Below are 57671 nucleotides of genomic sequence, written 5' to 3' on the forward strand. Positions count from 1 at the left end.
GGCAATGCTCGCGCCGAAGAAGCGCTGAAGCTTTCTACCTGGAGTCCTTTCTTCGCTCCTCTTTACGACCGCATTGCCGGAGGCCGGGGTCTTCATGACAGCTACCCGGATCTGGTTCGCGATGTGGTGACCCTGGTCGTGGTGGCTCCTCCGCAGTTTGAGGCCCAGTTGCAGGACTTTGTGGACTGGAAGACCGAGCGTGGCTTCCACACGATTCTTGCGATCACGGGCACTCCGGAAGTGGGCACGACGAAGCAGGAGATTCGAAATTACATCCACGGTCTCTACAACAACGCTACTCCCGAACTTCCCGCACCGAGCTTTGTGATCTTTGTCGGCGATGTGGCACAGATGCCGACCTGGACCGAGGCTGGAGATGCTACGGACCGTCCCTACTGCGATGTTGAGGGCGATCTGGTTCCGGACATCTACTATGGCCGCTTCTCGGCCACGAACCCGAGCCAGTTGCAGGCGATTCTCGACAAGACACTGATGTACGATCAGTTCGCCATGCCGGATCCTTCCTACCTGGAGGAAGTCGTGATGATTGCCGGCATGGACTGGAGCCATGGTTCCACCTGGGGCAATGGGCAGGTCAACTACGGCACGAACTATTACTTCAACCCTGAACACAACATCTACAGCCACACCTACCTGTATCCCGAGTCGGGGAGCAACTCGGGGAACATCATCCAGCATGTAAGCGACGGTGTGAGCTACATCAACTACTCGGCTCACGGGGACCAGACCAGTTGGTCGGATCCCTACTTCGGACAGAGTGATATCAACGGCCTGAACAACTACGGGAAGTACTGCCTCGCCGTCGGCAATTGCTGCATGACGAGTGCCTACGACTACGGCGAGTGCTTTGCCGAGACCTGGCTGCGGGCAACGGACAAGGGCGCGATCGGCTACATCGGCGGATCGGACAACACCTACTGGGACGAGGACTACTGGTGGGGAGTGGGAAATACGAGCAGTATTATCGCCAACCCGACCTATGAAGGCTCCGGTCTGGGAGCCTATGACGGGCTCTTCCACGATCACGGCGAGGCCGAGACGCAGCACTATGTGACCAACGACGCGATCATCTTCTCCGGGAACCTGGCCGTGATGGAAGCGGGCTCGAGTCTGGCGACTTACTACTGGAACATCTACAACCTCATGGGCGACCCGAGCATTTCCACCTGGATCGGCTTGCCGCAAGTCAACCCGGTGGATCATCCCGCAGTGATTTCTTCGGACATGGCAAGTGTGGAACTCAGTGCAGCGCCGGGAAGCTATGTGGGGCTGAGTCAGGGTGGCGTTCTCGCAGGAGCCGGGACGGTGGATGCGAGCGGCACGAGTGAGATTGAGCTCTGGAACCTGGATCCTCTCGGAGGAAGCCTTTCGCTTCTGGTCATGGCCCAGAACCGTGTGCCCTATTCCGCGGAGATTCTGCTGGGCGATGTGGATCTTCCGGAGATCAGTGTCAGTCCCGATTCCATGGACCTGGTTCTTTATACCGGCGAGACGGACAGCCATCTTCTCAGCATCAGCAATACCGGCGAAGAGGGAAGCACTTTGCTGTATTCTCTCTCTCTTCTGGATCCTCTTCTTCCCCTGGAGCGGAGTGTGGAAGGTTCCACCCTGACTCCGGATCCTTCGAACTACGAGCCGCACCAGACGCAGACCTACACGCTCACGGTCTACAACAACAGTTCCGACTATGAGTGGCTCAGTCAGGTGACTCTCGATTTTTCATCCGGCGTGGTTGTGGAAAGTTCCTCGGACTTTGTCGGGGGAAGCGGGGGAGAACTGGCCAGTAATCATGCCACCGGGCCCGGAGCCCTGCTGTCCTGGGATGATGAAAACGGCGGTTGGGGGAACATCTACGGCGGTGAGTCCGCCACCTGCCAGATCACCCTGAGTTTCCTGGGAATCTCCGGTGACCTGTCCATTCCCTTCAGCATCCGGGGAGACATCTACGGAGACGAGCCTCATGAGATCTTCGGCAACATGATCCTGGAAGGACCGTCGGGGCCCGGGATTACGGTACTCAGCCCTTCGGGAGAGGAACTCTGGGCCATCGGAAGCCTGGAGGAGTTCCGCTGGGCCTGGAGCGGGGACATTCCCTTCGTGAAGATCGAACTCAGCAGGGACAACGGAGAGACTTGGGAGATTCTTGCACAGTCCACGGAGAACATCGGCACCTGGCCCTGGCTGGTGGAGGGGTCTCCTTCTGCAGACTGCCTGGCGAAAATCAGCAGCAGCGATGGCAGCGTGAGCGGAGAGAGCAATGCTCCTTTCCTGATCTTCCAGCCTCTGGACTGGATCGAACTGGAAGTGAGTGAGGGGGGACTGGGCGCAGGGGAGACTGCGAACATTCCGGTCAATCTGGATGCCAGCGGTCTGGCGCAGGGAGACTACCGGGTGAACATTGTCATCGAACACAATGCTCCCGGCCCGGACATCACGGTTCCCCTGATCCTTCATGTTCTTGAGGGGGGGACGGGAGTGGAGTTCGAAACACCAGAACTTCAGCACTTTGGCAATTTCCCGAATCCCTTCAACCCGAAAACCCGGCTGGACTTTCATCTGCCGACTTCGGGTCCGGCGCTCCTGCAGATACACGATGTATCCGGCCGTGTCCTTCGCACACTCCACGAGGGGGTTCTTGCGTCGGGATTTCACTCCCTTGAATGGGACGGTCGTGATCACTTCGGACAGGAGCTTCCAAGTGGGATCTATTTCAGCCGGCTTTCCTTCGGAAATGAAAGCAGAAGCCGGAAGATGCTCCTTCTCAAGTAGTTTCCCAGAGTTCCTGTTTCTTTCCCGCAAAGGTGCGCGCCCCTGTCTCTTCCCCGGGGTTTGAAGGCATGGATTTCCTTTCCCATTGTCTTCCCCTACCTCAAACTGGTATAATAGAGATTGCCAACCGGCAAATTGGGTGCTTGGGCGTATCCAATTCATAGGAAATATCACCTCTCTGGGGGACCACATGCTCAGGAAAGCGTTGATCTCTATTCTCCTCATTGCCATAAGCCTTCCGGCCCTGGCCGCTACCGTTTCACTGGATTCCTCGAAGGATGCCTATAGCATCGAGGTTCTGGAATCTTCCGGATCCAGTTCGATCCTCCAGTACAATGTGCATCACTTTGACATGGAGTCCGTGATGATCTCCGGTGTGGAGTACACGAGCCTGAATCTCGGCACTCGTGCGCTTCATCAGGAGGCGGGACTTCCGGCACTTCCGACCCTTCGCGAGTCCATCGCAATTCCCGATGATGCGGAAATGAAGATCCGGGTTATCGAGAGCGACTTTGTGGACTTTGAGAATGTGGACATTGTGCCTTCCAAGGGTGCGCTGACCCGGAACATCGACCCCGCGATGGTTCCCTACAATTTCGACGACTTCTACAGCGGAGACCAGTGGTTCCCTTCAGGGGTGGCTCTCCTGGACACTCCCTACATCCTGAGAGATGTTCGCGGGCAGGTCGTTGAGATCAATCCTTTCCTCTACAATCCCTCCACCCACACCCTGCGTGTCTACCACTCCGTGACGGTGGCCGTGGAGGCGAGTGGGCCGGGCCGGACCAATGTTCTGGAATCCCGCCCTCCCGCACGAGTGGAGGAGTTCGAAAAGCTCTATCGCCATCACTTCATGAACTACGATGGCAGTGGCGATCGCTATACTTCCGTGGGCGAAGAGGGCGACATGCTGGTGATTTACTATGATGCCTTTGCCCCGCAGATCCAGCCTCTCGTGGACTGGAGAAACCAGATGGGGATTTCTACGGAGATGGTCCCTGTTTCCATGGCCGGTTCTTCCGGCTCTGCGCTCATGAGTTATGTCCAGTCCTACTATGACAACCCTTCCCACAATCTGGCCTTTGTTCTCCTGGTGGGCGATGGCGCGCAGGTTCCTTACCTGGTCAATGATGGCGGGGCAGCGGATCCGAGCCTCAGCCTTCTGGCCGGTGGCGACAGCTACCCCGAGATCTTCGTCGGTCGAATTTCTGCGGAGAATGCGAATCAGGTAACGGTTCAGGTGCAGAAGACCATCGAGTACGAAAGAGATGCCCAGGCCGGTGGCGACTGGTATCACAAGGCAACGGGGATCGGCTCTTCAGAGGGCTCCGGTATCGGTGATGACGGAGAGGCCGACTGGCAGCATCAGGACAACATTCGTGCCGACCTTCTCGGATTCACCTATACGGAAGTGGATCAGATCTACGATCCGGGGGCAAGTTCCTCCCAGGTAACTTCCGCCGTGAACGCAGGGCGCAGCTTTATGAATTACACGGGCCATGGAAGCACGACGGCCTGGAGCACGACCGGTTTCTCCAACAGCAATGTCAACTCCCTGAGCAATGACAACATGCTGCCCTATATCGTCAGCGTTGCCTGCGTGAACGGCGAGTTCATGAACACGACCTGTTTCGCGGAAGCCTGGCTTCGCGCCACGCACAATGGTGAGGCCAGCGGTGCTGTCGCCATGTACGCTTCGACAGTCAACCAGCAGTGGGCGACTCCCATGTGCGGGCAGGACGAAATCGTGGACCTGCTCGTTGCCGGAGAGAAGCGGACCTATGGCGGTCTTTGCTTCAATGGTTCCTGCCAGATGATGGACGAGTACGGTTCGAATGGTCAGACCGAGTTCAAGAACTGGACGATCTTCGGCGATCCCGCGCTCCGGGTTCGCACGGACACTCCTTCGGCTCTTTCCATCAGCCATGCAGATGCTCTTGACCCCATGGCCGATTCCTTCCAGGTGGAAGCAGAAGCCGGGGCTCTCGCTGCGATCAGTTACAATGGCAATCTCATCGGCTCTGCCTTTGCCGATGCCTCCGGCACGGCCACGGTTCCTCTGGATGGAGTCATCCCCGACAATGGCGACGATGTCATTCTGACGGTCTCCTCCTTCAACCGCTTCACGGTGGTCGAGAATCTGCCCACGGGGCCGGTTCTGATTCCGACCTGCGATGTAACGCCTGGAGAACTGGATGTCACACTGCTATCGGGCGATACGACCAGCGAGTGGCTGCACATCAGCAACAATGGCGAGGCCGGATCCGTTCTGAACTGGAGTATTGAGATTAATGACCCCAACTTCCCTCTGTCCCGGGGCTCCGGTCGCAGCATGAGCGGATCCACCCTGAGCGTGGATCCCTCCGACTACCTGCCCGGCACATCAGTGGATATCACGGTTTCCGCAACTAATAACAGCAGCGATAACGAGTGGACGATCGCCGTGGCCCTGGACTTCCCGGCGGGCATCGTCGTGAATTCCGCTACGGACATGACTGGCGGAAGCGGCGGCTCGCTGAGCTACAACGGAGCTTCCGGCGATGGCGCTGCCGTCGAATGGACGGACCCTGACGGTGGTTGGGGCCAGATCTATCCCGGGGAAACCGGCACAGCAACGGTCAATGTGACTTTCACGGGTACGGGCGACCTTGTGGCCGACTGGACTCAGACCGGTGATGACTGGGGAGACAATCCTCACAGTGTCGATGGAACCGTGACTTTCCACATGCTCGGGCCGGCCGTGAACGTTCTCGCTCCCAATGGTGGCGAGGTCTTCGCTCTCGGTTCCGATGTGGCCATCGAATACAGCGCGGCCGGTGGCGTCGGCATGGTGGCGATCGAGCTTTCCCGCAACAGCGGGCTGAGCTGGGAAGTCCTTCTGGAGTCTGCCTTCCCCAGCGGTCTTTATACCTGGACTGCAGAAGGCGATGTGAGCGCACACTGCAGGGTGCGCGTTCGCGACATTCTCGACAGCGAGGTCAGTGACACAAGTGATGCGGACTTCACCATCACCAATGACATGTCCTGGGTTGTAGTACCAGTGACTTCCGGCAGCATTCCCCAGGGAAGCTCACAGTCCGTGGAACTGCTTTTCTCGGCCGAGGATCGCCCCGATGGTGTCTACGAAGCCGAACTGTTCCTCAGCAGCAATGCAGAAGACGATCTGCTGATTCCTGTCACGCTTACGGTCTACTCCGACCTGACGGACGCAGGCAGCACTCCTGCCCGTGTGGCCCTTGGGCAGAACTTCCCGAACCCCTTCAACCCGACGACGGCCATCTCCTTCTCCCTGCCTTCTGGGGGCGAAGTGGAGCTTGCGGTCTACACTCCCTCCGGTGAGCGCGTTCGCACGCTGCTTCGGGGAATGCAGGGCGAGGGGAATCATCATGTGGTCTGGGACGGAAGCGATGATCGCGGGAACCCGGTTTCCTCGGGCGTCTACTTCTATCGTCTGGAAACCGGCGTTAAGACCCTGAGTCGGAAAATGCTGATGCTGAAATAGCAGCTTTTGATTCTCTCCATCAGCGGGGAAGGGCCTTCGGGCCCTTCCCTTTTTTCTGCTTGCCACATTCCACGAGAGGAACTTCCTTGGGAGCATGAAAACCATCGACCCCAAGTCCCTGTCCCCCTCTGAAATCTTCCGCCGGCTTCTCGGTGGAAAATTGTGCCGGGAACTGGAAAGCACTTCACCGAAGATTCTCGTAATCAACCCGGGAAGCACATCCACTAAGGTGACGCTCTTCGAAGGCCTCGAGATCCGTGAGAACTTCGAAGTTCACATTCATCCGGACGAGGAAGATTCCTCAGAGAGCCGCGAGAGAATGATCCGTCTCTGGATGGAGGAGCGCGGCATCCGGCTCGAAGACCTCATGGGCATTGCCGCTCGTGGCGGGTTCGTTCGTCCGGTGAAGGCGGGAACCTACAGGGTGGGCGAGGAAATGCTGGAGGATCTGAAGGATCCGGAGATCCGTCATGCGGCGAACATGGGAGTGAAAATCGCGATGGGCCTGCGGGGGGATTGCGATCTTCCGGTCACGATTACCGACCCGGTGGTGGTCGACGAAGTGGAACTGGGAGCGAGGCTCACCGGGATTCGGGAATTCAAGACCGACGGGACGAGTGCTCACTATCTGAGTCACAAGAGTGTTCTGCGCCTCTGCGCAGCCGAGCAGGGTCTCGATCCAGAGGATTGCGACATGGTGAGCGTGCATCTCGGCGGCGGCTTTTCCCTGATCCGGCACAGCGGAGGTCGCGCGGTCAAGGTGATCAATGCCTTCAGCGGGCTTCCCTCTGCAAACCGTTCGGGATCCTTGCCCCAGCACGAGGTGCTCCTTCGTCTTCGGGATCATGAGATAAGCATCGAGGATCTCTCGCGATGGACAATCCGCGAGGGTGGACTGCTCTCTCTTGCCGGAACCAATGACTTCCGCACCCTGCTTGAGTTTCAAAAGGAGGGCGCAAGCGAGGAGCAGTCCGAGAAGATCGAACTGGTTCTCGATTTCTTCGCCGAAAAGATCGCCGAGGGAATTCTCTCCCTCTGCACGGGGCCGGATCGCCCGGACTTTGCCTGCCTCACCGGTGGCCTTTCCCGCAATGAGGACTTCTGCCTTCGAATCGAGGGCAAGTTGGGAGGGCTGCTTCCCCTGGTTCGGGTTCCCGGCAGTCTGGAACAGGAGAGCCTTGCTTCCGGCATGGCTCTGGCACTCCTTGATCCGGCCTCGCTTGGTGATTACCGCAAGGAGCGGGACTCCCTGTCCAGATTGAGAGCCCGCGAGAATCGACTGATTGATCGCCCGGTCTTTGCCCGCCCCGTCCTCCGCCGGAAGAAGGGGAGTCCTCTCCACAACCTGGAGGAGATCATCCAGGCAACCCGGCAACGGGTGCAGGAGGTCTTTCGTCCCACCATCGCCATCGCCGGCGCGGACAATGAGGATGCCCTGGCGGCGGCCCGGATGGCCACCGCTGTGGGAGAGGTCAAGATTGCGCGCTTTCTTCTTGTCGGCGAGGAGAAGCGGACGCGGAGAATTGCATCGCGTCTCGGGATGGATCTCGATAGCGAAGATTTCCGTTTCATTGCGTCGGAGGATCCGGTGGCGCAATGCCTGGAGCTTTATGAAGAGGAAGCCTGTCATGTCCTGATGAAGGGCTCGGTGAAGACCGAGGAGATTCTGGCGCCCACTTTTCGCTGGCTGAAGGAGCGTGACCGACTTCCCGAGAATGCGCTCTACAGCCATGTGGCCGTCTTCGAGCGACGGGAGTTGGGGAAACTGATCCTGCTTTCCGATGCCGGGATCAATATTGATCCTGATTCCGAGGAGAAGCGCCGGATCCTGGAGAACGCTCTCTTTGTTGCAAGAAGCCTGAACCTGCCCCTTCCCCGGGCCGCTCTTCTCAGTGCCGTGGAGAAGGTGAATCCCCGAATTGAAAGCTCGGTGGAGGCACAGCAAATCGCCAATCTCTACGAGGATCGTCGCGATTGCATGGTGGAAGGTCCCCTCAGTTTTGATGTGGCCACCGAGCGGGAGATCGCGGAGGAGAAACAGTATCCGGGGCAGATCCAGGGCAATGCGGACATTCTCATCATGCCCGGAATCGACTCGGCCAATGCGGTCTACAAGACCCTCACCACCAGCGGACATGATGCTGCCGGTTGTATCGTGGGAGGAGGGATTCCCGTCGTTCTGACCAGTCGCGGGGACTCGGCCCTGACCAAGCTGGCCAGTATTTCTCTCAGCCTGCGTCTTTACTTCCAGCGAGTGCGCGAGAGTTCTCCCCCGAAATCGTAGGTGTCTCCCGAATCGGGAGATTCAAGACTCACTCCGGCGAAGGGTTGATGCCCAAGTCTTTGACTGGCAAGGACTTGGGCTTGCCAGTTTCCGGCATGAAGGATGCAATGCCCCGGGTGAGTCTTGGCTGAAAGGGGCTTCCTCTTCGCCCCGGGTCGCGGCCCTTCCCACCGGAGCTCCTGCTCCAAACAGACCCCCGGAAATCCCCCTCAGCGCGGAGGGGGATTTCTCATAGAAAGGAAGCCCCCGGATTTCCGGGGGCTTTCATCAAGCCGCGAGGGGCTGACCCAACTGCGTGACTTGAGTATAGCAGATTCGCCGCATCAGGAACAGATGGCGAGATCCAAAAAACCCACGAATGGTGACTCTCCGGTGACAAAAGCGAACGCTGTTCACCCTAGATTTCTTCAGGATTCGAAAAGGAGAGGGAATGTCTGTTCGCTGGATTCTGCCTGCCCTGGTTTTCGCCATGCCTGCCCTCGCCCTGGAGACGGAGGGCAGGAATCGGGACGCCAACGCCCACTATCAGGTGGATCCCATCGTGGTCACGGCAACCCGCACGGAGAGACCTCTTCTGGAAACCCCGGTGGCCACGGAACTCATTCAGCGGGAAGAGATCGAGGAGAGCGGGGCCGGCAATGTTGCAGAGTTTCTGGAAACCAAGGCCGGAGTTTCCATATCGCATTCCATCTTCGGAAACGGGGTCGAACTTCAGGGACTGGGCTCCGAGTATGTCCTGGTGCTGATCGACGGGGAGAGGATCGGAGGAAGGAAGAACGGGGTTCTTGATCTTTCCCGCATTCCCCTTAGCAGCATTGAGCGCATCGAGATCGTCAAGGGGAACCAGTCTTCCCTTTATGGCTCCGAGGCCATTGGTGGCGTTTTGAACCTGATCACGCGAGACAGTCACTCGCCCGTGGAACTGGATCTCAGCGGCAGCTACTTCAGCAGTTCCCAGGTGGATCTGGGGGCAAGCCTCGGAAAAAGAGGCGAGATCTGGAAGAGTCGCCTCTCCGGGGGTTTCCGGACTGCGTCCGGCCATGACTGGCTACCGGAGGATCCGGAAACCAGTGTCGATGCCTTTCGCGAACTGAGCCTGTCTTCCCACTCGGAACTGTCTCTTGGCGAGTTTTCACTTCTGGAAGGCCGAACGGCCTATACCCGAAAGATGCAGGAAGGCGTGGATGGAGGGACGGAGAGTTTCCCCCTGATCTTTGACCGAAGCAATCTCATCGAGACCTTCAACGCCTCTGTGGGCCCCCGCTTCATGATCGGGGAGACAGGTCGCCTGAAAGGGATTCTGGGACTCTCCTTCTACCGGGATGAGTACCTGCAGGATCAGCGGGAGGGAAGCGTCTACGACACCTTCCATGAAACCTGGGAACAGCTTCTGCAGTTTTCCCTGCAGGCGGATCGTGCGCTTCCCGGGGGGCATCAGCTTTCCAGCGGTCTGGAATTCCTGCACGAGGATCTGGAGACAGAGAGGCTTCAGGAGGGACACAGCGATCGAAACCGCACCTCCTGGTTCCTGCAGGATGAATGGATGCCGGGACTCTCCGGGAAGCTAAGGGTTCTTCCCAGCTTCCGCTTTGACCGGGATTCCCAGTTCGGTTTTCACTTCACTCCGAAACTGGCTCTGCGATACGACATGAAGGGGAGTCTGGTTCTTCGGGCCAGTCTGGGAAACGGCTACCGGGCTCCCGACTTCAAGGAACTCTATGTTCACTTTGTGCATCCGGCCGTGGGCTATGAGATTATCGGCAATCCGGATCTTCTGCCCGAAGTATCCCGAAGCGCAAGCCTTGCTCTGGAGTGGCAGGGAAGTCGCAAGCTTTGGGCAAGTCTGTCCTGCTTTCGCCACGACTTTGAGAATCTGATTCAGGGAATCATCACCGATGAGACCAGCCCCGGTGGTTACAATCTCGGGGTTTATGTCAATGTCGAAGAGGCTTTGGTTCAGGGCCTTGAAGCCAGCCTGAGGGTTCGGGATTGGGGTCCGCTGAACGCGGAGCTCAGTTACAGCTATCTGGTTCCTGAAGATGTGACGACGGGTGAGGTGCTGGAAGGAAAACCGAAGCACCGGGCCAGCCTGAACCTGGATACCCGACTATTCCATTGGAAGAGCAAACTCATTCTGCGAGGAAGCTGGGTGGGGGAAAGGGTCTTCCATCAAAGCTACAGCGGAGTCAGCTCAGACACGGTTCCCCCATACATTCTGCTGGACCTTCGGCTCCGGCAGCCCTTGCAGGGCCCCCTGAATCTCTCTGTCGGCCTGCACAACCTTCTGGATGCCGGCGACCACGATTACTTGAGGATTCCCCCTCGTCGGCTGTCTCTGGGGCTTCAGTGGTCCCACAATTCCAAGCCCTGACAGGCTTCTCACAAACAAGGAGAATACATGAAAAAGACCCTCTCAATCCTCTCGATCGCCCTTCTCGTTTTGATGGCCGGATGTGCTGGGCTGGGCCCCACAGACGAAGAGAATGACACGGGAACGGATGAAATCACCACCACGGACAATGGGGACGGAACCTTCAGCACGGGTGTGCTGACCACGGACGGGAGCAGCACGGACTTCGTCTATTTTGACTTTACCTCGGGGGAAGGCGTGCTTCCGGGCAATCCGGGCGACTCCGATACCTGGTGTCTCGGCTTCCTGAACTACGAGATCATCGTCAATGGTGGAGTGAGCGGGACAGGCTCGCTTGCCATTCTCGGACTTCCCGGCGAGAACTTCGAAACCATGAGCGATGCCTGCATGGGCGATTACATCTGTGATCAGGATGATCCCGATCCGGGCAACCCCTACGATGGCGACGGTTATGCCTTCAATCAGGCGGGGGGATGGTACACCTACAATCCCCAGACCCACGAGTTCTCCGTGAATGACAAGGTCTATGTCATCCAGTGTGGCTCAGGCTACTACAAGATGAAGATCACGAGTTTCATTTCCACAGGCCCGGGTTCTCCCATGACTCTGGCCTTCGACTGGGGTCAGATTGCGGCGCCCTAGTCACCCTCGCAGGGAGCCTTTCGGGGCTCCCTGTTTTTTTTGCCTTGCTTCTTAGGCTTGACTAAGTTACATTTAGGCAAGCCTAAGAGGAGGGCTATGGCCCAGATCAGCAACCTAAGTGAAAGTCTGGAAGACTATCTGGAAATTGTTCTTCAACTCACCCAGGACAAGGGAGAGGCGAGAGCCAAGGACATTGCCGAGCGAAAGGGCGTTCGCATGGCTAGCGTCACGGGGGCGCTCAAGCGACTTTCCCGGGAGGGTCTGGTCGACTACCGGGCCCGGGATGCCATCAGCCTGACTCCCGATGGCTACGAGATTGCTCACCGGGTGTTGCAGCGCCACGAGTTTATCCATCGCTTTCTTCGCGATGTACTCGGCGTCAGTGACGGGATCGCCGAGCGGGATGCCTGCGCCATCGAACACATCATCAGTCTGGAAACCCTCGACCGTCTGGCCACTTTCGTCGAGTTTCTGAAAGCCTGTCCCCGAACCGGGGAAGATCTGGTTCAGAGATTCAATGACTGCTACAAGGTGGGAGAGGCGAATTCAAATGGTGAAGCCACCGAAAATATGGCCTGCCGGGACAAGAACTGCAGCCCCGACTTTCCCGATTCTGCGGTTCGTCTGTTCAGCGGTCGGGCGCGGAGGATTGCCCTTTCCGAACTGAAACCGGGCGAACGGGGAAGGATCATCAGTGTGCGCGCCCAGACCCGCATCCGCCAGCGGCTGATTGACATGGGCCTTCTTCCGGGCGTAGAACTGGAAATGCACAAGGTGGCTCCCTTGGGGGATCCCATCGAGATCAAGCTCAAGGGCTTTCACCTGTCCCTTCGCAAGATCGAAGCTTCCACAATCGCGGTGGAGTTGATCTAGATGAGCAGCGAAAGCACCGTCCGGGACCTGAGGGTCGCGATTGCCGGGAACCCGAACTCCGGGAAGACCTCTCTTTTCAATCACCTCACCGGGGGTCGCCAGCATGTCGGCAATTATCCCGGAGTTACCGTGGAGAAGAAGTGGGGACGGCGGCGGGATGCCGAGGGCACCCTTCTCTTTGTGGACCTGCCGGGAACCTACAGCCTGACCTCTCTCAGCGAGGAAGAGCGCGTCGCCCGAAGCTACCTGATCAATGAGCGGCCGGATCTGGTCGTCAATGTTCTCGATGCATCCAGTCTGGAGCGCAATCTCTATCTCAGTGTCCAGCTCATGGAACTCGAGATGAACCTTGTTCTTGCTCTCAATATGATCGACGAGGCCAACGCTCTCGGGGCCATCATCGACCGGAAATCGCTGGAAGAATTGACGGGCGCTCCCGTAGTGGAAACCCAGGGGCATCGGGGTCGGGGAGTGGAGGATCTGCTTCGCCAGATCCGAAAGAATGACTTTCGTTCCCCGGAATTGCGGCAGGTGAACTACGGACCTGTCGTAGAAAAGGAGATCGAGACTCTTCTTGAGGATCTTGCCGAGATCCGGGAACTGCCCCTGCCGGCTCGCTATGTGGCCATCAAGCTTCTGGAGGAGGACCGCCAGATCGGCGAAGGAGTCAGGGAAGACCATCCCCGTCCGGACTGGCTGATGAACAGGGTCCGCGAAGCTCGGGACAGGATTCTGACCTCTCTCCGCGAGTCCGCGGAACTGGTCATTGCGGATCGACGGCACGGCTTCGCAGCCGGTCTGGCCCGGGAGATTCTCCTGCGTCGACCCCGCGAAGACAGGATCACGGAAAGCGAGCGACTGGATTCGGTGCTGACCCACCGCTTTCTGGGTCTCCCCATATTCCTTGCCATGATGTTCGCGCTTTTCTGGCTCACCTTCCGCCTGGGCGATCCCCTGATGGGGCTGATCGAGAGTCTCTTTGCCTGGCTTGCTTCGTCGATTGCCGGATTCTGGCCTTCCGACCAATGGCCAGTCCTGAGAAGTCTCCTGCTGGAGGGAATCATCGGGGGTGTCGGAGGAGTTCTGGTTTTCCTCCCCAACATCATCCTTCTCTTCCTGGGAATCAGCCTGCTCGAGGACACGGGCTACATGAGCCGGGCGGCCTTTCTTATGGACCGGCTCATGCACCGCTTCGGGCTTCATGGCAAGAGTTTCATTCCCATGCTGATCGGCTTCGGATGCACGGTGCCGGCTATCATGGCGACACGAACCCTGGAAAGCCGACGGGATCGTCTGATCACCATGATGATCCTGCCCTTTATCTCCTGCGGCGCCCGGCTTCCGATCTTTCTGCTTCTCATTCCGGCCTTTTTTCCCCGCTCCTGGCAGGCGCCTGTTCTCTGGGGGCTCTACATTCTGGGGATCCTGCTCGGCCTTTTGATGGCACTCATTCTTCGCAAGACCATCTTCGGAGGCAGGGAAGCTCCCTTTGTCATGGAACTTCCTCCCTATCGCCGACCCGGGCTTCGGAATATCAGCCTCCACATGTGGCAGCGCTCGCTTATGTATTTGAAGAAAGCGGGAACCATCATTCTCGCAATTTCGGTTCTCCTTTGGGTTCTGGGGAGTTTCCCGAAACTCCCTCATGATGCTGTGATTGATGGTTTTGAAAGCCGGGAGGCTGCGGAGTTGGCCTATTCCCTGTCCGGGCGAATCGGACATTCTCTGGAACCTCTCACTTCAGCTCTCGGTTTCGATTGGAAGGTGAACACGGCCTTTCTCGGTGCCTTTGCCGCCAAGGAGGTCTTCGTTGCCCAGATGGGCATCGTCTATTCCATGGGCGAGGAGGAAGAAGACCTTCGCAAGCTGCTTGCCCGACACTACAGCCCTCTACAGGGGCTTTCGATTCTGGTCTTTGCACTTCTTGCCTCTCCCTGCGTGGCGACTCTCGCAATTACCAGAAAGGAATCCGGGCGATGGCGCTGGGCGCTCCTGCAATGGGGGGGCTTGACCGCAACGGCCTGGATCCTGTCTTTCCTGATTTTCCAGATTGGCAGCCTTCTAGGAGTGGGAACATGATCGGTTTGAAAGCCTTTATCTTCATTTTTCTGACCATGCCTCTCGGGCATGCCATGATGATCGGCTTGAATGCCACGGGTCGGTCGGGAATGATCGCCGGCGCGGTCTTCATGGCTCTTCTGGGCCTGGCGCTCCTGATCTGGACTCGTTACCTGAAGAGCAGCACCACGCAGAGCCTTCTTGGTGCTCTTGCGGGGATCTTCCTCTGGACCGGAGCGGTGGAGTATGGCCTGAAGTTTGGTGCCGAAGCTCTTGGGATTCCTGTGGAGAACGGGACTCTTGGCGAGTATCGCATCATGAAGCACACTTGGAGCTTTATCGTTCTGGTTTCCATCTACCTTCTCTTCCAGGAAAGTGTTCGCTGCAATTTCTTTGTCTGGTTACGGCAGAAGCTCGGTCTCATGCGCGGGAAGGCCGTGGAAGGCAAGGTCAGCAACTACGGTCCCCGGACTGCTTTCGAGATGATCACGCTTCTCTGGTTCTTCTATGTGCTGCTTCTGATCGCCTATGATGAAACGCTCTTTGGAGTGAAAAGCCTCTTTACCTACTCGATCTTTCTGGGGAGTTTCGCGGCGACCGGCTACCTCCTGGTGAAACTGGTCCGCATCCGGGACATGGGTTATGCCATCCGCTACGCGATTCCGACGGTGATCATTCTCTGGAACAACGTTGAGATTCTTGCGAAATGGAATGTCTTCACCGAACCTTGGATCACGATGGATCCGGCCATCATGTCGATCATCGGCGTGGCCTTCGTACTGGCATCCTTCACCGTCTACAATGCTCTGAGGGCAAAGGAGATCAAGTCATGAGGACCCTGATTCTGAAACAGGCCGCCTTCCTCGCGGCTTTCGGCCTGGTTCTGGGCTTTCTGATGGAGGGGCTGGCCGGCGCCTAGGCGAATATCCGGTTATTTTGCCTTTTTATTACTTTGCCCTTTACAGGCACTCATTCGTCTAGTATCTAGATCGCGATATCCACACATCCGAAGAACACCAAACCTTTCCAACGGGGTTTTTTGTGAACTTCCTTCGACCTGCCCCAGGCGAACCTGCATCGGGTTCCGCAATGGGGCTGATGCGTGAAATTCTGATGACCCTCTTTCGGGTCCTCATTCTCCTTTCCATCCTCTACCTCTTCTTTGTCGCCATCAAGCTCATGGGCTCCAGTGCCAAGGGTCTGGGCAAGGTGCTGGCGAAGGAGTTTCTGAACCAGGGGGCGAGTTCTGCGCTTCTGGGTCTTTTCCTCGGGATCTTTACGACCAGCCTGGTGCAGAGTTCCTCCACGGTGACCAGCATGGTTGTGGGTCTGGTTGCCGGAGGAGCCTTCCCCCTGAGAATTGCCATTCCCATCATCATGGGTGCGAACATCGGAACCACGGTGACCAATACCATCGTCTCCCTGGGACATATTCACCACAGGGCTGAATTCCGCCGGGCCTTCGGAGCGGGAACGGTTCACGACATCTTCAACATGCTGGCTGTTCTGGTGCTCTTTCCCCTGGAGCAGATGACTCACTTTCTGGAGAAGGGGGCTCTCTTTCTCTCGGGTCGTCTTGCGGGTCTGGATGTGGGCAAGTTCGACGGGATCAAGCACATTGTGGATCCCGCCCTCCATCTGGCAAAGACCTGGATCCCCCATGAGGGCTTGAGGCTCCTTGCTTCCCTGGTCCTGCTTCTGATTTCCCTGACCCTGCTCACCCGTTTCATGCGTGCGATGATGGAACAGCGACTTGCTCACATGATCGACAGCGTTCTCTTCCGCAATGCCCTGACCAGCATGGCCATGGGCCTGCTCTTCACACTGCTGGTTCAGTCCAGTTCCGTGACCACGAGCCTGGTGGTTCCTCTGGTCGGCGCGGGGATTTTGAGCATCCGGCAGATCTTCCCCTATACGCTCGGTTCCAATGTGGGAACCACCATCACGGCTCTCATGGCGGCCCTGGTATTTGCTGCGACCGGAAGTGATCCGGTCGCTTCTCGCGCAGCCCTGACGGCCGCCCTTGTTCATACCCTGTTCAATATCTCCGGCATTCTGATCTGGTATCCTTTCCGGAGTGTTCCCATCCGCCTTGCGCGACGACTTGCCATCGTCTGTTCCCGTTCCCGGAGAAACACCGTGCTGGTGATTCTCTCCTACATTGCGCTTTACTTACTTCCCTTCCTTCTGCTTCTTGTTCTTCGTTGAGGAAGATTGGAGAAATCATGTGGAAAGAAATTTGGAGCCTGCTCAGCAATCAGGAAAGTCTCTTGTCGGAAGCCTACGATCAGGCTGCTTCCATGCTGGAACTGGACCGCAGGATGTTCTCCATGGTCCTCGACGGCCTTGAAAAGGGGGACGGGGAGAAGGTTCTCGATGAATTGCGCGAAATGGATCTTGTCCTGAACGACAAACAGCAGGAGATCCGCAAGAAGGTCTTTGAACACCTTGCAGTTTCCCGCGGGCAGAACCTGATGAGTGGCCTGGTGCTGGTGAGCATTGTCATCGACCTGGAGCGCATCGGCGACTACACGAAGAACATCGGCGAACTGGTGACCCTGTTCCCCGGCAGTGTCTCGGAGGGGGAATTGGGAGGATTGCTTCAGGAGCAGTCCGCGCGCGGTCGGGAGATCTTCGAGTTGGCCAGAAAGGCCCTGGTCGATCAGGACGCGGCCGCGGCCAAACAATGCATGGATCTCAGCTACGAGGTTTCCCTGGCTTCTGACGGCGCTTTGGATGCCATCGTTGGCGGAGCCAAGGACGATGCCTCCGTCTCCAAGGACGACCTTGCGATGGTTCTTCTCCTGAGGTATCTGAAACGGGTCAGCGCGCACCTGAAGAACATCGCATCCTCCACGGTGGCTTCCTTCCCGAGAATCGGCTACGCGCTCGAGGAGTCCTGATCGCGGAGTTCTGATTCGAAGACGGCAGCCATCTCTGCGATGTTGTGCTTCAGGTCGAACTCTGCCTCGACCTTCTTCCTGGCGGCTTCTGCAAAACCCCTGCGCAGGTCGTCATCCTGAAGCAGCCTTTCGAGCTTGTCCGCAAACTCCACAGGATCCTGCGGGGAGGCGAGAAAGCCACTGACTCCGTCCTCGATCAGTTCCGGCACGCCCGTGATTCTTGTAGAGAGGACCGGCGTCCCCGAGGCCATGGACTCCATCAGGGAGACGGGAATTCCTTCCATCAGGCTGGGAAGAGCGACGACAGTGCTGCGGGCCTGAAAGCCTGCGATTTCACCATGATCAACGATGCCATGAAGGTGTACCCGGTCGGCAATGCCCAGCCTCTCTGACTGCGTGCGGATGCGGGAGGTGTATCCATCAAGATCGGCACCGACCAGATCAAGTTCGAAGGGGATCTTGCGTTCATGCAGGATTCCACAGGCCCGAACGAGAATCTCCTGGTTCTTTCTTTCGGAGACTGTCCCCACGCAGAGAATTCGGGGAGGGTGTGTCGCCTGCTTTTCCCGGAAGGGAAACTGTTCCTGGTGAATACCGCAGTGAACGATGTGGACACGATTGAGATCGAAGTCGGGACAGAGCTTGCCGATTTCCCGCCGGTTGTACTGCGAGATGCTGACGATAAATCGGGCACCACGAATCTTGCTGCGGATACTGTACTGGTCGGGCGGATGAACGGTCGCCTTGGCATGCGCCGTAAAGCTGAAGCTGTTCCCGTTCAGGCGCGAAGCGATCAGGGCCGACAGCGTCGCCTTGAAGGCGAAGTGCGCGTGGATGTGTTCTTTCTTTCCCCGGATCGTTCTTGCAAAGACCACCCCCACGGCAAAGTGGGACAGGGTCTTCAGCGCCTTTCGGGGATGATTGTTGTCGAAGAAGGCGCGGAAAAGAAGAGCGGTGTAGGTCAAAGGCCTGCGTACAAGATAGAAGAGATTCGCAGAAAGCAGGCGGCCGAAGGAAAGGGGCCGGATATTCGTGGTGCGACCGACGAACTCGCGGGCCTCTTCGGGGCAGTTGATTTCAGGCAGAAGCGAGTAGATGTCGATCTCGAAGCCGCGCGCTTCCAGTCCCTGGATCTCATTGTAGATGAAGTTCAGGGTCTCTGCAGGGAAACGGTCGAGAACATAGATCAGTCGCCGACTCATGACACTTCCTCCAGTTCTTTCAGGATTCCCCCGGCAACCTCTTTCCAGTCCCTGTTCCTCACACGGTCTATTCGCGTCTGGCGCTTCTTGGGACTGTCCTCCTTCAGTTCCTTCTCGATGAGTTCCACGAAGTCCTCCTTCGAGTCAGCGATAGCGATCACCTCGGAGAACTCTCTTTCGATTTCCCGGATTCTCACGGAAACCACCGGAAGGCCAAGAGCCAGATACTCCTGAGTTTTCACGGGGAAACTGTTCTCGATCCACTCATTGAGTTTCCAGGTCATGATAGCCACATCGAAAACCTGGGCATGGTCGGGCAGGTCGGCGTAGGGAATCGGGCCCGGAAGGAGAAAGTTCGGGTATTTCTCCAGAGAGGAAAAATCCCCGACGACATTTCCGAACATCAGCAGGGTCCACTCCGGGTGGCTTTCCAGAATGTGGCGAAGTAGTTCGAAATCCTGGGCGGAGGTCAGGGCTCCGTAGTAGCCAATGAGCGGGTGGGAGAGATTGCGCAGGGAGTCGGGAAGAGGGCGTTCCCCAGAGAAATGATCGAAGTCCACGCCGTGTGGAAGGTATCGCAGATTCTCTTTCTCGCCAAAGCGTTCGATCAGATCCTCGTAGATGGATCTGGATGCGCAGAAGACCCGGTCCGCTCTTTCGAGCACCCGTCGATCGCAGTCTTCATACCAGGTACGGATTTCTGCTCGCCCCTTTTCGGGTAGCTTCTGGAAGGCAGAGCTTTTGTCGGAGAAACGATAGCAGAAGCGGGAGTGGGGGATGCGGTCGAGTACATCGAGAACATGGTAGGTCGAAGAGGCCCAGACCAGGGGATTGACTAAGCCCAGTAGACGGCAGAGCAGCGCTACCTGCAAGCGTAGCAGGAAGATGTTAAAACGATAAACTCGGGGATTCTGCGATAGGGGAAGGTAGAGGGGGCTGTGAATCCAGAAACCCTCCCGGCTGCGGCTCAGCCATCGCAGGTGGGTCTTGATCTTGTGCAGGGCCTTGCGCAGGATAACCTTGCCTGCGCCGCTTTCAGCCCCGGAAGCCATGTGAATGGGCATAGGAAGAGGATTGACCCAGAGAAGCTTGCGACCTTCCGCCATTCGTCGGACGATTTGCTTGGTGCTGTATTCGCCGGTCTTGTACCAGTCTTCGCCGAAGCAGAGGATGTCGAAAGGTTCAGGCATCCTGTCTTTCCCGGTAGATCTCTTCATAGTTGAGGAACCGGATTTCCGGATCCCTTCGTTTCATCTCTGCGATGGAGTCGGCGATCAATTTGATGTGTTCCGGCTTTGTGTGATAGCGGTGGTGGGTGATCCAGCCAATCGTGGAGATGTGCTCCCTTGCTGCTTCGTGGCGAGCCATGAGGGTGTCGAGATCGAACCACTCGCTCTCGGTTCCTGTGTGCCCTCCGAAGTAGCGGCGGATGTAGCTCACGGTAGTATCGACGGACAGAACCCGGGTTCCGGGATAAAAGTTCATGTGCGGGCTGGCATGCCGCCCCCGGATCAACCCCTGTCTCAATAGCCTGCCTGCCTGGTAGAAGAGTCGCCGCGAGAGCCGGGGATTCCAGTGGCAACTCATGAGAAGAAAGCCGAGATCGGAGACCGCCTTCATCGAGGCCCGATTGTAGTAGCCGAAGGGAAAGACCATGGCGCGAAACCATTGATCTCCGAAATAGCGATCCATCAATTTTGCGCCGCTTCGGATTTCCTCCTGGACGGTTTCATAGGGGCGATCTCCTCCGTACTCACCCTTTCCGTGCCAAGTGTGGTCGTAGCCGTGCTGGATAATCTCGACCAGTCGTCCGTGCTTTGCCTTCTTCTCCAGAAGCCAGTCTACACACTCCCGGGTCACGTTGGCAGGTTCCACGGCATGGGCAATGGGCACCTTCTCGGAGATGCAAAGCTCCGTAAGCTCCCTCAATTCTGGACAGAGCTCATTGACATCATCATTGCGGAAGAATACCCGGAGACTCTGGCTCATCGTTCCCCTGTTCGATCACTGGCTGGAGGAGCCTTACCACTTTCAGCAAGGGTGAGGTAGTAGTGTTCGGCCCGTTTGACCATGGCCTTCACCGAGAACTCCCCTTCGACGCGCTGCCGTCCCTTTCGCCCCAGCGAGGCCATGAGTTCCCGGTCGGGAAGAAGGGCAAGCAATCTTGAGGCCAGATCCTCGGGTAGGTCTGAGGGAATGAGGTAGCCGTTTTCCCCGTGTGTGACCAGTTCGGGATTACCTCCGACACGAGTGGCCACAAGAGGAAGAGAGGCGCTAAAAGCTTCCAGGATCGAGTTGCTCAGGCCTTCGCTGTGGCTGGTCAGCATGGCCAGATCTGCCGCGGCCAGCAGTCGGGGAACTTCCCGGCACTCTCCCAGAAGGTGGATGCCTGAGTCCGGTTCCTTTTCGAGGGAAGCCTGAAGCTCTCCATGGAGAGGCCCTCCTCCGGCCAGCAGGAACTGGGCGCGGGGCAGTTTCCTTCGCACGATCCTCGCGGTCTCGACAAAGAGTGCCGGGTTCTTGATCGGGTGAAGGCGGGAAACCATGAGAACCAGAGGGTCTTCGGTCTGGATGCCGTACTGTTTACGGACCTCGGCTCTTGCGGCAGGATCTGGTCGAAAGCGATCCGTGTCGACTCCATTGGGAAGCAGACGGTGCTTCTGCCGGCGGCTCATCGGCACGCGCTTCAGGTAGGACTCTCTTCCCGAGGCGGAATTGTGAAGATAGAGAGGAGTGAATGGTTCCTGCAGGAAATCCAGAAGGGTGTTCTTGGGATTGGAGGCAAAACCCTGGTCCCGAAAAGTGGCCACGACCCGGTGATGTCCGGCGAGAAAGGCCGCGCTTCTTCCTACATGATTGGCCTGCTGAAGCCAGGTCTGAACCACCTCCGGTTTCCATGAGCGGATTTCCGAAGCAATGTGCTTCAACTGTCCGGGCCTGCCGCCCACCTTTTCCCGGGGAAGTTCCAGGACACGCACCCCGGCCTCTTCAAAAGCCGGCTTGAGCTTCCCGGCCTCCCGCAGGGTGATGACCCGGAAGTCAAAGTTCTCTTTCTGCATCTGCGAGCAGAGAAGCAGGAGCTGGTTTTCCGCTCCACCGACATCCAGTTGGGTGATGATCTGTAGAATCCGTTTCCTGGCCAAGGGCAACCTCCCGCCGGCAGTGTATCGGCTTCCCCTGCAGGCTCAAGAGAAAATCCCCCTTCTCGCAGAGGAATGACCTTTTCAGGAAAGGGGACAGAAGCTAGGATACGCGCGGGGAGGATTATGGATTCCATCAAAACCGCATCGGGCAATATCGGTTTTGAAAAACTGATGCCCTATCGCATCCGGGATATCCTGCTCGTTTCGAGTCTCTATGACTCTTTCATTCTGGAGCAGGACGGTCATCTGACCGAGATGCTCCTGACCGAGTATGCGGTTCTCAACCTGACATACGCTCCCACGGTTACCCGGGCCTCCTCGGGTGCCGAAGCTCTTTCCCGCCTGCAGGAACGGCAGTTCGATCTTGTTGTCACCATGACCCGGCTCTCGGACATGGAGGTGGAAGACTTCGGTGCTTCCGTGAAGAGCATGCACCCGGAGATTCCCGTGGTGCTTCTGGTCTACAACACGCGGGAGTTGTGGAAACCGGGGGAGGAAAGAAACAAGATCCCGAACATTGACCGTGTCTTTGCCTGGCGCGGAGATGTGAGAATCCTCTTCGGTGTGATCAAGTGCGTGGAAGACCGGATGAATGTCAAACATGACACGGGCCTGGTTGATGTACGCACGATTCTCCTGATCGAGGACTCGATTCGATACTACTCCTCTTTTCTTCCCACTCTTTACTCGGAGATCATGCGGCAGACCAGTGATCTCATTGCAGAGGGAATCGACCTCAGTGCCCGCCTGATGCGAATGCGGGCAAGACCGAAAATCCTGTTGGCGGAAACCTTCGAAGAGGCCTGGGATCTGTATGAACAGTTCCAGGGAAACATGCTGGGAGTCATAACCGACGCTGCCTTTGCCAGGGAGGGCAACAAGGATGATCGGGCCGGCGTGGAGTTTGCCCGGAGAATTCTGGAGGAAGACCCTTCCCTGCCCCTGGTCATGCAGTCATCGAATGCTCGCAGGGCGCAGGAAGCCCATGAACTGGGGATTGAGTTCATCCACAAGGAGTCTCCCACCCTGCTTCAGGACCTGCGTGGCTTTCTGAAGAATCGGCTGGGCTTCGGGCCCTTTCACTTCTTGCTGCCCGATGGCACCCGGGTCGGGGAAGCGGAAGACCTCCTGAGTATGGAGAAGCAGTTGAGAAAAGTGCCCCCTGAGTCCCTGAGCTTTCACGCATCTCACAACCAGTTTTCCAACTGGTTCATGGCAAGGACCGAGTTCTCCCTGGCCTCGAAGATCCGTCAGCGGACGGTCTCGGAGTTTCAGGATGTCGAGTCCATGCGGCAGTACCTGATCGATACCCTGAATGACTACCGGGAGAAAGAGACCCGCGGCAAGGTGGCGGACTTTCGGCGCGGGCATTTCGATCCCAGTCGAAACTTCATGCGCATCGGCACGGGATCGCTGGGCGGGAAGGGGCGCGGACTGGCCTTTGTCAACGCCCTCTTCAGTGAGTCCGATCTCAAACGCCAGTTTCCAGGGCTCCAGTTGAGAGTTCCGCCGAGTGCCGTCATCGGCACTGATGTCTTTGACAGTTTCATGGAAGAGAACAATCTCTTTGAAGTTGCCCTCGGTGTTCATGAAGACGAGACGATTGCCGGAGCCTTCCTCCGGGCCAGATTTCCTGAAGAAGCTTACCAGAGTATCCGCAACTATCTTGAGAATGTGGACTACCCGCTCGCAGTACGCTCGTCCAGTCTTCTGGAGGACTCGCAACACCAGCCCTTCGCCGGGATCTATACGAGTCACATGATCCCGAACAACCACCCGGACGATTCCCTGCGACTGAAGCAGCTGCTGCACGCAGTCAAGCTGGTCTATGCTTCCACCTTTTTCCAGGCAGCCAAGAGCTATATCTCCTCGACGCAGAACCGTATTGAGGAGGAGAAGATGGCGGTCATTCTTCAGCAGGTGGTAGGGCGCAGCTATGGCGATCACCTCTATCCCGGTCTGGCCGGGGTAGCCCAATCGCATAACTACTATCCGATTCACGGGATTCGCCAGGAGGATGGAGCTGCTTCCGTGGTTCTCGGTCTGGGTCGCGCCGTGGTGGATGGCGAACCGTCACTCTGGTTCAGCCCGGAGCATCCGCGCCTTCTTCCGCAGTTTCCCGGCCCAAAGGAGTTTCTCCAATACTCGCAGAGGGAGTTCTGGGCTCTGGATCTCGCTCAGTCGGAAATTTACGCAACACCGGGAGGAGAGGCCGGGCTGGTGAAGCTCGGTCTGGACCGGGCTGAGCAGGACGGAACGCTCTGGCCTCTGGGCTCGACCTATTCTGCCGACAATGACGCTGTTTACGATGGCATCTCCCGCACGGGAGTTCGCCTGGTGACCTTCGCCCACATCCTCAAGAGCCAATGGTTCCCCTTGCCGGAGATTCTCAAGGAGGTTCTGGACATCGGAACCCACGGCATGGGTGCGCCCATCGAGGTGGAGTTCGCCGCAAATCCGGAGCCACTTCCAGATGAAGAACCCGAGTTCGCACTTCTTCAGATCCGCCCTCTGGTGGTGGGACGAGAGGAAGTGCAGGTAGAGAGAGACAGCTTTCCACAGGAAGAGATTCTTCTCTACTCGGAGAATGCTCTGGGCAACGGGCTGGACGAATCCATTCGGGACATCGTCTATGTGCGCCCCGGAGCTTTTGACAGGAGTTTGACAGGAAATGTGGCGCGGGATATTCGGGACATGAATCGAAAGTTGTCCCAATCAGGCCGACACTACCTTCTGATTGGGCCGGGGCGTTGGGGGAGCCAGGATCCCTGGCTGGGGATTCCTGTGGCCTGGTCGGACATATCCTGGGCGAGGGCCATCGTGGAAACCGAGTTGAAAGACATTGTGGTGGAACCCAGTCGTGGCAGCCACTTCTTTCACAACATGACCAGCAATGAGGTCTCCTATTTCACCGCACACGCAGGTCTGCCAGGCCTGCATCTGGATCGGGCCTGGTTGGATGCCCAGCCCGCCGAAGAGGAGTCGGAACTGCTTCGCCATGTTCACTTGACCGGATCACTCCGGGTGCTTCTGGACGGGCGAAGGGGGCATGGCGTGGTGTTGAAGCCCGAATAACCCCCCCCCGGCCTTTCGACCGGGGGCGATTCCAAACCAGGATTGCGAGCTAGACCACGCCCTGATCGAGCATGGCGTCGGCAACCTTGATGAATCCGGCAATGTTGGCGCCCTTCACGTAGTCCGTGAAATCACCCTCCGTGCCGTGCTTCACACAGCTCTCATGGATGTCGACCATGATCTGGTGCAGACGCTGGTCAACTTCCTCGCGGCTCCAGCCCAGACGCATGCTGTTCTGGGTCATTTCGAGACCGGAAGTCGCAACGCCACCGGCATTGGCGGCCTTTCCGGGGCCGTAGAGAATCTTCGCAGCCAGGAAGACTTCGATACCGTCCGGCTCGGTCGGCATGTTCGCGCCTTCGGAGACACAGAAGCAGCCATTGTCGACGAGAGTCTTCGCCTCGTCGGCATTGATCTCGTTCTGGGTCGCACTCGGCAGAGCCACTTCACAGGGAACGCCCCAGGGACGCTGACCTTCGTGGTACTCGCAACCGAACTTCTCGGCGTACTCGCTGATGCGACCGCGCTTGACGTTCTTCAGTTCCATGACATAGGCAAGTTTCTCCGCATCAATTCCATTGGGGTCGTGAATGAACCCACCGGAATCGGAGAGAGTGACAACCTTGCCGCCCAGCTCGGTGACCTTTTCCGTGGCGTACTGGGCCACGTTTCCGGAACCGGAGACGACGACGGTCTTGCCCTTGAAGCTGTCATTGCGGGTCTTCAGCATTTCCTCGGCGAAGTAGACCTGGCCGTAGCCGGTGGCTTCGGGACGAATGAGGCTGCCGCCCCAGTTCAGGCCCTTGCCGGTCAGAACGCCGGTGAACTCGTTACGGAGTTTCTTGTACTGGCCGAAGAGGAAACCGATCTCGCGGCCGCCCACGCCGATATCGCCGGCGGGAACATCCGTGTCGGGACCGATGTGGCGGAAGAGCTCGCTCATGAAGCTCTGGGTAAAGCGCATGACTTCCAGGTCACTCTTTCCCTTGGGATCGAAGTCACTGCCGCCCTTGCCGCCGCCCATGGGCAGGGTAGTCAGACTGTTCTTGAAGACCTGCTCAAAGGCCAGAAACTTCAGGATGCCGAGGTTCACGGTCGGGTGAAAGCGCAGGCCGCCCTTGTAGGGGCCGATGGCGCTGTTCATCTCGATCCGGAAACCACGGTTGACCTGGACTTCGCCCTTGTCGTCGACCCAGGGGACACGGAACATGAGGACGCGCTCGGGCTCCACCATCCGCTCCAGGATCTTGGCTTCCTTGTAGTGAGGATTCTTTTCGACAAAATCCCAGACGGATTCAACAACTTCCAGGACAGCCTGGTGAAATTCCTTCTGTTCGGGGTTTTTCGCGATCACCCCTTCCATGAACTTATCTGCGGACATGGAAAGACTCCTTTTTTCGGGCCGATTGAGCTGCATTTGTGTTCGCCGGGAACTCCCGGCAAGGGGCAAGTAAGGGCTTTGGGATTGGAATGCAATAGTCCGAAGTCCGGTTTTTTCGCTTTTGAAAGCCCCCGCTTTCCCTCTTGCGGAATGTCGCAGGAAGACCGGAAAATACCTGAAAAATCCGCCAAAATCGGGGGCTAGATTCTATGGAGTCCCCGCTCCAGATCCACGATCAGATCCCGGGGATCTTCGCCGCCGACATTCAGGCGAATCATGCTCGGGGGAACATCGGCCATGGCGCGGGCCTCTTCTCCCTGTTGCTGATGGGTACTGATGGCCGGGATCGTGGCCACTGACTTGATTCGGCCGAGATCGGTGGCGCGGTAGATCAGTTCGAAGCCGTCGAAAACCCTTCTTGCTGCCTCTCCGCCTCCGCGGACCTGGAAACTCATCAGGTGTCCGTAGCGCTTCTTCGGGCTCCCGCTTTCTCCCTCGCTGTCTGCGAGGTTCATGTAACGGCTGGCCAGTTCATGCAGGGGGTTGGAGGGCAGGCCCAGGTAGTCGACTCTTTCGACCGCAGGATGGCTTTCCAGAAACTCGGCGACGATCTGGCTGTTGCGGCTGACCAGGTCCATTCGGCTGCGCAGGGTTCGCAGGTCGTTGAGGATCATGAGAGCCTGCATGGGGTTCATGGAGGGGCCGTTGTCCCGGAAGGGCAGGAACTTCACCCAGGAAGCGAAGTCCGCCTTCATCTCCGGTTCCCCGAAGCGGCTGACGATGTTCTTGCGGGCAATGATGACACCACCCACGCCCATGCCGCTGGAGGTCATGCTCTTGGATACGGAATGAACCACGACATCGGCTCCATGAGCCAGAGGGCGCATCAGGGCCGGAGTGGCCACCGTGGAGTCCACGATGAGGGGGATGCCATGGCGATGGGCGATTTCAGCCAGTTTCTCGAGATCGCAGAACTGGATGGTCGGATTGCTCGGAAGTTCTGTATAGAGGAAGCGAGTGTGTTCATCGATGCTGGACTCCCATTCCTCCAGATTCATGGGGTCTGCAATCCAGCGAACCTGGCGACCCTTTTCCGCCTGCCGGATGCTGAACTGCTGGAAGGTGCCGCCATAGACATGGGCGGAGGAGACGAAGTTGATCGGCTCCGAAGGGCTGGAATCCTGCTTGATGAGGAAGGGTTCCACGGCACTCATGATCGCACTCATGCCGCTGGCCGTGACCACGGCACTGGCCTCCAGCGGCGTTCCGTAGGTCTCCATGAGAGCGAGCGTCCATTCCAGATAGTAGGTCGTAGGATTGGCGATTCTGGCATAGCACCAGGTGGGAATCATGTAGGCGAGAGCGGCTTCCATCTCATCGGAGTCCCGATAGCCCTGGCTGGTGGACAGGTAGGCCGGCTCGATGATCGAGCCCTGGTTTCCCTCGAGAGCCTCCTGCATGGTGTAGAGCCCATGAACACTGATCGTGTCGAAGCGGCATTTCTTCATCCGTTGCCAGGCATCCTTTCGGGCCCGGGCGATTTTCTCGCCCTTGCGCACATAGTCCTGAACTCCCGAATTGTAATTCTTGAGGTCCGTATTCATGGAATCCTCCTTTGATTCAATTATCGGCAGATCATTCGGAGGATTCAAGGAGATACGGTTGATCCTGCGGAAAATCTGCTTTGCCGACGAAGAATCAAAGGTATCTCTCGGGGAAACCAAAGATAATACTGTTCTCCCTTCTCCGTTGACCCTCTCGGAGCAAAGATCTAGTATTGAGATCAAGGAGAGCTTGTGCCTACCAATCTTCCCCCCCAGTACTACAAGGTCGAGGACAAATTCAAGGCGGCCCGGGAGCCTTCGGAGAAGATCGCCCACCTGCGGGAGATGATGGCCATCATGCCCCGCCACAAGGGGACCGACAAGCTCTGGGCGGAATTGAGGAAGAAGCTCAGCCAGCTACAGGACCAGATCGAGCATGCTGCCAAGAGCAAAGGCAAAACCCACAATCCCTGGTTTATTCCCCGGACGGAAAGTCCTCAGGTTCTTCTTCTCGGAGCCCCGAACAGTGGCAAAAGCAGTGTCCTGAAGGGTCTGACCAATGCAAATGTGCAGGTGGCCGAGTTTCCATTCTCCACCAGCCTTCCTATTCCCGGCATGATGCCCTACAAGGATGTGCAGATCGAACTCATCGATACGCCTCCGGTGGCACAGTTTCCGCTGGAGTCCTGGATTCTGGATCAGGCTCGCACGGCCGATGCACTGGTTCTCTTCGCCGACCTTTCTGCACCGGATTGCTGTGAAGCCCTGCAAGCCCTTCGGGAGGGATTGGAAGAGAAAAGCCTCCATCCGGTTCGCAGGGTCGATCAGGAGAACCCGGATCTTGCCCTGAACCAGCGTCGAACGTTACTGGCCATGAGCAAGGCGGATCATCCGGACGCAGAAGTCAATCGCAGTTTCCTGTCCGAACTCATCGGGGATCCCTGGCCTGCGGTGGCCTTTTCGAGTCTGAGTGAAGAAGGTCTGGACCTCTTTCGACAGGCGGTCTGGGAGAGGCTGGAGATGATTCGGGCCTATACGAAGGTTCCTCACAAGAAAGCAGAGATGAGTGAACCCTATCTGCTGCCCCTGGGGGCGACGGTTCTCGATCTGGCGGGCAAGGTGCATCGGGACTTTCTCGAGACCTTCCAGTCCGCCCGGATCTGGGGATCCGGCAAATTCGATGGTCAGGTGGTCGACCGCGCCCATGTCCTCGAAGACGGGGATCTGGTTGAGATCACGGCGAAGTGAAACACTCGCTCAGGGCCCCGTAAGCGAATGTCTGTTTTACAGGAGGTTCCATGAATACAGGATTTCGGATTTCTCTGTTGCTACTTCTCCTTTCCCTTCCCCTTCTGGCGGATAAGCAAGGGGAGTGGAATGACGAGGAGGAGTTTTTCAGCTCCGATTTGATGGAGGCCACGGGAAGCGGGGGCGGGCCCTCCATGACCCTCTATTCCCAGGATTTCACCGCCCTGAACGAGCTGCTTCTGGAAGAGGGGCTCGTTGAAGTTCCTTCGCTCGAACTCTACTGGGGGGGCGCAGGATGGGGTGCCGTGCAGACCGGAGAGCGCTTTTTTCTGGCTCTCGGGGGCGGAGGATATGGTGGCGCGAGCGAGAGTTCCGTGGGAAGCCGCCTGAGTCGCTGGGAGCATGAGGCGGGCTATTTTTCCATCAAGGGTGTGCGCGCACTCCGCAATCGCTTCTATGTGGAAGCGGGTGTGCAACTCGGCGGCGGGCAGTCGAAGATCTGGGCCGAGGAGACTGGCGACAATGAGGATGTCATTGTCCGGCTGCGGGGCACGCGGAGCTTTGCGATGATTCGTCCTCACCTGGGTTTTGACTGGCGACTGGCGCAGTGGGTGGGCATCCTTGTGGAGGCCGGCTACCTCTTTACCGCTGGCGATTGGTCACTGGAGGGGAGCCTTGCAGATCCCGCGCTTCTGGGAAACGGAAACGGTTTCTCCTCTTCCCTGATGGTTCGTTTCGGAATCTAGCCTCTGTTTCAGGGCGCAAAAAAAACCCGCCCCCGAAAGGGCGGGTTTCTTTATCCAAGAACTATCGACTAGTAGAGGCTCTTCACGGAGGAGAAGCTGGTGTTCATGACGCCAGTTCCTTCAAAGAGTTCGATGTAGTCAATCAGCATGTTGGCACCGGTCGAAGCCGTGAAACCGAAGCAAAGCTCGTGGACGCCACCAACGCCGGTCACGGTGCCGAGCATCTGGCCCCATGTACCGTAGGTGTGATCATCGGGATAGACCATGTAGTGCTCGAAGGTGTTGACACCATCGACGCTGATGTACATCAGGTCGAGGCCGTCGACGGTATCAGCGACGTAGCCCATCCAGTACCAGCTGATGCCGGTTCCGTCGATGAAGATATCCTGACAGAAGGCGTTGCTGTTCGCGTCTCCACAGAATCCGCCGAGCCATCCACAAAGGACGCCGTCGTAGGCGGGGTAGCCCCAGACGCCGAGAGGATCAATGATCCACAGGCAGCTGGTGTTCGTGTAGCAGGTCCAGGAAGAGCCGGCATCGCATTCGCCGTTCTCGAAGCTTCCATCGTTGATCAGGCCAAGACGGTCGAGAGTGACGTTGGTGCCGTTGCCAGGCAGGACGAGCCCATCAATGGTCAGGGTGTTGGCGCTCGCGATCGCGGTGGAAGCCGCGAGGACGACGAGCGTAAGCATTAACTTCTTCAGCATGTTGCTCCTCCAATAAAGAGAGTCTTAGGTGCAGTACTAGAGTCGAAGTGCAAAGGGAAAGCCCTTAGCCTTCCCAACTTCAAGATTCTAACACAGGTGGCCCCCACATTTCAAGGGTTCAGGGGGGCAATTTTTAAGTTGCTATGAAATAAAGACTTGGAGGGGGCCATTGAAGGAAATAGAAAGGGCGGGCCAGAACGACCCGCCCTTTTCTGCTTATGAAACAGGGCTAGATGTCGAACTCCACGCCCTGGGCCAGGGGCATGTCCGTGGAGTAATTCAGGGTATTGGTCTGGCGGCGCATGTAGATTTTCCATGCGTCGCTTCCCGATTCCCGTCCGCCACCCGTGTCCTTTTCTCCTCCAAAGGCCCCGCCAATCTCCGCACCGCTGGTGCCTGCATTGATATTGGCGATGCCGCAGTCCGAGCCCTCGGGTCCGAGGAACTTTTCGGCGTTCATGAAATTGGTGGAGAACATGGCACTTGAAAGTCCCTGATCCACCGAGTTATGGGCTTCGATGGCCTGATCCAGATCCGAGTAAGGGAAGACATAGAGGACGGGAGCAAAAGTTTCCTCCCGAACGATTTCCATGTCCGCGGGACCACGGACAATGGTCGGTTGCACGAAGTGCCCCGACCGATCCAGGCGCTGGCCCCCGGTGAGGATCTCGCCGCCCTGGGCCTTCACGGCTTCCAGAGCGTCCAGCATGGTGCTGACCGCATCTTCGTCGATGAGCGGACCCATCAGGGTGCTGCGGTCGAGCGGGTCTCCGATGGAGATGGACTCATAGACCTTCACCAGTTTGGCCGTGAAGTCCTCGGCCAGAGACTCATGGAGAAAGAGCCGGCGCGTAGAAGTGCATCGTTGTCCGGCCGTGCCGACCGCGCCAAAGACCGTTGCACGAAGCGCGAGATCGAGATTCGCAGTTTCGTCGACGATGATGGCGTTGTTTCCCCCGAGTTCCAGGAGGGTGCGTCCGAGACGGCCGCCCACGGTTTTACCAACATGGCAGCCCATGCGGGTGGAACCCGTCGCGCTGATCAGGGGAACACGACGGTCATTGATGAGCATTTCGCCCACGCTGGAACCGCGTCCCACCACGAGACTGAAGATCGGAGGCAGATCCTTGCTCTTCATTACTTCGTTGCAGATGTGCTGAACGGCGATGGCCGTGAGAGGAGTCTTGCTTGATGGCTTCCAGATGGTGGAGTCCCCGCAAACAGCAGCGATCATCGCATTCCAGGCCCAGACGGCCACCGGGAAATTGAAGGCGGTGACCACGCCGACCGGACCAAGAGGATGCCACTGTTCCATAAGACGGTGTCCCGGGCGTTCACTCGGAAGAGTCGGCCCGCCAATCGTGCGGCTGAGACCGACGGCAAAATCGGCGATGTCGATCATTTCCTGCACTTCGCCTTCGCCCTCGCTGAGAATCTTGCCCATTTCGTAGCTGACGAGCTGGCCAAGGGGTTCCTTGTAGTCACGGAAGGCGGAGGCAAAGATCCGGACGATCTGCCCGCGCTCCGGGGCAGGAACCCTGCGCCATTCCTTGAAGGCCTCCACAGACTCGCTGACGATCTTCTCGTAGTCTTCCACCGAAGCCTGCGTGACGCTTGCGATTTTAGAACCGTCTCCTGGGCAGAACACATCCAGTTCCTCCCCGCCCGGATTCTCGATCCAGTTGCGCGAACTGGCTCCGGAATTCTTGTCCTCGATTTTCAGGGTTTTCAAAAACTCGTGCATTGCTTTCCCCTTTGGAGTGGTTGGAGCGAAGGGTATCGCCGCTCAATATGGAGAGGGGAATTGGGGAAGTCAAGGATCGTGGATCAAAACTAGAACTGCTGAAGGATTCCGAAGTCCAGTCTCCAGCCCGAGTGATTCCAGAGTCCGGAAGGAGGTGTGGACTCGGTGAGTTCGCCGTAATCGTCCATGCGAATGCGGCTGGCTTCGGCAAAGAGGCTCATATTTGCCCAGAAAGGATGAGAGAAACCCAGAGAGGCTCTTGAGCCTGTGGAGCCGAGCCAGGAATCCGGGGTGGGGGAGTGTTCCTCCCAGTTTGCATCGTAGCCGGAGGCATAGCCTTCACTCAGGGTATGGACACGGCTCGTAAGAAGCGACCAGGAGGCATAGCTTCGAAACTGGGCTATTCGGGGGAGCCTGAGGCGCAATCCCAGTTCCCACTGGTACTGAAAGGCACTGTAGTTGTAGATGACCGGATAGGCTTCGCTTCCAATGGAGATACTTTCCCGAAGGTGGCTTTTTCCGCTGGCCGTCACGCCCAGCCCGAAACTCAGGGGGCCGTAAAGGAGGTGGTCATAACGCAGTGACCAGACGGGCAGTTGATTGTCCCCGAAGAAGTCGCTGTAGTTCTCGTTATCGAGAAGCAGATTCCCGTGGCTGAGGGAGAAGGAGGACTTGAGGGAAACGGGGAGAGCCCTTCGGCCTTCCGCAAGAGCGGAAGAGGCCAGAAGCAGCAGTGCGATCAGGATCCAGTAGCGGCGGCTCATTGCTTCCTTCCTGTACAGAAAAAGGGCCTGCCCGGAGGCCGGCCAGAATACTAGCGAGCGCAGTGGCCCGAGTCAAATACTAGAGAAGCACGGCTCCCTCAATGTTGACCAGATAGGTGGGGGAGGGACAGGTGTGGGCTTCTTCGCCCGCGTGGTCTTCATGTCCCTCGTGCCCTTCATCCTCGCCGTGCGCGCACTCGGAGTGACCGGAGGAGGGCTGGGCGAGCATGGTGCCTTGCACTCTTGCCGTCTTGCCTTCACAGTCCTTGGGGAAGGCGATGCTGTGGTCCATGCTCTTGCAATAGAACTTGTTGCCCTTTCCGTCATCCAGTTGCACCCAGCAACCACTTCCCTTGCAGACGCCTACAACGGTTCCTTCCAGAAGCAGTTGCTTGTCAACGAAGGCTTCGGCCGAGGCAACGACATCGGCCAGGCTGGTGCTCTTGCTCAGGGTCATTTCCGCACCGCCGGTCCAGGTCGGAAGCGCCACTTCCTTTTCGCCACAGGAGGCGAGGATCAGCAGGGGCAGCAGGGCAAAGAGGAACAGAATCTTGCGCATGGTTTTCTCCTTGGAATAGATCACGAAACCTCGATGGCGAAGAAGATAGTGAAAGCGGATCGGGGAGTCAAGAATCGGCGCCCGCAAGCATCCCGGCGGGAAGTCCCTGTCTCAGGACATTCCCTTTCCCGATCAGGATCAGCCAGTCGGCCAGATCCCGGATTTCCCGACTGCTGTGGGAAACAAAAAGAGCGGGAAGCTGGAAGTGACGAAGAGTCCGGTCGAGGTAATCGAGAATGCGGGTCTTGGCGCCTTCGTCAAGATTGGCCAGGGGCTCGTCGAGGAGCAGGATGCGGGGAGCACTGAGAAGAGCCCTTCCCAGAGCCACCCGCTGTTTTTCCCCGCCGGAAAGCCGGTTCGGGCTTCGTTCCAGCATGTTCCCCAGTTCGAGGACCGACACGACTTCCTCCAGAGCGGGACCCTCGTACTGACGTCGCTTTCTTCCATAGAGCAGGTTGTCTTTCACGCTCAAATGCGGGAAGAGCTTGCCGTCCTGAAAAAGGTAGCCCACCCGTCGATCTTCCACCGGAATGTCCAGACCTTGCGAAGAGTCGAAGAGAAGCGTGCCATCCACTTCAATTCTCCCTGCTCGGGGGGTCTTCAGCCCTGCAATCAGGTCCAGCAGGGTGGTTTTCCCGCTTCCCGAATCGCCGCTGAGAGCGGTGATCCTGTGTTCGCTTGTAAGTTCCAGTTCCAGATGGAAGTCGCCTCGGCGGTAGTCCAGCTTCAGATGCAGCATCAGTCCACTTCCTTTCGACCGGGTTCCAGGAAGTGTACTGCGATCATGGCGATCAAGCTGACCAGGACACAGATGCCGGCCAGGCGAAGGGCGGCGGCCTCCCCGCCGCTTCCCTGGATCAGGGAGTAGATGGCAAGTGGCACGGTCTGGGTGCGGCCGGGGATATTGCTTGCCAGTATAATGGTGGCACCGAATTCTCCAAAGGCGCGGGTGAAAGATAGAAGCAGGCCCGCGAGAACCCCCCGGCGGGCAAGGGGAAGTGTGACCGTGAGGAAGGTGTCCCATCGGCCGGCTCCCAGGCTTCGGGCAGCCAGGGGCAGGGAGGGATCGACCTGCTCAAAGGCAATCCGGGCGGCGCGAACAAGCAGGGGGAAACTGACGACGGCGGCGGCCAGCGCGGCTCCCTTCCAGTCGAAAACCACCCGGAGTCCGAGACTCTCCAGCCAGCTTCCCAGAAGGCTGCCCCGGCCGAAAAGCAGAAGAAGAAAAAAGCCGGTCACCAGGGGAGGCAGAACCAGGGGAACCTGCACCAGCGCTTCAATAATCCAGCGCAGGCGGCTGCGCCCCCGGGCAAGCCAACTGGCCAGCAGGATTCCCGGGGGAAGGGACAGAAGGCTGGCAAAGAGACTCACCTTGAGGGAGAGTAGCAGGGCCTGCCATTCAGAAGCGCTCATTTTACTCCAGGGGAGAAAAGCCATAGCTCCGAAAGAGTGCCCCCGCCTCGGGCCCGCTGAGCCAGTCAAAGAGAGCTTCCGTTCCGGCTTTCGGCTTTCCGGACGGAGCCTCCAAAAGAAGAAGAGGGTAGCGGATTGCTGTGGGAGGGTCTATCAAATCGAGAGTTTCCACAAGGCTTCGAAGAGCATCGGAGGCGTAGACCAGTCCCGCATCAGCTTCCCTGCGTTCGACCCAGGAGAGAGCGGCCCGCACGTCCTTTGCGGGGCGGAGCTTCTTGTGGGTGTCTTCATAGAGCCCTGCTGCCTTGAGCCATTCCACTGCGTAGATTCCGGCGGGCACATGGCGGGGGTCGCCGAGAGCGATGTCCTTGACATTAGCGGAGCCAAGGTCTGCGATTCCCCGGATGTGAGCAGGATTGCCCGGGGGGCAGACCAGGGCCAGTCGCCCTCCGAGAAGATCCTTGCGGGACAGAACAGCCCGATGAGCTTCGACATGATCCGCCCAGAGAGGATTGGCAGGAAGGAAGAGATCGGCCTCTGCGCCCTTTTCAATCTGAAGGGCGAGCGTGGAGGAACTGGCAAAGATGGGAAGAACCCGCTGCCCGCTTCTTTCTTCCCAGACGCTGGCGATCTCCGTGACGGCATCGCGAAGGCTTGCGGCTGTGTGGAAATAGAGAACCTCCCGCCCCTTCCCGCCTTCACAGGCGATCAGGAGTGGGATGCAGAGAATCGGGAGAAGTCGACTCAAGCCTGGTCCAGTTTCGGGCCGTGGGCAGTGAAGTCGAAGTCATCTCCGTCAAGCAGGTACTGCTCGAAGTTCTTGATGAACATTGCGGCCAAGTTCCGCGCATTGTCGTCGTAGGCGGCCTTGTCTTCCCAGGTTTCCCTCGGATCGAGAATCTTCGGGTCAACGCCTTCGAGCTGGTCGGGAACCTCGACCAGGAAAATCGGATGGGGCGTGTAGTTCGCCTTATCCAGACTTCCATCGAGAATGCCGGTGATCAGCTTGCGGGTCGTGGGAAGGTCCATGCGATGTCCTGTCCCATAAGCTCCGCCGGTGAAGCCCGTGTTGACGAGCCAGGCCTTGCTGCCGTGCTCATCAATTTTCCTGCCCAGGATCTTGGCGTAATCGGTCGGGTGCAGGGTGAGGAAGGGCGAGCCGAAACAGGCGCTGAAGGTGGCCTGGGGTTCGTCGATTCCCCGCTCTGTTCCCGCGACCTTGCTCGTGTATCCACTGAGGTAGTGGTACATGGCCATGCCCTTGTCCAGTCGGGAGACCGGGGGCAGTACGCCGAAAGCATCGTAGGTCAGGAAGATGATGTTGTTCGGGTGGCCGCCCTTGCTCACCGGCTTGACGATATTGTCGATGTGGTAGATCGGATAGCTGACACGCGTGTTCTGTGTCTTGCTCGCATCCGAGTACACGACTTCCTTCGTCTCCGGATCGATGACCACATTTTCGAGCAGGGCATCGCGGCGAATGGCATTGTAAATGTCAGGCTCTGTCTTCGGGTCAAGATCGATGCATTTTGCGTAACAGCCGCCCTCGAAATTGAAGATCCCGTCTTCGTCCCAGCCATGCTCATCGTCGCCGATCAGGGCGCGGTCGGGATCGGTACTCAGCGTGGTCTTGCCCGTTCCGCTCAGACCGAAGAAGAGTGCCGTGTCCCCGTTTTCGTTCATGTTGGCCGAGCAGTGCATGGCCGCGATTCCCTGCAGGGGCAGGAAGTAGTTCATCACGGAGAACATGCCCTTCTTCATCTCGCCGCCGTACTTCGTGCCGCCGATGATGGCGAGCTTGCGGCCGAGGTCGAAGGCCACGAAAACTTCGGAGTTCAGTCCGTGGGCTTTCCATTCCTCGTCGGTGATTTCCGTGGCGACCAGAATGGTGAAGTCCTGCTCGAAGCCCTCGAGTTCATCCTCGGTCGGGCGAATGAACATGTTGCGGATGAAATGGCTCTGCCAGGCGATCTCGCTGACCACGCGAAGCTTCATGCGAGTGTCTTCGTTGGCCCCGCAATAGGCGTCGGTCACATAGAGATCCTTGCCATTGAGGTGACCCTGCACCTTTTCGAGCAGCTGGTTGAAGACATCGGTGTCGATCTTCTCGTTCACCGGACCCCACCAGAGATTGTCCTTGCTGCTCTCCTCTTCCACGAAATACTTGTCTTTCGGGGAGCGTCCCGTGAACTTGCCCGTGTCCACGGCCATGGTTCCGTTTGCGGTAACCGTACCGTCTTCCTTGCGAACTTCATGTTCGAAGAGTTCCTCGTGATTCAGATTGCGATAGATCTGGCCGGCCTCGCGGATTCCTACTTTTTCCAGGCCGAGCGCTTCAACGCTGACACTCATCCCAGTCCCCCTTTGGTCCCGGTGTTGGTTATGTGAACCACTTCTCAAACTAGGCCTACCAAGGGCAGATTTCAAGATCGGAGAAGAAGGATGCCTTCTTTCTTTGATTCCGGCAACGGGAAATCGCAATTCGCCTTGTTTTCCGTTGTGAGAAGGGGGAAACTGCCGGAATCGTGGGAGGAAAATGCCAAGAAGAATCCTGGGAGTTCTCTCAGGCTATGTCCTGTTCGCTTGTCGATCGTGCTTCTTTTCAAGTTCAGCGGAAGGGACCCAGGGGATGTGCCGGATCTGGGTTTCCGCGTCTTTTCCACGCTCTACGGGATGCTCTTTGCCTACCTGGGGGCGAGTCTTGCGGCGCGCCTGTCACCGGGATACGAGAGGAAGCAGGGCGCGGCGCTGGCCTTTCTTCTTGGTCTTGGCGCCCTGTTGTCCATCGTACTGCAGTGGGGGGAGGCTTCTCCCTGGTCCTCACTGATGGTGCTGGTCTTCATGGCTCCGATGGCCCTGCTGGCCGGGTGGCGGCAGGAACTGAATCGACTGCAATAGAAAACCCGCCGGTTTCCCGGCGGGCCTCCACTCTTCCACTCGCTTGCCGAATTAGCCGGCGTGCTTTGTCAGGTACGAAGCAACGCCTTCGGAGCTGGGGGTCATGGCCTCATCGCCCTCGGTCCAGCCGGCGGGGCAAACCTCGCCGTGCGCTTCCAGATGCTTGAGGGCATCGACCATGCGAAGGGTCTCGTCAATGTTGCGCCCGAGTCCCAGTGCATTGACCGTGGCATGCTGCACGATGCCTTCCTTGTCGATGAGGAAGGTTCCGCGGAGCGCGATACCCGCCTCTTCAATCAGCACGCCATAGTCGCGGCTGATGGTCTTGTGAATGTCGGCGACCAGGGGATACTGGATGTCTCCAATGCCTCCATCATTCACGACCGTGTTCTTCCAGGCCCAGTGGCTGAACTGGCTGTCGATGCTGACGCCGATCACTTCCACGCCCCGGCTCCGGAAATCCTCGAGCTTCCGGTTGAACTCGATAATCTCGGTGGGACACACAAAGGTGAAGTCCAGGGGGTAGAAGAAGAGTGCCACATACTTTCCGCGGAAATCACTCAGCTTGAAGTCTTCCTTGAATTCGTTGTTTCCCATTACTGCGACGGCACTGAAATCGGGGGCCGCCTGACCAACCTGTACGCTCATTGTTCGCTTCCTCTTTCTTCCTCACGGGTTTTGCATTCATCGCAGATGCCCTTGAGCAGCACCTGAATCTGACGTACCTCGCCGTGCGCAATTCGGGACAGGGACTCTCTCAGAGTGCCCGGGAGCCCGGCGAAAAGATCTTCCACGCTGCCACACTGCTCGCAGAAGAAATGATGATGAGGGAGGGGGTTGCCATCGTAGCGCTTGCCCCTGCCCTGATCGGGCAGTTCCTGAATGAGACCGGCAGAGTTCAGCAGTCCGAGTGACCGGTAGACCGTGGCCAGGCTGACATCCTCCATGTCGAAACGAATGCCCTCGTGGATCATTTCGGCCGTGGGGTGGTCGAAGCGCCGCTGGAGGTGCTGGAGGATTGCCTTTCTCTGTCTTGTGAGTCTCATTCTAGAACCATTCTCAAAGTGAGGTCATATCATAGCAAATACCCGGAAGAAGTCAAGAGAAAATGAGAATAATTCTCAAAGTGGCATCCCTGCTCTTCAACTCTGAATTGCAACAATCGATGGTTTTCCTCCGCATTCGCTTGGTGTACATTCTCGAAGTCCCCATTTACAGGAGTGTACATGAAGCAGATTCTCGTCCTGGCTCTCGGCGTTCTCCCTCTTCATGCAGAGCCGGGAGCCCACCGAATTGCCCTGGAACTGAGTCCTTCCACTCACCAGCTCTCCGGCATTGACAGCCTGCATCTGGAGAAAGAGACCGGGAGTCTGGAGTTTCTGCTTCACCCGAAGCTTCGTCCCTCCGGCTCCGGAACCCTGGAATCCATGGAGACAGACGAGGGCCTTCAGCGCTGGTCATGGACTCGTGAAGAGCCCAGCGATCTCTGGATTCTCCACTATGAAGGAGAGATCTGGCAGGATGTGTCGGAGACGGTCTTCGGGCGGGAAAAAGTGGGCGGTGAGATTTCTGCGACCATCGGGGAGGAAGGGATCTATCTCTCGGGAAGCGAGGGCTGGTATCCACTGCTCGAGGGCGGGATGTGCCAGCATCGCCTGACGACCCGCCTGCCCGAGGGCTGGCAGAGCCTCACTCAGGGGGATCTGGTCCGGGATGAAGTCGTCGATGGATTTCAATGGCAATGCTGGAATGCAGACACCCGAAGTGATGGCATGATTCTGGTGGCCGGCCGCTTTGCCATTGATCGAAGGCAGCACGGAAACACCAGCATTGAAACCTGGTTCTTTCCCGAGGATCGTCGCCTTGCGGAAACCTACCTCGAGGAAACCGCCCGCTATCTGGATCTCTACGAGTCCTTTCTTTCTCCCTATCCCTATTCGAAGTTCGCCACGGTGGAGAACTTCTTTCCCACGGGCTATGGCATGCCCAGCTGGACTCTCCTCGGGCAGCAGATCCTGCGCCTGCCCTTCATTGTAAAGACCAGTCTGGGCCATGAGATCTGTCACAACTGGTGGGGCAACTCGGTCTATGTCGGCGAGGGCGGAAACTGGTGTGAAGGGCTCACCGTCTATTGCGCGGATTATCTCTACAAGGAGATGAAGTCTGCGGAGGCGGCGAAGGCCTACCGGAAGAACACCCTGAAGGACTACACGCACTACTCGCGGGATGGAAAGGACTTCCCTCTCAGCGACTTCGTCAGCCGTCATGATGCTTCGAGCCGCGCGGTGGGCTATGGCAAGAGCATGTTCGTCTTTCACATGCTCGAAGAGCGGATCGGGCGTGATGCCTTTCGGGCCTCCCTGCGTCGCGTGATCCGGGAGAAACAGTGGCAGGATGCCAGCTGGTCGGACTTCTTCCGTGCGGCAGAACAGGAGGCGGGTCTGGATCCGATGGCCCTCGAAGCGATGCGGCAACTCTGGGTCGAGGGAAAAGGCGCGCCGATGATTTCACTTCATGCAGCCAGCTACCTCGACGGCCGCTTGACGCTGGAGATTTCGGTGGAGGGTGACTTTCAGGATCTTCCTCTCGAACTTCTTGTGGAAAACGGAAGTGGGCAGGAAAGCCATTTGCTGACCGTCCAAAGGGGGACGCAGGAAATCGCGGTGGATCTGCTCCGGGCACCTCTCGTCCTGCACCTTGATCCCGACTACCACCTCTTTCGCCGCCTTCATGAAGACGAGATGGAAGCCACGCTCAGCATGATTCTTAGCGATGAGGAACCTCTTTTCATTCTGGAAGAAGACCTGCCCGCAGATCTGGAAGAGGCCTGTAGAGAGTTTGCTTCCTCCTGGGTGGAAGGCGAGGCCCGGCTGATCCGGGGCGACAATCCTGCTGAGAGGGAAGCGGCGAGGACGGTCATCTGGATGGGCCGAAGCCCGGCTCCCTTTGCCCCGCGACCGGAAGGACTGCAAGTGACGCCCTTTTTCACCGTCTTTCAGGAAGAAAGATTTGAGCCGGGAGCGAGCGCAATCGTGTATACTTCCAAGCGCGGAGCCGATCGAGGTCTCATGGCAGTCCTTGCCTCGGATCCTGCCCAGGTCTCCGTGATCGCGTCGAAGGTTCCGCACTATGGCAAGTACAGCTACCTCGGTTTTGCCTCCGGGAAGAATCGCCTGAAGGGAAACTGGGAAACCCTGGAGAGTCCGCTCTCCCACCGTTTCGGGGAAGAATGAAAAGAGCCTGGCCCATTCTCCTGGTCTTGCTGGCCTGCGCGTCTCCCGGTGCAAGGCAGTCGCTCACGGTGGATCGCTCCCTGCTTCACCTGGAGTACCTGGAAAGCGCGCCGAAACTTCCCACCATGCGTATCGACGGGGAGAGTCTCAAGGGCGATGTCTACCCCGGCATGACCAGCCCTGTCGTCTGGAGATACCGCGACGACAAGCGGGCCCGCGAGTACTTTCGACCGCTCCCCGGGGGCGTTCTTGAGGATCAGGTTTTCCATGTTCTTGGAATGACTCTGGAGAAATACGGTTTTGCCGTTCGCGGCTGGACCCATCCTCCCCAGGTGAGACTGAAGGTGGAGGCCAGGAAGCTGAGGATCTTCAGCCGGGGAGAGGAAGAGGGAAGCCGGCGCTGCGACCTGGACCTGCTCTTTGTCGTGGAGGAAGGGCCGACGGGTCTGCCCATCCGGGAGTTTCGAAGCAAGGTCCGCATAGAATTGCCCGGCTCCTGGACCCGCCTTCGGGATTCAGAGCCTCACTGGATTGCCGTCCCCGGCGAAGTGAACCCGGTCTTCATGGCCGTGGAAGAAGCCACCCTTGCCTTCCTGAAAGATAGTCGGCCCTTCTGGTCGGACTCCCGGAACTGGCTTCCCAGTGTGGAGTTCAGTTCCTGGCCCTGATCCACCCTGCAAGACAGATCAGACCGCTCATCATCAAACCCGGGAAAATGGCTTCCAGATCCAGCGGCAGGGCGAGTCCTGCCTTGCCGGCCATCAGCCAGGCCAGGCTGATCGTTCCTCCCGAAATCATGGAGGCCAGAATCCAGGGCGCCGCGATCTTCCTGCGCCCGAAGCTCAGGGCGAGGGGAAATAGCAGGACCGGCGTTCCCACGCTTCCCAGATCGTGCCAGAGACCCACGATGGACTCCCGCCAGAGGGCAAGCCCCACGCTGACCAGCCCCGTGACCAGAAGCCCCATGCGGCTGAAGCGATTGGAATCGCCCCGGCTTCCCCGAAGTCGCCAGACGATGTCCCGCCCGAAGGTGACAGCGGCCAGGAAGGCATAACTGTCGATGGTGCTCATGACGGTAGCCAGAAGCCCCAGCATGAACAAGGCCGAGGCAAAGGGCGGCAGGACGGCTTCTGCCAGAAGGGGATAACTGAACTGGGCATCGGCCAGAGCAGGCATCGCCGCACGAGCATAGAGTCCCGTGGTGGTGGTCATGAAGTCGAAGACGATCCAGAAGATCACGGAAAGGAAAAGACCCCGGCGGGCGGTGTTTTCATCTTTTGCTGCAAAGCAACGCTGGTAGAAGGCGGGTTCCACCAGAGTGGATGCGGCGATCAGGTACCAGACGGCAATCGCCTGAAAGGGCTGTCCCCCGTTCCAGCTCAGGTGTTCTGCGGGCAGATTGTCGCGAAGCCAGGAAAGACCTCCGAAGCGGGAGACCGCCATGGGAAGCAGAATCGCAAAGCCGAGAAACATCAGGGTGAACTGGATCTTGTCGGTCATCACCACGGCGCGAAGACCGCCACGGAAGACATAGGCCAGAGAGAAGATCGTCCCGACAACAATGGCCGGGGCAAGAGGCAGGCCGGTCAGGTGGACCAGAAGGGTTCCGAGAGCCAGCACATAGGCGGCCGGCGCCGTCATGAAAAAGAGAACGGAGCTTCCAAGAATCGCTACTTTCGAACCATAGCGTTGCCGGAGTTGATCGGGCACGGTGAGCGCCGAGCTTCGCCGCGCCCGTTTCGCGAGAAAGAGTGCGAAGATCAGCGCGTAGAGGTAGTAGGGAACCCCGAAGACCAGCCAGTTGCTCAAGCCATAGCTGTAACTGTACTCGCCTACGCCGAGGATTCCGCCGTACCAACTCGAAACCGTGGTCGCCACGAAGGCGGGCAGGGTCAGGCTACGGCTGGCAAGCAGGTAGTCCTTCTCGTCCTTGGCCTTTCTGCGAAACAGACGCAGGACGACATAGAGAAGGAAAAGCGCGTAAAGAAGAAGTGCAGAAAGGCTCATGGACCAAGGCGCCAGAGCGGGTCTTCGCTTCGGTGTTCACAGATCAGAAGAACACTTCCACTTTCGATTTCCAGGCTGACACTTTCCTGGCAGACCCGGTTGGAAGCAGTTCGTCCTTCTGTCTGCAGAAGGTCTTCTCTTTCCAGTGGCCAAAGACAGCCACGGAGTGTCACTCCCCGGGCGGGCCCGAAGAGGGGAAAGAGGGACAGGGCCCGGCCTTCAGGAATCCGGAACTCTTCTTTTCCGCTCACGCCCATAGCGATCTGCTCTGATCCGGCCATGAGAACCTGCCCCGGCCATGCCAGGGGAAGTGCGAGCTGAACCAGACTGTGGTCCCAGCGTCCGCCGATTTCTCCCAGAAGCACGACACGGTCACAGCCCGCTTCAAAGCAGAGTTCAACGCATTTTTCGGCATCAGTACGGTCCTGTTCTTCCAGTCGAATCAGGGTCTGATCTTCTGAGACTTCGCCGATGGAGTCCAGGTCGCCGACGATTGCGTCAGGTAAGCGGGGCAAGGTCCTGCCACCCGCACCATCCGCGCAGAGAAAGAAGGTGGCTTCGGAAAGCCAGCGCTCCAGCCTCTCTGTCGGAGCTGCGGGGCCATCCAGCAGGACCAGCCCCATATGATTTCCCCGGGAGAGCAGCATCAGAGATCCAGCTCCAGTCCGAGGTAGAAGTTCCGTGGCGCGCCCACGAACCAGCGAGGCTCGAGGTCATCGAACTCGATGTATCCGGCAGTCTCGTACTCGCGGTCGAGCAGATTGTGCACCCGGCAGTTCAGTCGTCCCCGGTACTTCGCCCATTCGAAGGGCAGAGCCAGTCCGGCGTCGACGACCTGATAGGGTACGACGCTCCGTTCCTTGAGGTTCTTGCCGTCGAGGTAGTTTCTGCCGACGCTTCGCAGGGAGACGAAGAGCTCGGCGCCGAAGAGTTTTCCCTCCAGGCGGCTGAGCAGGTTGAAGACCGGGCTTCCGGGAATGATCTGCCCATCGTAGTTCGCCGATTCGATGGTCCAGTCCGGCGTCCAGTAGTGCTCGGTGTAGGAAACAAAACGATCCCGTGTCCAGTTGCCGGTCAGCGAGAAAGTCCAGTCCCGGTGAAGCTTCAGGGTGCCGGCAAACTCCACTCCCGAGTGAAGGCTCTGCTCGGCATTTCCATTGTTGGGAAGCTGGTTGTCATCGAGGGAGCCCGCCCAGGGGACGATCTCATCGCGGAAGTCCATGGCATAGAAGGTCAGGTCAAGAGCGATCTTCTCTCCGCTGAAACGCCCGCCGATTTCATAGTCAGTCACGGTTTCCGGTTTCACATCGGGACCGATGTAGTGGAGGCTTCCGTCGCTGTTCTCTTCGAAGTGATAGTCCTTGCCGTCGGGACCCTGCCAGAAATCCGCTCCATAGTATATGTCGCTCATCGAAGGCTCGCGTTGTCCTCGGGAGGCACTGGCAAAGAAGGAAAGCGATTCGCTCTTTTGCCAGGCAAGCCCCAGTCTCGGGCTGAAGAACTGGTACCCTCGATCCAGGCGGACGCCATAGCGCTGGTCCTCGCCGAAGTCCATCTGGTGGTTCTGCAGGTGCAGGACGGCCTCCAGGGAAAGACCTGCCGACAGGGAATAGCGGTCGCGCAGATAGCCCGAAATGCTACGCTTGTTGACCTGATAATCGTAGTAGCGATGGTAGAGGGGAAGTTCCGCTGGATAGACCAGTGCCCAGGGCACATCGCCCGTATGGTGCGAGTCGTGGAGGCGCAGTTCCCCGCCCAGGCTCCACTCATGCCGGCCTTCCTCTCCACTGAACTCGTGGATCCAGCCCGCATCGTATTCCTCCACCCGGCGGCGACGGATCAGGTCCGTGTCGTAGTCCTCTGCCCATGTGTCGACTAGATTGTACTCCAGAGCACTCTTGCCTTCCCGCATTTGCTCGTAGTAGCCCTCGCCCAGAGTCAGGTAGAAGCGGTTCGTCGTGCTGCGATCGGGGGACAACTGCCACTCGTGATGAAGTTCGAAGTGCGGCTGGTGAAAGTGATCCTGTTCCTTTTCCCAGTCCAGCTCGTTGGCCTGCCGGTCGTTTTCCAGTTGCTCCCGACTGATTCCCTTGTAGGCCAGGTGCGTATTTTCCGGGCCGCCATAGTAATTGAAGCGAGTTGTCGTGTTCTCTCCGAAGTGCGAGAGGTTGAGATAGTAGGCCCAGGAGTCGGTCCAGCTTTGATCGCGATAGCCCTGGCTGTCCAGCTTGCTCAGTCTCACATTGAAACTGAGGGCGCGGTCGAGAACTCCACTCGTGTACTCGAGGGCACTCTTCCTCGTGCCCCAGCTTCCGAAGCCCTGGGAAAAGCTCATGCTCTTTTCGCGACCGAAACTGTCGGTCAGAAGGTTGATGCTGCCGCCAAGAGCCGTGCTTCCGTAGAGCCCGCTCATCACGCCCCTTTGCACCTGAATGTCCTTCAGGCTGGAAGCGAAGTCCGGCAGGTCCACCCACCAGACCTCGTGGCTGTCGCTTCCATTGAGGGGGATGCCGTTGATGAGAACCGAGACGCGGTTCTGGCTGAAGCCACGCAGGGTCAGGTAGCTGTTGCCAATGCCGTTACCCGCTTCATTGTAGGCGTACACGCCGGGAGTCTCCGCAAGAAGCATGGGAGGATCCTGCGCCCAGTAACGCGCTGCAATGGAGGCCTGGTCGAGGTTCTTGAAGGGCAGGGGATCGACATGGGGAAGCAGGCGCGTGGCTGTGACCACGATCGGGTCTTCAATCAGGTGAACTCTCTCGAGTTTCACGAGAAGGTCGTCGCCGGAGACGGAGACTTCCGCGCTCCGGTAGCCGAGGTAGTGGATCAGGATCCGTCCCTGATCGTGTCCCTCAATGAGAAAACGACCCTCCGCATTGCTGATGGCCCCGGTCTCGCTTCCTTCGAGAACGACCGTCGCATAGGGAAGGGCTTCGCCACTTTCCTGATCAATGACGCGACCTTCGATGTCTGCGAAAAGAAGTGCGGGAAGCAGTAGGAGGAAAACCGGGATTCTCGGCATGGCAGCGTCCTTTCGCAAAGAAAAAGGCCGCGCTGGAGCGCCGCCTGCCTGAGTTTGTCGTTTTCCTACGCCGGCATGATCCGGTTCAGGTTCGAGGGTATATTCTCAGGCTTGGAGGCCACCCCTAACGCTATGTATGATCAGGCTAGTCTTTTGAGGGTTCCCTGTCAAGGCGGGCAGGAAGGAGTTCTTCTCTTGTGTACCCTTCCTTCCCGAACTAGTCTGCCTGCGGAGGTTCCCATGCGACTGATTTCGACTTTGCTTTTTCTTCCCGCCCTGCTTCTTGCATCCGGGAACTTCTCCTCGGTGAGCAGTCTCTTCGATGCCCTCTCTGCCGATTCCACCTTGCTTGGCAGGGAGATTTCCTGCACAGGGCAGATGACGGGCGATTTCTTTCGGGACATCTATTTGCAGGATCTCTCGGCCGGTCCCGGAACTCGCGGCTTGAGGGTGAAGACGGGAGAGCATCTGGCAGAACTGGGTCACGAGGTTCTTGTGTATGGAATCCTGAAACAGGAAAAGGGCGAGGTCTTTCTGAAGGCGAGGAGACTGGAGATTCTTGCCTTTCCCGAAAAGAAACTTGAGCCGGTGGATTGCAGGATCGGGGAACTGGTCGAGGATCCGGAACTGCTGGAAGCTCGCCTTGTGAGAACCTCCGGCCTGCTGGCCCGGCTGCTTCTGAGCGCCAATCACGATCCCTGGCTCTGCGTTCTGGAAACCGATGGAATGAGAATCGATGTAGAACTTCGCAACGGCTCCCATCCCGTTCTCAGCGACTCCCTTTATCTGGAAATCACCGGCATCTGGAGTCGCCACAAGGATCGTTGGCGGCTTAGACCGCGTTCAGGAGAGGACTTCCGCATTCCGCAGCAGGTCTCCTTCTGCATTCCCGCTCCGCACATGAATAGAACGAATCCCGGCGAAGCCCTTCTGGACGAGATCTGCTTCGACCCCGCAGAAGCGGGAGAAGCCGAGGGCGCCGAGAGTTTTGCCGTCGTCAACACCGGCGAATGGGATCTGGATCTTTCCGGCTGGTCGATCAGCGATCATGCGGGAAGCTGGACTTTCCCCGAAGGAAGTGTTCTTGAACCGCAAGGTCGCTATCGGATCGCGCGAAAGAAGGAACGCTACTGGTTCGAGTTCGGCCGGGAATGCGACTTCAGTTTCGATTTCAATGCAGAGGGTCTCGCGGGCAATCTCGTACTCGACAATCGCGGTGACTGGCTGGAACTGCTCGACAAAGAGGGGCGCATTGTCGATGCCCTGGTCTACGGGGATGCAAAGACGCGTTACCAGCCGGGATGGAGAGGGCCTTCCCTGCAAGCATACCGCTTCAACTTCTATGTTCCCATCGAGGGCGCCGTGCTTCTGAGAAAGCGGGATCCGGCGACGCTTCGCCGCCTCGACAGTGATCGGAGAGAGGACTGGATCAGTGATCCGAACGATCCCGACTGGGGAAGGCAACTGAACTTCGCCGGATGGGATCGGGAGAAGTTCTTCGACACGGCCCGCTGTGAGGAAGAAGCAGAGCTTCGGGCCTATGTTTCCCCGGAACATTCCTGGGAAGGGGTTCGCGATTTTCTTCGTTCTGCAAAAGAGAGTCTTGAGATCGAGATTTATCTCATCACGCATCCCGGCGTGGTGGAGGAACTGTTGGCGGCCATGGATCGCGGTGTCAAGCTGACGATCCTTCTTGAAGGCGAGGTCTTCGGTGCGCGCGGGGGCACCTATGACACCGTGCGCGGGCTGATGCGTAAGATCATCGAACATGAAAGCGGTCTGGGAAAAGTGTATCTCTGGCGGAACGGGGACGACCCTCGTACGCTCGGCCCGGACACGAACATTCCCGATCGCTACAACCATGTGCACCAGAAGTTCGTCATTGCCGATCGCAAGCGCCTGCTTCTGGGCAGTGACAATTTCACGCAGAGCAGTCTTCCCTCCGACGACAAGGGCGATGGAACTTCCGGGTCCCGGGGAGTCTTTCTGGTGACGGATGCAAGCTGTGTGCTAGAACGGGCCATCGAGATCTGGGAGGCCGATTTCGACCCTCATCGCCACCGGGACATCCGCCCTTTTCTGTCACACCCGGATCTCAAGGAGAGCCTGCCTCGCCTGAGAAGCAGCCGGGCTGGTTACCCTTCCCATCACGAAGCACCTTTCGAGTCCCGGGAGCTTGCGGCCTTTGAGCTTCTGCAGTCTCCCGAGACCTTCCTGCGACCGGACCGTGGCTATCTGGGATTGATTCACCGTGCAGGAAAAGGTGACCGGGTGCTGGTCGAGCAGCAGTACGAAAGACCTCACTGGGGCTATGCGGATCAACAGACTCCGAATCCGAGATTGCAGGCCTGCATCGAGGCGGCTCGACGGGGCGCAGTCGTGCAGATTCTCCTCAGCGGAAACCGCCCTACGCCGAAGAGCGAGCAGACCCGCGAGGACATTGCTGCTATTGCCGAAGAGGAGGGCCTGGAAATCGAGGTTCGGCTTGGCTACTTGCCCGGGGGAGGGAAACGGCGCAATCCCATTCACAACAAGATGCTGCTGGTCGATCTGGGCGAGGAGCAGTGGAGCCATGTCGGCAGTGCGAATGGAAGCGAAACGGCTTCGCGCTACAATCGCGAGCTTGGGCTGTCTGTTCGTTCAGCGGATCTCTTTGATTACCTGTCTTCGGTCTTTGATGCGGACTGGGAGCAGGCTGGGCGCTAGCGAAGAGGGCGAGCCGGGGGCAGTTGATCATCCCCTGGTTTGTCTGTCAGCGGATGTGGACAAAAACCCGAAAACCCCGGTAATTTGCTCGAAATAGCTCGATTTATCCGGGGTTTTTCCTATCCTTGCGCCGAACACGATGCTGCAAGCAATGCCTTGCCGTGGATAGTTTTCTTGGGTGTTTCCAGCGAGAGATAGCGAAAGCAAATGAAAACAGGAACCTGTCTTGCCCTTCTGCTTCTTCTTCCCTCAGTCCTTCAGGCCGGGATGCAGGTCGACAGCCTCTATGCAACCGCGCAGGCCGAGACTTCCGATTCCCTTCGTGTCAGCAAGCTCTGTGATCTTTCCCGTGATCTCTACAGCCAGAATCCCCGTCGGGGTCTGAAAATCGGGCTCGAAGTGAAAGAGATCAGCAGAAGCCTCGGCGACTCTCTGGGTTTGATGCGTTCACATTACTGTCTGGGCCTCAATCACTGGAGTCTTGGCGAGTATGGTCCGGCTCTCGAGTCCTACGAGGAATCGCTGGTTCTCGCCCGCCTTCTGAAAGAGGCGAAGATGGAGATGATGCTGGAGAATAATCTCGGCGTGACCTTCAACGCCCGGGGGGATTACCTTTCGGCTTTGCGGTATTTCCACGACAGCCTTCGCCATCAGGATTCTGCGGGCGTGGAATGGATGAAGCCGCATACCCTCTTGAATATCGGAAACATCCACGAGTACCTGGGTAATCACGAGGAGGCCATTCTCCAATTCGAGCAGTGTGCCGATTTGCTCGGCGACACGAATGATCTCTTCCTGGCCTCGATCTACAACAATCTGGGGGTCAGTTACGAGCAGTCGGGGGATTTCGCCAGGGCCAAGGACTACCAGAACAGAAGCAGGGAGATTCGCGAGAGGGAGGGAGACGAGTATGCAATTTCCTCGAACCTCATCAACCTTGCGACGATTCTGAATCAGCAGGGCCGCCACGCAGAGGCCATTCACCTGCTTGAAGATGCCCTTCAGAGGGTGCAGGACTTCGGAGACGAGTCAACCATTGTCGATATTAAGATCATTTGGGCATCCAGTCTTTGCGCCTTGTCCCGCCATGAGGAGGCTCTTCTTCGCCTGGAGGAGTCACTGCGAATCTCCGAGAAAACAGGACGCGGGGAGGATCTTGCCAAGATCCACAGGGCTTTATGTTCCTGCCTCGTGGAGTTGGACGATTTAGAAGCGGCCTATGATCACCTCGTCCGCTCATCGGAACTTCAGGACTCCCTGAGAAGCCAGGATCGAATCGGCGAGATGTCCATCGCCGAGGAGCGCTACGAGCGCGAGAGGGAGTCCTCCCAAAGGGAGCTGGACCGACTTCGCAGACAGCAGGAGATCTAGGAGGAACTTCGGCAGGCCATCAAGATCCGAAAGGCCCAATGGATGGTGGGCCTGTTTCTTCTGTTTCTTGTTGCCGGCATCTATACACTCAATCGAATGAGACTGTCCCGCAACCGCGTTCTTTGTGCTTTCAATGAAGAGCTTCAGAGCAGGGTTGATCAACAGACCCTGCAACTGAGGGAGGAAGTCAGAGAGAGGAAAAAAGCAGAACAGGAGCAGATCCGGCTGTCTGCCCACCTGATTGAGGCTCGTGAGAAAGAGCGCAGGAAAGTGGCGCGAGATATCCACGATGAGTTGGGTCAGTCCCTGACCGCTGTGAACATGGACCTTGCCCGGATTTCAGGCGAGGTGGGCGATCTCCAGAGAAGGGATCTCGGGGAAACCCGAAAACTGGTCAAACAGGTCATTCAGCAGATCCGCACCCTGATTACGGACCTGCGTCCGACGGTGCTGGAAACTCTCGGCTTGTCGGGCGGACTGCTCTGGTTGGGCGAGAGCTTTGAGGAGCGTTTTCCCTTTACCGTTTCCGCCGATTTGGAGGATTGCAGCTTCTGTTGTGGCGAGTCCGAAACGGTGGCTCTCTTTCGCATTGCCCAGGAGGCTCTCAACAATGTGGCCCGCCATGCAGATGCGGACACGGTGAGCCTCCGCCTTTTTCGTGAAGGGGATTCCATGTGTCTTGAAATCGAGGACGACGGGAAAGGTTTTGATCCCAATGTTCGGGAAGTTCTCAGCTCTTTCGGGATCATGGGAATGCGTGAGAGGGCTCGTGCCTTGGGCAGTGAACTGAGGATCAGAAGCCGGCCCGGGGAAGGATCCTGCTTGTCGGTGACCGTGAATAGAGTCGAAAAATGAGGATCCATCCGCTTTTGTACACTATGCCCTACAGACAAGAAGCCCCGGAATCCCTTATAGTTGCTCCCCAGAAGGAGTCTTTGTGCCCGCAAAACCCCAAACCCAGCAAGAACGAACCTCTCCCCGGGAGTTGGGAAAGATGATACGTGTCCTGTTGGTGGATGACCATTCCATCGTTCGGCGGGGGATTCGCCTGCTCATCGACAAGATGGAAGACATCGAAGTGGTCGCAGAAACCGATTCTGCGGAGTCGGCAATCCAGATGGCCCGTGATCATGAATTCGATGTCGCCATGCTGGATATTTCCATGAGTGGTATCAGCGGGCTGGAAGCCATCCCCCGGCTGAAGGAGGTGCGTCCCGGCATCTCCATCCTGATCCTGACCATGCACCCGGAACAGCAGTACGCGGTTACTTCCATTCGTGCCGGTGCTTCCGGTTACCTGACCAAGGACCGGGTTCCCGAGGAAGTGGAAGAGGCGATTCGCCAACTGGCCGAAGGGGGAAGCTATCTTACGCCCCTGGTCAGCGAATTGCTGGAGTCTCATGCAAGCGACGATGATGATGTCCTTCCCCACAAGCTATTATCCCGAGAGAGTACCAGGTTTTTATTTTGCTGGCGCAGGGGAAGACTGTCGGCAAGGCTGGCGAAGAACTCTTCCTGAGTTCCAAGTCCGTTTCCACCTATCGCCGAAGGATCCTCGACAAGATGTTCCTGGAAGACAATGAGGGACTGATCCGATACGCTCTCGATCATCGCCTGCTGGACTAGGCTTTCGACTCTCCCGAAATCTCCAGCGCCTTTTTGAAAAGCACCGGCCCGATCAACTGGTTCAGGCTGATCGTCGCCACGGCCAGCGTCGCCAGTGCCGCTCCCCATTCCGGGAAACGGATTTCCACGGCCTTGGCGAGCCCCAGACTGACCCCGGCTTGGGTAATGAAAGTCATTCCGAAGATCTTGCGATGAATTGCGGGTGCCCGCGCCAGCGTCATTCCCGTCCAGGCGCCGGCTTGCACGGCGATTCCGCGGATCACCACGAGAACCAGAGCCAGAGCCCAACTGCTTTTTAGAATGTCCAGATCCAGCGCGGCTCCCGCCAGCGCAAAGAAGATGGCATAGACCATCAGGCCGCCTTCGTCGAGAACCTCCAGAAAGCGGGCACCCTGGCTGCTGAAGTTGCGAACCACGAATCCCGTCGCGATGCAGATCAGCATCGGCTCCAGATGGAAGTGAAGTCCGAAGCGGGTCTCCAGTGCGGAGCCGAGGAATTGCGAGAGTTCGGTGACGAGAATGGCCAAGAGGAAGATCGTTACCAGATGATAGCCCTGCACCTTCTTCAGCCAAGCGGCCAGACCCACTCCGATCAGGCTTCCGAGGGCAAGGCTGCCCAGGATTTCCAGCAGAAGTCCGAGAAGAAAGCCGCCGTCCAGAGCCTGCCCCGTGAGAAGGGTCTGCCCCAGACTCACCACGAGAGCAAAGAGCATGATGGCCAGAATGTCCATGGCCACCGTCACGCCGAAAACGACTTCCGTGAAGGCTCCCCGGGCTCCGGTCTCCCGGATGATGGCGATCGCACTGGCCGGGCTTCTCGCCGTGGCGATGGCGCCGAGTACCATGGCCATGACAAGCACCGAAAGAAAGTCGAGTTCCCGGGTGAAGGAGAAGATCCCCCGAAGCGCAAGAAAGAGACCCGTGCTGAGAAGGAAGATGACACTCATCAGGCCGACGATGCTCCAGGCGATGCGCTTGCGATGTTCTAGGAGGTCCTTCCATCGCAGTTCCCCGCCGGCACTGAGGGCGATGAAGGTCAGTGCCAGAGAGTCGATGAGGCGAAGGCTCGCGACGGTTTCCTTGCTGAGAAATCCGAAGACATGGGGACCGAAGAGAAGTCCCGCGATCAGGTAACCCGTAATGCGCGGGAGCTTCAGGCGGGCAAGCAGTTCGCCCAGAGTGAAGGCCGCAAGAAGCAGGAAGCCAAGGGACCAGGTTGTTTGACTGCTTTCCCCGGAGAAGCCGGGCAGGTAGGAGTGCATCGCAATCCAGGCAAGCAGGATCAGGCCGGCGAGAGTGAGGGCCGGTCTCATTGCTTTCCTCCCCGCTGAAGTCCCATCAGGGTGAGCCCCGGGGCGAAGAGGGCACTGAGGAGAACTCCCGAGAGGATGATCGTAAGAGCGCTGTCAGCCAGCGTTCCCTTTTCCACCATCTGGATGCTGGCAGCCACGGCCACTGCGACCGCTCCCTGTCCACTCAGGGCTAGACCACTTTTCATGTCCAGAAGGGCCTTGCCGAAGACCAGCCTGCCGGCGACCCAGAAGGAGAGAGCCTTGAAGATGACCCGCAGGATGAAGTAGAGCGGGGCAAGCAAGAGTGCCCAGGGATTGCCCAGGTGCCAACTGGCGCCGACCAGAACCAGAAACATGAAGTAGAAGGGCTTCTCACTGGCACTCGCGATTTCCCAGGTCTGCGGATGGTGGCCCCGGATGTTCACGACCACGAGTCCCGCGATGAAATTCACATAGAGGGGAGGGAAGTCGAGAGCCATGGCCAGCCCGCCCGAGAAGATCAGGAAGCCGATGACCAGAAGAAGGTGATGGCTTCTTTCGCGCACCCGGTGAATCAGGAGTTCGAAAAGCAGTCCCAGAATGGCGCCGATGGCCGTGGCATAGGCGATCCACAGAATGGCATCCTTCCAACCACTACTTCCCTCCTGGGAAATACTCATGCCGTGGTGGATTCCAAAGAGAAGGACGAGCGTGATGACCGGGATCACCGAGTCGAGTGCCGCGCTGTATCGAAAGAGATGGAGAGGGGCGTGAGGGTGGCGTTTCCTTTCATGCATTGCCATGGCCAGAATGTCCTGGCTGCTTCCCGCACCTGCCGCACCGATGAGAAGTGCGGCCGCCATCGTGTCGATGCCCGCGCCGAGGTATCGGGCCAGGGGGAAATAGAAGACGGCACTGAGAGCCATCATGACCAGCAGTCCCTGCAGAAATGCCACCGCATGAAAGCTGGCCGGGATCTTCCGAAGGAGCGAAAACTCAAACTGAAGGCCGATGAGAAGGCCGATCCAGCCGAGGCCCAGGGTCAGAAGCGGAGAGATGGAAGAGAGGATCTCCGCATTCAGGATACCCAAGTGCCGGAGCGCAATTCCGATGAGAAGGAACTCGGCACCGACCAGGAAGAAACTCCGGCTGAATCGGGAGAAGCGCCCATGGCTGAGCGGTCCGGCCACAAGGGCCAGGGCCAGCAGGAGCACGAGAGACAGCAGGATTTTCATCTTTCCCCTTGTTCAGGGCAGGCTAGCAGTCTCTGGCACTTCGGAGAAGTGATTTGCCCGGCCTTGCTCCCGATTTTCTTCGTGAAAAATAGCACAAGGGGTCTGGCGAAGCGGCCGAGCCTTTCTTATAGTAAACACAGTAAACCGGATTTTTCGGTCCAGATGCAAGGCTATGCAGTATAGGCGCTTAGGGACTTGAAATGGACCCGGATGGCAGAAAAAGGAGCTAGAAATGGCGGAAACCTCAATGTTGAAAGAACTCTACCCCGTTTTTGACGGAATCCGCGCTCGCGCGCATATCCAGTCGAAGGAGCAGTATCTGGAGATGTACCAGCGCTCCATCGAGGATCCCGATGCTTTCTGGGCCGAGCAGGCCGAAGAGCGACTGAGCTGGCACAAGAAATGGGACAAGGTCAGCGAGTGGGAATTCGAGACTCCCGATATCAAGTGGTTTGTCGGTGGCAAGCTGAATGTGAGCTACAACTGCCTGGATCGTCACGTGGAAGCGGGCGAGGGCGACAAGACCAGCATCATCTGGGAAGGCGAGATGGGGGACGAGCGCAAGTACACCTACGCCTCCCTGCTCACGGAAGTGAAGAAGTTCGCCAATGTGCTCAAGAGCCGGGGCATCGAAAAGGGCGACCGGGTTTGCATCTACATGCCCATGGTGCCGGAACTGGCTGTTGCCATGCTGGCCTGTACGCGTATCGGTGCGATTCACAGCATCGTTTTCGGTGGCTTCAGTGCGGACAGCCTGAAGGATCGCATCAATGACAGCGCCTGCAAGATGCTCATCACGACCGACGCCAGCTATCGCGGCAAGAAGGTCGTCCCCCTGAAGACCAATGCTGACGAAGCCCTGCTCGAAACCCCGAGCATCGAGACCTGCGTTGTTTTCAACCGCACGAACACGGAAGTGCCGATGCAGGATGGTCGCGATGTGTGGTGGCACGAGGAAATGTCCGACGCGAGCGAGGACTGCGAGCCTGTCTGGATGGACGCAGAAGATCCTCTCTTCATTCTCTACACGAGCGGCTCGACGGGCAAGCCCAAGGGTGTTCTTCACACCACGGGCGGATACCTGCTCTACGCCAGCCTGACCCACGAGATGGTCTTCGACTATCAGAAGGACGATGTCTACTGGTGCACGGCCGACATCGGCTGGGTGACCGGTCACAGCTACATCGTTTACGGGCCGCTGGCCAATGGCGCGAACACGATCATGTTCGAGGGCGTGCCGAGTTATCCTGATTTCGGCCGCTTCTGGCAGGTCGTCGAGAAGTACGGCGTGACGATCTTCTACACCGCCCCGACCGCGATTCGCGCCTGCATGCGCGAGGGCGACAAGTGGGTCGAGCAGTACGACACTTCCAGCCTGCGCCTTCTCGGCACGGTGGGCGAGCCCATCAACCCGGAAGCCTGGCGCTGGTACTACGAAGTGGTTGGCGGCGCACGCTGCCCGATCGTGGACACCTGGTGGCAGACCGAGACCGGCGGCATTATGATCACGCCCCTGGCCGGAGCCATCGACCTGAAGCCGGGATCGGCAACCTTGCCCTTCTTCGGAGTGAAGCCCGTGCTGGTGGATCCCGAGGGGAAGGAGCTTGAGGGAGCCACGAGTGGCAATCTCTGCATCGACCGCCCCTGGCCAGGCATCATGCGGACGCTCTATGGCGACCACAAGCGTTTCTACGAGACCTACTTCAGCACCTACAAGAACATGTACATGACCGGAGACGGTTGCCGCCGCGATGAGGACGGTTACTACTGGATTACCGGACGCGTCGACGATGTGATCAATGTCTCCGGGCACCGCATGGGAACGGCCGAGGTGGAAAGCGCCCTGGTCAGCCATCCGAAGGTGGCCGAGGCGGCGGTCGTCGGTTTCCCGCACGAGATCAAGGGACAGGGCATCTACGCCTATGTCTCCCTGAACGCGGGCGAGGAGTACAACGACGAACTGAAGAAGGAACTGATCCTTCATGTTCGCAAGGAGATCGGCCCCATCGCCGCTCCGGACGTGATCCACTGGGCGCCGGCTCTGCCGAAGACGCGCTCGGGCAAGATCATGCGTCGAATCCTTCGCAAGATCGCAGCCGATGAGCTTGACCAGGTTGGAGACACTTCGACCCTGGCCGATCCTTCTGCGGTCGATGCGCTGGTGGAGGAGTATCGGAGGATGCAGGGCTAAAGAGCTCGCGGCGCTTTCCCTCTCGCTTCGCGCTCGAAGACTCGCGAGGCGCTCGGCGGGAAAGACCGCTCGCTGTTCTGCTTGGCATTGAGAGCCCCCGTCGCGTTTGCGGCGGGGGTTTTTGGTTTGTTCTCCGGATGGGGGTCGTAAGCTTTCCTTGCGTGCCTCAGAACTGCTGGATCATCAGTTTGCCATCTTAGGGGCCAGAATTAAGTCTGTGTTCGAACAGGTTTGCCAAAGCAGGAAAGTGACGCACGCCTCGCCACTCCTTCGCCACCCACCTGCTCGAGGGTGGCTACGATATCCGCACGATTCAGGAACTGATGGGGCACATGAGTGTCTCAACCCTGATGATCTGAACGCGCGCCAACCGGGGAGGGTGAGAAGCGATGGCTCTGCCTTGACATTAAGCTAATTCCTGCTAGGATCGTCTCGCTTGCTGGAGAGTGATGGTATCTGCTGCGGGGCTTGCATCACTATCAGACGGGTTTCTGAGTATGTATCCGTCCTGCTGCACAGCTCAATTTGATACACAGGCAGTATATGCAGTTGTTCGGTGGTCGTAGAAATCGAGTTAGGTAGTATTTCAAAGGAGAGATGGATGTACTGTACAAACTGCGGCAAGGAAGTTCTTGAACAGGCCTCGGCGTGTCCCAACTGCGGCGTGGGTCAAAGAACAGAGAAGAAGTTCTGCTATAGCTGCGGAGTCGAGACCAACTCTTCACAAGTCGTCTGCGTGAAGTGCGGGGTGTCTCTAGCAATGGGTATGAAGGGTAAAAACAAGGTTGCGGCTGGCGTCCTCGGCATTTGCCTCGGAGGGTTGGGTGTTCACAAGTTCTATCTCGGTAGTTGGGGTTGGGGTCTGGTCTATCTTCTGCTCTGCTGGATTTATGTTCCGGCAGTCATTGGCCTTATCGAAGGAATACTCTACTTACTTATGGATGACGCGCAGTTTGATGCCAAGTACAACAAGGCCGAGCCGAGCGCTTTCAAGTGGTAGTCCTTGCCGAACAGTAGCTATCACCAGACAGGCGGGGCAGTGGGATTCTGGTTAACCTAATGGAGCAACTACCAATGAAAACCTATAGAGCCCTAGCTGTGTATATCGCCTGTCTTCTGGTCTTGCCTTTCATCGTGTACGCGCAAGGTGCTGGAATCGAGT

At 57.9% G+C, this 57671-nt stretch carries 44 protein-coding genes, 1 pseudogene and 1 riboswitch (1 of these 46 running past the window's edge); of the genes and pseudogenes, 24 read left to right on the forward strand and 21 right to left on the reverse strand.

Going from position 1 to position 57671, the window contains the following annotated elements:
* The 10 genes from QGH30_07665 to QGH30_07710 form a co-directional block, all read left to right on the forward strand.
* On the forward strand, positions 1-2790 hold a 2790-nt coding region (locus QGH30_07665; protein ID MDP7022212.1), incomplete at its 5' end, for a C25 family cysteine peptidase.
* A gap of 205 nt (positions 2791-2995) precedes the next feature.
* The gene (locus QGH30_07670) at positions 2996-6292 is read left to right on the forward strand and encodes a C25 family cysteine peptidase (protein ID MDP7022213.1); all 3297 of its coding nucleotides are present in this window, start codon (positions 2996-2998) and stop codon (positions 6290-6292) included.
* A gap of 94 nt (positions 6293-6386) precedes the next feature.
* Positions 6387-8576 carry a butyrate kinase gene (locus QGH30_07675; GenBank protein ID MDP7022214.1) on the forward strand — a complete coding sequence of 730 codons (2190 nt, stop codon included), beginning with the start codon at positions 6387-6389 and terminating at the stop codon, positions 8574-8576.
* A gap of 430 nt (positions 8577-9006) precedes the next feature.
* Complete coding sequence (locus QGH30_07680; GenBank protein MDP7022215.1) at positions 9007-10947, forward strand: TonB-dependent receptor; 1941 nt, start codon at positions 9007-9009, stop codon at positions 10945-10947.
* Between the two features lie 27 nt (positions 10948-10974).
* The gene (locus QGH30_07685) at positions 10975-11589 is read left to right on the forward strand and encodes an HmuY family protein (GenBank protein ID MDP7022216.1); all 615 of its coding nucleotides are present in this window, start codon (positions 10975-10977) and stop codon (positions 11587-11589) included.
* A 96-nt stretch (positions 11590-11685) separates the two neighbouring features.
* Positions 11686-12462, forward strand: coding sequence for a metal-dependent transcriptional regulator (locus QGH30_07690; GenBank protein ID MDP7022217.1), 777 nt, complete (start codon positions 11686-11688; stop codon positions 12460-12462).
* Positions 12463-14541 (forward strand): ferrous iron transport protein B, encoded by a 2079-nt coding sequence (gene feoB / locus QGH30_07695; protein ID MDP7022218.1) that lies wholly within the window; start codon positions 12463-12465, stop codon positions 14539-14541.
* Positions 14538-15353 (forward strand): hypothetical protein, encoded by an 816-nt coding sequence (locus QGH30_07700; GenBank protein ID MDP7022219.1) that lies wholly within the window; start codon positions 14538-14540, stop codon positions 15351-15353. The genes feoB and QGH30_07700 overlap by 4 nt, the downstream gene beginning before the upstream one ends.
* A 265-nt stretch (positions 15354-15618) precedes the next feature.
* Positions 15619-16728 carry a Na/Pi symporter gene (locus QGH30_07705; GenBank protein ID MDP7022220.1) on the forward strand — a complete coding sequence of 370 codons (1110 nt, stop codon included), beginning with the start codon at positions 15619-15621 and terminating at the stop codon, positions 16726-16728.
* Between the two features lie 17 nt (positions 16729-16745).
* Positions 16746-17423, forward strand: a complete 678-nt coding sequence (locus tag QGH30_07710; protein MDP7022221.1) for a PhoU domain-containing protein — start codon at positions 16746-16748, stop codon at positions 17421-17423.
* Here QGH30_07710 and QGH30_07715 read toward each other — a convergent pair.
* From QGH30_07715 to QGH30_07730, 4 genes are read right to left on the reverse strand one after another with little or no spacing between them, the layout of a single operon-like run.
* A complete protein-coding gene (locus QGH30_07715) occupies positions 17402-18625 on the reverse strand; it encodes a glycosyltransferase family 4 protein (protein ID MDP7022222.1) in 1224 nt (407 codons plus the stop codon). The genes QGH30_07710 and QGH30_07715 overlap by 22 nt on opposite strands.
* A complete protein-coding gene (locus tag QGH30_07720; GenBank protein ID MDP7022223.1) occupies positions 18622-19815 on the reverse strand; it encodes a glycosyltransferase in 1194 nt (397 codons plus the stop codon). The genes QGH30_07715 and QGH30_07720 overlap by 4 nt, the downstream gene beginning before the upstream one ends.
* On the reverse strand, positions 19808-20614 hold the full coding sequence (locus QGH30_07725; protein MDP7022224.1) for a polysaccharide deacetylase family protein: 807 nt from the start codon (positions 20612-20614) through the stop codon (positions 19808-19810). Before QGH30_07725 ends, QGH30_07720 begins: the two co-directional genes overlap by 8 nt.
* Complete coding sequence (locus QGH30_07730) at positions 20611-21768, reverse strand: glycosyltransferase (protein ID MDP7022225.1); 1158 nt, start codon at positions 21766-21768, stop codon at positions 20611-20613. The genes QGH30_07725 and QGH30_07730 overlap by 4 nt, the downstream gene beginning before the upstream one ends.
* A gap of 123 nt (positions 21769-21891) precedes the next feature.
* Between QGH30_07730 and QGH30_07735 the strand changes: the two genes are divergently transcribed.
* A complete protein-coding gene (locus tag QGH30_07735; protein MDP7022226.1) occupies positions 21892-24843 on the forward strand; it encodes a PEP/pyruvate-binding domain-containing protein in 2952 nt (983 codons plus the stop codon).
* 49 nt (positions 24844-24892) lie between these two features.
* Here QGH30_07735 and gdhA read toward each other — a convergent pair whose 3' ends face one another.
* A complete protein-coding gene (gene gdhA / locus QGH30_07740; protein MDP7022227.1) occupies positions 24893-26224 on the reverse strand; it encodes an NADP-specific glutamate dehydrogenase in 1332 nt (443 codons plus the stop codon).
* A 200-nt stretch (positions 26225-26424) separates the two neighbouring features.
* Complete coding sequence (locus QGH30_07745) at positions 26425-27828, reverse strand: aminotransferase class I/II-fold pyridoxal phosphate-dependent enzyme (protein ID MDP7022228.1); 1404 nt, start codon at positions 27826-27828, stop codon at positions 26425-26427.
* 192 nt (positions 27829-28020) lie between these two features.
* Between QGH30_07745 and QGH30_07750 the strand changes: the two genes are divergently transcribed.
* Together QGH30_07750 and QGH30_07755 are read left to right on the forward strand one after the other, a co-directional pair.
* Positions 28021-29016, forward strand: coding sequence for a TGS domain-containing protein (locus QGH30_07750; protein ID MDP7022229.1), 996 nt, complete (start codon positions 28021-28023; stop codon positions 29014-29016).
* Positions 29017-29066: 50 nt separating this feature from the next.
* Positions 29067-29762, forward strand: coding sequence for a hypothetical protein (locus QGH30_07755; GenBank protein MDP7022230.1), 696 nt, complete (start codon positions 29067-29069; stop codon positions 29760-29762).
* 68 nt (positions 29763-29830) lie between these two features.
* On the opposite strand, the gene QGH30_07760 is transcribed toward QGH30_07755, so the two are convergent.
* From QGH30_07760 to pckA, 8 genes are all read right to left on the reverse strand, one after another.
* Complete coding sequence (locus tag QGH30_07760; GenBank protein MDP7022231.1) at positions 29831-30469, reverse strand: hypothetical protein; 639 nt, start codon at positions 30467-30469, stop codon at positions 29831-29833.
* A 229-nt stretch (positions 30470-30698) separates the two neighbouring features.
* Entirely contained in the window at positions 30699-32213 is a 1515-nt protein-coding gene (locus QGH30_07765; GenBank protein ID MDP7022232.1) for an aldehyde dehydrogenase family protein, read from the reverse strand.
* 89 nt (positions 32214-32302) lie between these two features.
* Positions 32303-32977, reverse strand: a complete 675-nt coding sequence (locus QGH30_07770) for a hypothetical protein (protein MDP7022233.1) — start codon at positions 32975-32977, stop codon at positions 32303-32305.
* A gap of 79 nt (positions 32978-33056) precedes the next feature.
* Positions 33057-33536 (reverse strand): DUF4920 domain-containing protein, encoded by a 480-nt coding sequence (locus QGH30_07775; protein ID MDP7022234.1) that lies wholly within the window; start codon positions 33534-33536, stop codon positions 33057-33059.
* 67 nt (positions 33537-33603) lie between these two features.
* On the reverse strand, positions 33604-34275 hold the full coding sequence (locus tag QGH30_07780; GenBank protein MDP7022235.1) for an ATP-binding cassette domain-containing protein: 672 nt from the start codon (positions 34273-34275) through the stop codon (positions 33604-33606).
* Complete coding sequence (modB, locus tag QGH30_07785) at positions 34275-34949, reverse strand: molybdate ABC transporter permease subunit (GenBank protein ID MDP7022236.1); 675 nt, start codon at positions 34947-34949, stop codon at positions 34275-34277. The genes QGH30_07780 and modB overlap by 1 nt, the downstream gene beginning before the upstream one ends.
* Before the next feature lies 1 nt (position 34950).
* Entirely contained in the window at positions 34951-35697 is a 747-nt protein-coding gene (modA, locus tag QGH30_07790) for a molybdate ABC transporter substrate-binding protein (GenBank protein MDP7022237.1), read from the reverse strand.
* On the reverse strand, positions 35694-37301 hold the full coding sequence (gene pckA, locus QGH30_07795; protein MDP7022238.1) for a phosphoenolpyruvate carboxykinase (ATP): 1608 nt from the start codon (positions 37299-37301) through the stop codon (positions 35694-35696). Before pckA ends, modA begins: the two co-directional genes overlap by 4 nt.
* A gap of 231 nt (positions 37302-37532) precedes the next feature.
* Here pckA and QGH30_07800 point away from each other — a divergent pair, with 231 nt between their 5' ends.
* Positions 37533-37847 carry a hypothetical protein gene (locus QGH30_07800; GenBank protein ID MDP7022239.1) on the forward strand — a complete coding sequence of 105 codons (315 nt, stop codon included), beginning with the start codon at positions 37533-37535 and terminating at the stop codon, positions 37845-37847.
* A 51-nt stretch (positions 37848-37898) separates the two neighbouring features.
* Here QGH30_07800 and QGH30_07805 read toward each other — a convergent pair whose 3' ends face one another.
* Together QGH30_07805 and QGH30_07810 are read right to left on the reverse strand one after the other, a co-directional pair.
* Complete coding sequence (locus tag QGH30_07805) at positions 37899-38495, reverse strand: peroxiredoxin (GenBank protein MDP7022240.1); 597 nt, start codon at positions 38493-38495, stop codon at positions 37899-37901.
* Positions 38492-38893, reverse strand: a complete 402-nt coding sequence (locus QGH30_07810; GenBank protein MDP7022241.1) for a transcriptional repressor — start codon at positions 38891-38893, stop codon at positions 38492-38494. The genes QGH30_07805 and QGH30_07810 overlap by 4 nt, the downstream gene beginning before the upstream one ends.
* 180 nt (positions 38894-39073) lie before the next feature.
* On the opposite strand from QGH30_07810, the gene QGH30_07815 reads away from it, so the two are divergent.
* Complete coding sequence (locus tag QGH30_07815; protein ID MDP7022242.1) at positions 39074-41080, forward strand: M1 family aminopeptidase; 2007 nt, start codon at positions 39074-39076, stop codon at positions 41078-41080.
* Positions 41077-41748, forward strand: coding sequence for a hypothetical protein (locus QGH30_07820; protein MDP7022243.1), 672 nt, complete (start codon positions 41077-41079; stop codon positions 41746-41748). The genes QGH30_07815 and QGH30_07820 overlap by 4 nt, the downstream gene beginning before the upstream one ends.
* Here the strand turns inward: QGH30_07820 and QGH30_07825 are convergent.
* From QGH30_07825 to QGH30_07835, 3 genes are read right to left on the reverse strand one after another with little or no spacing between them, the layout of a single operon-like run.
* A complete protein-coding gene (locus QGH30_07825; protein ID MDP7022244.1) occupies positions 41732-43087 on the reverse strand; it encodes a sodium:solute symporter family protein in 1356 nt (451 codons plus the stop codon). The genes QGH30_07820 and QGH30_07825 overlap by 17 nt on opposite strands.
* The gene (locus tag QGH30_07830; GenBank protein MDP7022245.1) at positions 43084-43710 is read right to left on the reverse strand and encodes a thiamine diphosphokinase; all 627 of its coding nucleotides are present in this window, start codon (positions 43708-43710) and stop codon (positions 43084-43086) included. The genes QGH30_07825 and QGH30_07830 overlap by 4 nt, the downstream gene beginning before the upstream one ends.
* A 23-nt stretch (positions 43711-43733) precedes the next feature.
* Positions 43734-46109 (reverse strand): TonB-dependent receptor, encoded by a 2376-nt coding sequence (locus tag QGH30_07835; GenBank protein ID MDP7022246.1) that lies wholly within the window; start codon positions 46107-46109, stop codon positions 43734-43736.
* A 45-nt stretch (positions 46110-46154) separates the two neighbouring features.
* Positions 46155-46245, reverse strand: a riboswitch (TPP riboswitch).
* Positions 46246-46349: 104 nt separating this feature from the next.
* Between QGH30_07835 and QGH30_07840 the strand changes: the two genes are divergently transcribed.
* The 4 genes from QGH30_07840 (at position 46350) to QGH30_07855 (ending at position 51705) form a co-directional block, all read left to right on the forward strand.
* A complete protein-coding gene (locus QGH30_07840; protein MDP7022247.1) occupies positions 46350-48815 on the forward strand; it encodes a phospholipase D-like domain-containing protein in 2466 nt (821 codons plus the stop codon).
* Between the two features lie 207 nt (positions 48816-49022).
* A complete protein-coding gene (locus tag QGH30_07845) occupies positions 49023-50186 on the forward strand; it encodes a tetratricopeptide repeat protein (GenBank protein ID MDP7022248.1) in 1164 nt (387 codons plus the stop codon).
* 45 nt (positions 50187-50231) lie between these two features.
* Entirely contained in the window at positions 50232-51041 is an 810-nt protein-coding gene (locus QGH30_07850; GenBank protein ID MDP7022249.1) for a sensor histidine kinase, read from the forward strand.
* Between the two features lie 139 nt (positions 51042-51180).
* The gene (locus tag QGH30_07855) at positions 51181-51705 is read left to right on the forward strand and encodes a response regulator transcription factor (GenBank protein ID MDP7022250.1); all 525 of its coding nucleotides are present in this window, start codon (positions 51181-51183) and stop codon (positions 51703-51705) included.
* Positions 51706-51808: 103 nt separating this feature from the next.
* Here QGH30_07855 and QGH30_07860 read toward each other — a convergent pair whose 3' ends face one another.
* On the reverse strand, positions 51809-53125 hold the full coding sequence (locus tag QGH30_07860) for a cation:proton antiporter (GenBank protein MDP7022251.1): 1317 nt from the start codon (positions 53123-53125) through the stop codon (positions 51809-51811).
* Positions 53122-54318 (reverse strand): hypothetical protein, encoded by a 1197-nt coding sequence (locus QGH30_07865; protein MDP7022252.1) that lies wholly within the window; start codon positions 54316-54318, stop codon positions 53122-53124. The genes QGH30_07860 and QGH30_07865 overlap by 4 nt, the downstream gene beginning before the upstream one ends.
* Before the next feature lie 232 nt (positions 54319-54550).
* On the opposite strand from QGH30_07865, the gene acs reads away from it, so the two are divergent.
* The 4 genes and pseudogenes from acs to QGH30_07885 form a co-directional block, all read left to right on the forward strand.
* Positions 54551-56509 carry an acetate--CoA ligase gene (acs, locus tag QGH30_07870; protein MDP7022253.1) on the forward strand — a complete coding sequence of 653 codons (1959 nt, stop codon included), beginning with the start codon at positions 54551-54553 and terminating at the stop codon, positions 56507-56509.
* A 254-nt stretch (positions 56510-56763) separates the two neighbouring features.
* Positions 56764-56868: pseudogene (locus QGH30_07875) on the forward strand (tyrosine-type recombinase/integrase).
* 197 nt (positions 56869-57065) lie between these two features.
* A complete protein-coding gene (locus tag QGH30_07880) occupies positions 57066-57509 on the forward strand; it encodes a zinc-ribbon domain and TM2 domain-containing protein (GenBank protein ID MDP7022254.1) in 444 nt (147 codons plus the stop codon).
* A 74-nt stretch (positions 57510-57583) separates the two neighbouring features.
* On the forward strand, positions 57584-57671 hold the start of the coding sequence (locus QGH30_07885) for a tetratricopeptide repeat protein (GenBank protein ID MDP7022255.1). 233 nt of this gene lie beyond the right edge of the window; only the first 88 of its 321 coding nucleotides appear in the window; its start codon is at positions 57584-57586; the stop codon falls past the right edge of the window.

It is taken from the genome of Candidatus Krumholzibacteriia bacterium, assembly GCA_030748535.1.
Taxonomy (GTDB): domain Bacteria; phylum Krumholzibacteriota; class Krumholzibacteriia; order JACNKJ01; family JACNKJ01; genus JASMLU01.

Excerpts from the sequence above, each read along its gene's own strand:
- QGH30_07675 (MDP7022214.1), top strand. The coding sequence starts at position 6,387 with ATGAAAACCATCGACCCCAAGTCCCTGTCCCCCTCTGAAATCTTCCGC.
- QGH30_07680 (MDP7022215.1), top strand. The coding sequence starts at position 9,007 with ATGTCTGTTCGCTGGATTCTGCCTGCCCTGGTTTTCGCCATGCCTGCC.
- QGH30_07685 (MDP7022216.1), top strand. The coding sequence starts at position 10,975 with ATGAAAAAGACCCTCTCAATCCTCTCGATCGCCCTTCTCGTTTTGATG.
- QGH30_07690 (MDP7022217.1), top strand. The coding sequence starts at position 11,686 with ATGGCCCAGATCAGCAACCTAAGTGAAAGTCTGGAAGACTATCTGGAA.
- feoB (MDP7022218.1), top strand. The coding sequence starts at position 12,463 with ATGAGCAGCGAAAGCACCGTCCGGGACCTGAGGGTCGCGATTGCCGGG.
- QGH30_07700 (MDP7022219.1), top strand. The coding sequence starts at position 14,538 with ATGATCGGTTTGAAAGCCTTTATCTTCATTTTTCTGACCATGCCTCTC.
- QGH30_07705 (MDP7022220.1), top strand. The coding sequence starts at position 15,619 with ATGCGTGAAATTCTGATGACCCTCTTTCGGGTCCTCATTCTCCTTTCC.
- QGH30_07710 (MDP7022221.1), top strand. The coding sequence starts at position 16,746 with ATGTGGAAAGAAATTTGGAGCCTGCTCAGCAATCAGGAAAGTCTCTTG.
- QGH30_07715 (MDP7022222.1), bottom strand. The coding sequence starts at position 18,625 with ATGAGTCGGCGACTGATCTATGTTCTCGACCGTTTCCCTGCAGAGACC.
- QGH30_07720 (MDP7022223.1), bottom strand. The coding sequence starts at position 19,815 with ATGCCTGAACCTTTCGACATCCTCTGCTTCGGCGAAGACTGGTACAAG.
- QGH30_07725 (MDP7022224.1), bottom strand. The coding sequence starts at position 20,614 with ATGAGCCAGAGTCTCCGGGTATTCTTCCGCAATGATGATGTCAATGAG.
- QGH30_07735 (MDP7022226.1), top strand. The coding sequence starts at position 21,892 with ATGGATTCCATCAAAACCGCATCGGGCAATATCGGTTTTGAAAAACTG.
- gdhA (MDP7022227.1), bottom strand. The coding sequence starts at position 26,224 with ATGTCCGCAGATAAGTTCATGGAAGGGGTGATCGCGAAAAACCCCGAA.
- QGH30_07745 (MDP7022228.1), bottom strand. The coding sequence starts at position 27,828 with ATGAATACGGACCTCAAGAATTACAATTCGGGAGTTCAGGACTATGTG.
- QGH30_07755 (MDP7022230.1), top strand. The coding sequence starts at position 29,067 with ATGAATACAGGATTTCGGATTTCTCTGTTGCTACTTCTCCTTTCCCTT.
- QGH30_07760 (MDP7022231.1), bottom strand. The coding sequence starts at position 30,469 with ATGCTGAAGAAGTTAATGCTTACGCTCGTCGTCCTCGCGGCTTCCACC.
- QGH30_07765 (MDP7022232.1), bottom strand. The coding sequence starts at position 32,213 with ATGCACGAGTTTTTGAAAACCCTGAAAATCGAGGACAAGAATTCCGGA.
- QGH30_07770 (MDP7022233.1), bottom strand. The coding sequence starts at position 32,977 with ATGAGCCGCCGCTACTGGATCCTGATCGCACTGCTGCTTCTGGCCTCT.
- QGH30_07775 (MDP7022234.1), bottom strand. The coding sequence starts at position 33,536 with ATGCGCAAGATTCTGTTCCTCTTTGCCCTGCTGCCCCTGCTGATCCTC.
- QGH30_07780 (MDP7022235.1), bottom strand. The coding sequence starts at position 34,275 with ATGCTGCATCTGAAGCTGGACTACCGCCGAGGCGACTTCCATCTGGAA.
- modB (MDP7022236.1), bottom strand. The coding sequence starts at position 34,949 with ATGAGCGCTTCTGAATGGCAGGCCCTGCTACTCTCCCTCAAGGTGAGT.
- pckA (MDP7022238.1), bottom strand. The coding sequence starts at position 37,301 with ATGAGTGTCAGCGTTGAAGCGCTCGGCCTGGAAAAAGTAGGAATCCGC.
- QGH30_07805 (MDP7022240.1), bottom strand. The coding sequence starts at position 38,495 with ATGAGCGTACAGGTTGGTCAGGCGGCCCCCGATTTCAGTGCCGTCGCA.
- QGH30_07810 (MDP7022241.1), bottom strand. The coding sequence starts at position 38,893 with ATGAGACTCACAAGACAGAGAAAGGCAATCCTCCAGCACCTCCAGCGG.
- QGH30_07815 (MDP7022242.1), top strand. The coding sequence starts at position 39,074 with ATGAAGCAGATTCTCGTCCTGGCTCTCGGCGTTCTCCCTCTTCATGCA.
- QGH30_07820 (MDP7022243.1), top strand. The coding sequence starts at position 41,077 with ATGAAAAGAGCCTGGCCCATTCTCCTGGTCTTGCTGGCCTGCGCGTCT.
- QGH30_07825 (MDP7022244.1), bottom strand. The coding sequence starts at position 43,087 with ATGAGCCTTTCTGCACTTCTTCTTTACGCGCTTTTCCTTCTCTATGTC.
- QGH30_07830 (MDP7022245.1), bottom strand. The coding sequence starts at position 43,710 with ATGGGGCTGGTCCTGCTGGATGGCCCCGCAGCTCCGACAGAGAGGCTG.
- QGH30_07835 (MDP7022246.1), bottom strand. The coding sequence starts at position 46,109 with ATGCCGAGAATCCCGGTTTTCCTCCTACTGCTTCCCGCACTTCTTTTC.
- QGH30_07840 (MDP7022247.1), top strand. The coding sequence starts at position 46,350 with ATGCGACTGATTTCGACTTTGCTTTTTCTTCCCGCCCTGCTTCTTGCA.
- QGH30_07845 (MDP7022248.1), top strand. The coding sequence starts at position 49,023 with ATGAAAACAGGAACCTGTCTTGCCCTTCTGCTTCTTCTTCCCTCAGTC.
- QGH30_07855 (MDP7022250.1), top strand. The coding sequence starts at position 51,181 with ATGATACGTGTCCTGTTGGTGGATGACCATTCCATCGTTCGGCGGGGG.
- QGH30_07860 (MDP7022251.1), bottom strand. The coding sequence starts at position 53,125 with ATGAGACCGGCCCTCACTCTCGCCGGCCTGATCCTGCTTGCCTGGATT.
- QGH30_07865 (MDP7022252.1), bottom strand. The coding sequence starts at position 54,318 with ATGAAAATCCTGCTGTCTCTCGTGCTCCTGCTGGCCCTGGCCCTTGTG.
- acs (MDP7022253.1), top strand. The coding sequence starts at position 54,551 with ATGGCGGAAACCTCAATGTTGAAAGAACTCTACCCCGTTTTTGACGGA.